Raw genomic sequence first — 57,671 nt, forward strand, 5'->3', positions numbered from 1 at the left:
TTTTTGCACTTCGAGAAAAACCCAGTGTCTCGCAATGCTTGGGTGGGGTTATCGCCACGCTCGGCGTAATCCTATTATGTTTGACGGGTACGAAGAGCGAGGCAGCTATTGCACCAGTGAAAGGTAATTTTCTGGAATTGTTGGCGATGGCGTGTGCAGCTGTATACACCGTTATGTTGAAGAAATTGTCCGGGCAATACTCTCCGTTTTTATTGGCGGCACTGCAAAGTTTTATAGGGACTGTGTTTTTTCTTCCTTTTGCCATTTATGAGTCGGATATTCCCCGCGAAGTCAGTATGCATGTTTTATTGGCGGTTCTCTATCTTGGAACCATCGTGACGGCCGGTGCCTATACTTTTTTCAATATAGGTATCTCCAAGGTGAGTGCTTCCGAGGGGGGGATGTACTTTAATCTCATTCCTATTTTCACGTTGCTATTTTCTGTTTTGATCCTTAACGAGAACGTCGATTGGACGCAAATGATGTCCATGATGTTGGTTATCTTCGGTGTGTCCATCGGATTGATTGATCATCGTTTCTTTTTGACGCGCTTGCGTCGTAAGACACTGTTTATTCGTGAGTGATGCACACGCTGGATCAGATTGTTATTCAAGTCTGATAAAACCGATCCCGAACTCATCCTGTTCTGCCCCTTGTTAATTTCAAGGGGCTGGCTTCTTAGTGGAATAACACAAGGAATATAGAGCTATGTTGACGGTTACCCTTTTTTCGGTTCCCGCGCCAGGACAATGTGTCAAAGGCGATGATCGTTTTCTTGGCACGGTGAGGACGAGTATGCATAAGGCGCCTTTAACGGCGTTGGCAGCAGGATTGAAAGAAGCCATGCTGGCACGCGGTGTCATTGTTGATGTGCGAATATGTGACATGCAAACACAAGGCGCGCTGCGGGTTGAAGACAGGCTCAAAGAGAAGTACGGAGAACTTTGTTTCGGTGATCTGGTGCTGGAAAAGTACCGCGTAGGCTTACCGTTCAATGCCGTTATAAAAGAAATCCAGGAATCGGATGTTATTGGAATTAATTCTAATTTCACTCATTCTCGTCGAATTGTCGTTGACTTCATACAGTACTGTAAAGAGCAAAATCCTGATGCCGTTATTGTGCTGGGCGGAACCGACGCCACTGTAGAGCCGGACTATCATGTTTCCGTTGGCGCTGATGTGGTCGTTAAAGGTGAAGGAGAGCTTTGTTTTGCCGAGTTGCTGGAATGTGTCGACAAGGGTAAGGATTATAGCGCGGTCCCCAATATTGCCTATCGTGCCATGGAGGGTGAAATTGTTCACACGGTCAAATCGTTCTTAACAAAAACGGGAGCCTATGATGTCAACGATATGCCTCCTCCCAACCTGGATATTGTCGATCTAGAGCGTTACTCCGATACCGGTGAGGGTAAGCCGCCCTACGGTATTGAAGGTCCATTTATCAGTGTGGAAACTTCGCGTGGATGTGCGCAAGCTTGTTCGTTCTGTGCAACGCCGACGACCAAAGGCCGATTCAGGTTTATGCAACTTGAAAAAATAAGACGGCATTTCGATTATTTCAAAAGCAAAGGAATCAGGACGCTCTTGTTTCAAGAGGATAACTTGTTGTCCCGTATTCATCGTTCTACCTCAGGGAAGCAAGTGTTCTCAACGGGGCGGGATGAGTTGTTTGATATGTTTAACCTTGCAAGGGATATGGGGTTTAGCTGGGAATTTACCAATGGTATCGAATTGGGGCAGTTTGAATATCAAGGTGTCGTGGATCGTGAATTGATTCGTGTCATGTTTGACTCCGAATTTGTCAATGGTGAATTGGTGGGTTGCTATCGCGCAACATTGCCGCTGGAAAATTTGACGGATGACTGTTCGAAATTATTCAGGAAGCTAAAGCCACTGGGTGTTATCAAGGATGTTATTGAGGAAATCGTTAATACTGGAATTCATTCGCTTTCGTTCAATGTGATTATCGGTCGGCCCGAGGATGATGAACAAAGTTTGAGCCTGACTTATCTCCGTTCGTTGCAAATTCGTACTCTGTGTAAGGCGTTTAATCCGCAGGTTCAGGTTTATTTTAATATTTATATTCTTTCGTTGCTGCCTGGTACCGTTGACTTCAGGCGTTACAAACAGAATCTTGAGTTTGATCTGACGCAAGATCCCGAAGTCATTACCTTTTATCTCGGCTCCCTGAAGACCCAGTTTTTTTCCCCTTTGGAAATCACTCAAGCGCGCGGTGCCATGGCCAAAATGCTTAATAGTGACGCGTTAATTGATGATTACGATGAGGTGCATTACCTCTCGAGCGAGCGATTCGAAGACCTTTTCACACACGCATCGTTCGAGGATGAGGCTACTAACATCATCGCAATAGGCGCTTGATCTGCTCAAGGGTGGCTATCCATGACCGCCCCGCACTTCTTTGATGCGAAGTGCGGCGGCTGGCTTGTTATCTGTACCGTCCTGCTACTGACGTGTGTTGACCACCGCGAGAATATGATTGGCAAAATCCAGGTATTTCGGATTGAGGCCAGTTCTTGCTTCCAGCGCGAGAAGATCATCCATCGGAAGAGAGCTGGTGTGCTTTTCATCACCTAGCCATCTAGGATCCGGCAGGAAGCGCGATATCAGCACATCCAGTGCAATGAAGTCATAGCTCACGGGATGCCCGCTCAACAGTTCATCCAGCTGTTTGCGTGAAATCAGGTTAGAGCGTACGACATGGAAGTGACCCTTCCGGTCCAGGGCATAGAGATGCTCGTCGCGCCTTTCATAATGCAAGATCTCAGACATTGGGGCGGCGTAGAACGTCGGGCGACTGAAGGGCGGCTTGACCGAGAAGTAAAGAAAGCCGGAACTGTATTCGATAAGCTCTGAAATACAGAACGCCAGGTGTTCACTCGGTACATGATTCAAGACAGTGTGAAGGCACAGGGTCAAATCATAAGTTGTATGTCGAAGCGAGTGCGCCAGTCCCTTTGTCAAATCACACTGTGTGTAAGTCACTGACAGTGCAGCAGTACCCTTGCGCGCTTCTATATAAGCTGAAAACATATTTTCGGCTTGCAGCAGCATGTCCGTAGACAAGTCCAGACATTCAATATCTATGGCGATATCTTGTTGCAGGCAATAGTTTGCGATTCTGATTGCCCACATTCCATCGCCACAACCCACGTCCAGCAGTTGAAGGGCTCGCGGTTCTCCGGATTTTTCTTTTTCAAGAATGATCGCATCAATGGATTCCTGCAAGGCTTGCCAAGTTTGCAAGTCGCTCCAGGAGAAAGGGTGGTCGGCCTTGCAGGCCTTGAGGTCGATAATCTCTTCAAGTGTTGAAGTGCCGTTGGCGTATTGCGTATAACTTGCCGAAAACCGGCTGTAAAAATCACTGACGCTCTGAGTGGAAGTGGTCATAGGTCACAGGGTCTCGATGATGATAAAAAATACTGATTGAACTTAACAAGCCAAGCGGACCATGAACACTATCTGTTTTGATAGCTAATGCGGACGCTTTAAGGTTGACAGTTTTTGCATCAGCTGCTTGCTGGTTTGGCTTTTTATTCTCGAAAGCTACTGAGGCTGCCAAAGTGCATCGCAAAAAAACTTCAACGATGCTCGATAGGGCGCTGTCAAGAAAGAGTCTTAAGATTTAAGGTGATTTATTTGTATGGCTTTCTCATTTTTTAAATAAGGCGATTACAAACGATACGGGTGTATTTTCAAGATATTGGCCCTGCTGCTTGCCGGCTTAGATGGATTGAGAATGTAGCAATGTGCGTGGTAGCATGCGGCGCAAAGGGAGAGGTATTGGAAATGGATTTTCTCGAGAGAGTAGTGCAATTAGAATCAGCAACGAATATTGAAAGTTGGCATAGCCTGATTATCGAAACAGCCCATTTTATGGGCTTTGAGCAAACACTTTTTGGCATTATCGACAGTGCTCAGTCTCCGCTGCATGAAGCAATCATTCTGACCAGTTATTCCTCGGTTTGGCGTGATAGATACGACGCCCATGGATATGCTGATATAGATCCTGTGGTTGCACACGCGCGAAGTAGTGTCAGGCATGTCATCTGGCACGACGATTTGTATGTGACACCCCGGCAGAAGGGCTTTCTGGAAGAAGCCAAGTCTTTCAATTTGAAGTCGGGTGTGACATTTCCGCTTCATGGCCCAGCTGCCGAGTTTGGGATGCTAAGCCTGCAAGTCGATGCTGAGAATGCGGATGCCGAAAAATTCATTCACAGTAAATTGATGGAGATCAGTTTTTTAAAGGATTCGTTGTTTCAGAAGGCACTTGGTTTTATAAGGAGCCATAAAGCTGAGCCTGATATCATGCTTTCTCCGCGTGAAATGGAAATTTTAAAGTGGAGTGCGATCGGGAAGTCTACATGGGAGATTTCGAAAATCTGCAATTGCTCTGAGGCGAATATTGACTATCATATTAAAAACATAAGGTCAAAATTCAAAGTTAATACCCGGCGTGCCGCTGCCGTTAAAGCGATAGCTCTAGGACTTATAACCGTATGAAAGGCAGGGCGGTTGCTTTTACGGTAGCAGAATATTTTTCCTCAAGGAACTACTGCATTGGATAGGTGAAAATCAAGTTGAAAGTGAATAGTTTTGTCTGGCTAGCCAGTCAATTGAGGAGCTGTTCATGCAGTATGAAATCGCCCGACGTACAGAGTTCGATGGCTCAAAACTTCAAGCCATGCACACTTTGCGTGCCCAAGTTTTCAAGTATAAAAAAGGTTGGGACGTCACTCTGATTGCCGGTATGGAAATCGATGGATACGATGCACTTAATCCGTTTTACATGCTGATCAATAGCCAGGCTCGGCCGAATGATGTCCAAGGATGCTGGAGATTGTTACCTACGACCGGTCCTTACATGCTCAAGGATACATTTCCTGAGCTTCTTGCCGCGACGGCTCCTGAAGCCAGCGATGTGTGGGAACTCAGTCGATTCGCTGTCGCTGCAGGGCAACAGTCAACAATGCAGTTTTCAAATTTAACCTTCGAGGCTATCAAGGAAGTCACTTCTTTTGGTATCCGTAATGGTATAAAAACTTATGTGACGGTAACGACGGTAGGTATTGAACGGATGTTGTTGAAGGCGGGGCTGGAGATCGGCCGTCTAGGCACACCATTGCAAATTGGGGTCGAAAAAGCTGTTGCATTGACTATCGATCTTGGTGACCTTACTCGTAAGGCTTTAGGGTTGAATGGTGTCGGTCAGTACCCATAAAAAGGTGTTCTGCCTATTTATTCATTCAGGTAGTTATGGCCGCTTGAGTGGGAGGTTGTCAGGTGTGGCGATCAGATCGCATGCTGCGTAAAATCCTTGGACAATTCGGTGTTTTGCACGGTATTCACACAGTACCAGGGACGTTGTGAGCAAATGGACATCGGATGATGGAGATTTTACCACCATCCTCCTTCCCCCCGAGCGTAGGCGAACACATGCGCCAGGTTCAAATACAGTCATATTGTTGTTCTCCCAAAACGACATTTAGCTCTTTGCCAGTGCTTTTAAAAAGGCTTCAGTGGCGCACAATGAAGAGCGTATAGATTAGTTAACTGGAATCTAGTCCGAGAATTCGCTGCATGTACACTATCAAAACAGATAGTCTGCAGCGATTGCGGGGTGGTTTTGTGATTGAGGTTGATGGCTTGTTATCGCTCTTCAAGCCTGCGATCTTTTGGGGTCATCAGGGGGCGGGGAATAGCGGATGGACGTGAGCAAGACTAAAAGCAGTTTTTACCGCCGGTTGTACGTGGCGTACCTGATCGACAGCGGACTGGCCAGCAGCGTGCCAGCATTGACCGAAGTGACAGGCATGCCCCGACGCACGGCCCAGGACACCATCGCGGCGTTGGCGGATCTGGATATCATTTGTGAATTCGAGCAGGAAGAAGGCGCACGCAACCATGCGGGGCGCTATCGGATTCGCGAGTGGGGGGCGATTGATCGGGGGTGGATCGAGCGTAATCTGCGGCAGATTAAAGCGGTGTTGGAATACCCCTGAGTTGCTGTGGTGACAGGGCTGACGCCTTCGCGGGCAAGCCCGCTCCCACAAGGAGTTCACTGTACCTGTGGGAGCGGGCTTGCTCGCGAAGAGGTCCTCAGGAACGACGCATCCCAATATGCGGAATGTCATCTTCCAGGTATTCCTCGCCTACCACCACAAACCCATACCGCCCGTAGTACCCCTGCAAATGTGCCTGGGCCGAGAGGTAGATCGGCACTTCAGGCCAGCGTTTGGCGGCCTGTTTCAACGCCTGGCTCATCATTTCATGCCCAAGCCCTGTGCCGCGTGCAGCGGGAGCAATGATCACCCGCCCAATCACCACGTCGCCGCCCTGTAACTCCGGGTCGAGCAAGCGCAGATAGGCCACTAGTCGATCCCCGTCCCAGCCCATCAAGTGGCAGGTGTCACCTTCCAGGTCCTGGCCATCGATGTCCTGATAAACGCATTTCTGCTCGACGACGAATACCTCGGCGCGTAACTGCAGAATCGCATACAGCTGCTCTTTACCCAGATCGCTGTGGTGTTTACAGACCCAATCGATTGTCATCTTCACATTCCTTGAACAACGTTGTTCCGATACTAAGCGCCTTGACGCGGGATGTCTTGATGGCAGAGAAATCTGTGATAAAGGCCAAAATGCCATCATTCATTTCTCGCGAGGTTGTCTTCTTTGTGTAATCTGCGATGAAGCGCTGTGCAATGGCCTCAATGAGCTAATGTTAGGACCTGGGTTATGCCGGTAGAGGGGCCCTGGAGTTTTGGCTGAAAAAGACGTCGGGCAGCCCGCCCGCTAAGGATTTTCTGGCATGCCGCGATTACATCGAGCGTTTGCTTGGATTGGATTGCTGTTGCTGACACAGAGCGCGGCAGCGGAAAAGCTGCGTTTGGTAGCTGATGCCTGGCCACCTTTTACCGACGCCACGCTGGTCAATGGCGGATTGGCCACGGACATCGTCAGTACCGCGCTGGCCCGGGCCGGTTATGCCAGTGATTTCGAACAGGTGCCGTGGGCGCGAGCTTTGTTTGGGGTCGGCGAGGGGCGTTACGACGTGCTGGTCAACGCCTGGTACGCCGACGAGCGCACGAAGCTGGGGCAGTTTTCTGGTGAGTACCTGCTCAACCGTGTGCGCTTTCTCAAGCGTAAAGACGCGCCGATCGAATTCAACAACCTGCAACAACTGCACACCTACCCGATAGCGGTGGTACGCGGTTATGCCTATTCGCACGAGTTTGACGATGATGTGTCGCTGCAGAAAGTCCCGGTGCATAACTTCGCCATGGCCGTGCGCATGGTCGCGGCCGACCGGGTCAAGCTGACCCTGGAAGATGAGTTCGTCGCCAAGTATTACCTCGCTCGGGAATCGTCCAAAGTGCGCAATGCCGTGGAGTTTTTACCCAAGCCGTTGAGCGAGAACAGCCTGCACATTCTGGTGAGCCTGAAGAATCCGCAGCATGAACAGATCGTCGCCGGTTTCGACCGCGAGATTGCGGCGATGAAGGCCGATGGGAGTTATGACAAGTTGCTCAGGCAGCATGGGATGTGAGGTGGGTTGATCCGGGTTTTGTGGTGAGGCGGATGGCCTTTTCGTGAGCAAGCCCGCTCTCACAGGAGTACGCATTCCAATGTGGGAGCGGGCTTGCTCGCGAAGAGGTCAGTCCAGTCACTACAAATCTCAGGTTTCGCTGGTGTCTTTAATGAGATGCGCCGCCAACGTCCGCAACGGCCCCAGTTGCCGGCAGATCAACGCCAGTTGCGTCTGCACCAACCGCTGGCCTTCATCGATTTCATCCGGCATTTGCTCCAGCCCGTTGGCCAGCGCTTCTTCCTCATCGCTCTGAATCTCAATCGGTTGTTTACTCGCCAGGCCCTGGGCGATTTCGTCGATGCTGGCGGCCAGGCTCACGCCGGCACCGTCGATCAAATGCGCACGCACGTCCGACGGTAATTGGGTTTCGCGGTGCGCGCCCAACCCCGACAAATAGCTGAGCAAGGTGTGCGACAGCACCAGGAATCGGAAACCGACATCCGCTTCCTTACGGAAATGCCCCGGCTCCATCAGCATGTTGGCCAGCGTCGTCGACAATGCGGCGTCGGCGTTGTGCGCGTTACGTCGGGCGAGGCGATAAGCCAGGTCGTCGCTTTTACCGACGGCGTATTGCTGCATGATCTGGCGCAGGTAAATGCTGTTGCAGGTCAGGGTATTGGCCAGCACTTTGTTCAGGCGTCGACCCTGCCAGTCCGGCAGAAACAGGAACACCGCCAGTCCGGCGATCAGGCTGCCGAGCAAGGTATCGAACAGTCGCGGCAGGAGCAGCCCGTAACCGTCCCCCACCTGGTTGAAGCAGAACAGCACCATGATCGTGATTGCGGCAGTCGCCAAGGTGTAGCGGGTGGTGCGGTTGGTAAAGAACACCACCCCGGCAACGATGGCGAAGCTCGACTGGATCAACGGGTTCGGGAATAGATCGAACAGCGCCCAGGCCACGGTCAGGCCGATGGCGGTGCCGATAATCCGCTGGCCAAGTTTACGGCGGGTGGCGCCGTAGTTCGGCTGACAGACAAACAGCGTGGTGAGGATGATCCAGTAACCTTGCGAGGGGTGGATCAAATGCACCATCGCGTAGCCGATGCTCAACGCCAGGGGCAGGCGCAGGGCGTGGCGGAACAGCAAGGATGTCGGCGTCAGCTGTGTGCGCAAGCGTATCCAGACATCCTTGAGGCTGCGGGGTGAGCGGTCGAGCAGACTGCTGTCGGTGGCGTCTGCGAGCGCATCGGGGTTGCTGGCGTCGCTGAGCAAACGGTCAAGGGTGCCGAGGTTGGCGGCCAGTGCCCGCAGCGAACGCAACAGACCGCGCCAGGCCGGATTGCTCTGGATGCGCAGGTGTTCGAGGGAGGCGTGCAGGTCGCTCAGGGCCTCGGCGAAGCTTGCGTCATAAGTGAACGGCTGACGCATCTGGATCGACTCGGCCAGTGCGCGGCAAGCCTTGCCTTGCTGGCGCAGCAGGCGCTGACAGCGGAACAGCACGTCGCTGTGGAAGAACGCTTCGGCCAGAGCGTTGTAGGGGTAGTGCGAAGAACTGGCGCGCTCGTGAATGTCCTGGGCGAGGAAGTACAGCTTCAGGTAGCGGCTGAGCTTCGAGCCTGGCCGGCCATCGCCGACCCGGTGCAGAATGATTTCCTTGGCAGCGTTCAATGCAGCAACCACACGACCGTTCTGCTGGGCCAGTTCCAGTCGTCGCGCCTCTACATCCATCTGCCGGATCGGCTCGAACAGCGACGACTTCAGTTTCAGGTAATAACCCAATTCACGGAACAGTCGCGCCAGGCTCTGCTGCACCGGCTGGTTGGAAAACATCGCCTGCCACAGCACCGAGAGCAAGCCATACCACGCCGCACCGGCCACCAGCAGCACCGGCTCGTGCCAGAAATCGGTGACTGCGCCGCCGCGCTGGTCCACGCCGATCATGGTGTAGACCGACAGAATCAGTGTCGCCGAAGCAATCGCGCCATAACGTTCGCCCAACGCGCCAAGCATGGTCAGACAGAAGCTGGCCAGTGCGAAGGCGATGATAAAGAGGATGGGGTAGGGGAAGAGCAGTTCGACGGACAGGGCGGCGACCATAAAACACACCAGCGTCACGGCCAGCGCATTGAGGCGACCCTGCCAGCTGTCGTCGGTTTCGGCCAGGGCGCTGGCGATGATTCCCAGGAACAACGGGATCAGCAGCCCCATTTGATCCTGATACCAACACAGCACCATGCTGCCGGTCAGGGCGATGAATACCCGCACGCTATAACTGAATTTATCCAGCGCCCAGAGGCGACGCAGAGACTGACGAAATGTGGTCGATGGCATGAAGTGCGAAGGCCTTCCGAGGCAATGACGCTAAATTGAGCCACTAATGACGCCGACGCAATGGCGCCGATCACATCTGACAGCAAAATCTGTTCCTTCAGAGATCAACGCATAACAAATGTGGGAGCGAGCCTGCTCGCGATGAGGCCGGCACATTCAACATTGATGTCGACTGTCAGACCGCTATCGCGAGCAGGCTCGCTCCCACAGGTTATTGGTTGAGTCAGACGTACTGCGCGGCCGCGTAACCGGAGGCCCAGGCCCACTGGAAGTTGAAGCCGCCGAGATGCCCGGTGACGTCGAGCACTTCGCCGATGAAATACAAACCGGGGCTCTTCAGCGATTCCATGGTCTTGGACGACACTTCACGCGTGTCGACGCCGCCCAGGGTTACTTCGGCAGTGCGGTAGCCTTCAGTGCCGGCCGGTACGACTTTCCAGCTCGCCAGTTTTTCGGCGATATCCGCCAGTTCGGCGTGGGTGTACTGCTTCATCGGTTTGGAGACAAACCAGTTGTCCGCGAGCAGGTTGGCCATCTTCTTGGTGAAGATTTCACCGAGCAGGGTTTTCAACTCGCTGTTCGGGCGTTCGGCCTGCTGTTGTTGCAGCCAGGTCGGCACGTCGTGGTCCGGCATCAGGTTGATCTCTACCGTGTCGCCGGACTCCCAGAACGAAGAAATCTGCAAAATCGCCGGACCGCTGAGGCCACGGTGGGTGAACAGGATGTTCTCGCGAAAGCTCTGGTCGTTGCAGCTCACCAGGCAGTCCACCGAGGTGCCGGACAGCTCGGTGCAAAGCGCCTTGAGCTGATCGGTGATGGTGAACGGCACCAAGCCTGCGCGGGTCGGCAGCAAGTCGTGGCCAAACTGCTTGGCGACTTGATAACCGAAGCCGGTGGCGCCGAGGGTCGGAATCGACAGGCCGCCGGTGGCGATCACCAGGGATTCGCAGGTGATCTGGCCCAGCGTGGTGTCCAGCAGGTAGCCGCTTTCGAGTTTTTCGATGGTCTGGATCGAGGTGTCCAGGTGCAAGCTCACGCCGACCTGGTCGCATTCGTTGAGCAGCATCTCAAGGATGTCGCTGGATTTGTTGTCGCAGAACAGCTGACCGAGTTTTTTCTCGTGGTACGGCACACCATGCTTGGCGACCATGCCGATGAAGTCCCATTGGGTATAGCGCGCCAGGGCGGATTTGCAGAAATGTGCGTTTTGCGAGAGGAAATTGCCCGGTTCGGTGTACATGTTGGTGAAATTGCAGCGGCCACCGCCCGACATCAGGATTTTCTTGCCGGCCTTGTTCGCGTGGTCAAGCAACATCACCTTGCGCCCGCGCCCGGCGGCGGTCAGCGCACACATCAACCCTGCGGCGCCAGCGCCAATGATCACGACTTCGGTAGAACGCAAAACGGTGTCCTCTTGATGTGTCGCCACAAAACAAACTGTGGGAGCGAGCCTGCTCGCGATGAGGCCTGCACATTCAACATAGATGTTGTTTGACAGTCCGCCATCGCGAGCAGGCTCGCTCCCACAGGGGAATACAGTGTCCTTACAGAATGCGCACGCGCAACGAGCGGCCTTTGATTTTACCGTCGTTCAGGCGTTGCAAGGCTTGCTTGGCGATTCCACGTTCCACAGCCACATACGCCTGGAAGTCGAAAATCGCGATCTTGCCGACCTGAGCGCCCGGAATACCGGCGTCGCCGGTCAGTGCGCCGAGAATGTCACCCGGACGCACCTTGTCTTTACGGCCCGCACCAATGCACAGCGTGCTCATTACCGGTAGCAGCGGTGCGCCGCCCTGGGATTTCAGGTTGTCCAGCTGATCCCAGCTCAGCGGCGACTTCTGCAGTTGCTCGATAGCCTGGGCGCGATGGGCTTCGGACGGAGCGACCAGGCTGATCGCGATACCTTTCTCACCGGCACGACCGGTACGGCCAACGCGGTGAATGTGGATTTCCGAGTCACGGGCCAGTTCGACGTTGATCACCATGTCCAGCGCATCGATATCCAGACCGCGCGCGGCGACGTCGGTGGCAACCAGTACCGACGTACTGCGGTTGGCGAACATCGCCAAGACCTGGTCGCGGTCACGCTGTTCCAGATCGCCGTGCAGGCCTACTGCGGAAATGCCTTTGGCGGTCAGGTGATCGACGGTTTCCTGAACCTGCTGCTTGGTGAAGCAGAACGCGACGCAGGAAGCCGGACGATGATGCGCGAGGACTTTAACCACGGCGTCCATGCGCTCTTCCGGGGAAATCTCGTAGAAGCGTTGTTCGATCTGGGTGTCGTCGTGGAATGCCTCGGCCTTCACTTGCTGCGGGTTACGCATGAATTTCGAGGCCAACTGCTTGATGCCTACTGGGTAAGTGGCAGAGAACAGCAGGGTCTGGCGACGTTCCGGGCACTGGGCGATGATTTCTTCGATGGAATCGTAGAAGCCCATGTCGAGCATGCGGTCGGCTTCGTCGAGGATCAGGGTGTTCAGGCCGTGGAGTACCAGCGAACCCTTGCGCAGGTGCTGCTGAATGCGCCCCGGGGTGCCGACGATGATGTGCGCGCCGTGTTCCAGCGAACCGATCTGCGGACCGAACGACACGCCGCCACACAGGGTCAGGACCTTGATGTTGTCTTCGGAACGGGCCAGACGGCGGATTTCCTTGGCAACCTGGTCGGCCAGCTCACGGGTCGGGCAGATGACCAGCGCCTGGCAACCGAAAAAGCGCGGATTGATCGGGTTCAACAGGCCGATACCGAAGGCCGCGGTCTTGCCGCTGCCGGTCTTGGCCTGGGCGATCAGGTCCATCCCCTTGAGGATCACCGGCAAGCTTTGCGCCTGGATCGGCGTCATCTGGGCATAACCGAGGGAGTCGAGGTTAGCCAGCATGGCGGCGGACAGCGGCAAAGTATTAAAAGCGGTGGCGATGGTGGTCACGGGACTGGCCTGCAAAACAAAATGTCGCGCAGTGTATCAGTCCCATGGCCATTCGCCCTAAGGCTCTATGTGCTGTTCCGGACGTTTGACGCGCCGTCCGTCTTCTCTCGACAGCTGCGAGAAGATGGTTGCAGCCAGCATCGCCATGACTCCGACCGTCACGAACGTCAGCTGGAACGCGCCCAGAACCGTGTCCACGCCGTCATTGCCGATCTCCGCCGTGAAGCCGCCGAGCAGGGCACCCGCGCAGGCCACGCCGAGGCTCAGGGACAGTTGCGCGACCACCGACAGCAAACTGTTGCCGCTGCTGGCGCTGGCGTCATCGAGGTCGATCAGGGTGACGGTGTTCATCGCGGTGAACTGCAAGGAGTTGATCGCCCCCAGAATCGCCAACTGGGCCAGCAGCAGCCAATACGGCGTCTGCTCGCTGACCAGGCCCATGCTTGCCAGCATGATTCCCAGCGCCAGTGTGTTGCCGGTCAGCACGATGCGGTAGCCGAAACGTTCGATCAACGGCCGCGCCACCGATTTGGCGACCATCGCCGCCGCGGCCAGGGGCAGCATGCTCATCCCGGCCTGTGACGGCGAATAGCCCAGCGCCACTTGCAGCAGCAACGGCACCAGGAACGGCAATGCGCCGCTGCCCAACCGGGCGAACAGGTTGCCGAGGATGCCCACGGCGAAGGTCCGGGTCTTGAACAGCGATGGCGCAAACAGCGGATTGTCGATGTGCCCGGCCCGCAGCCAATAGGCCGCCAGACACGCCATGCCGGCAAACAACAGCAACATCACCCGCAAGTGCGGCAGACGCAGTTCGCCGAGGCCTTCCATGGCGATGGTGATCAGCACCATCGCCGCGCCGAACAGCAAGAAGCCCAGGCTATCGAAGCGGGTGCGTTCACTGCCGCGCAGGTCGGGAATGAATTTCCATACCGCGTAGCAACCGAGGACGCCCACCGGCAGGTTGATCAGGAAGATCCAGTGCCAGGTCAGGTATTGCACCATCCAGCCGCCCATGGTCGGGCCGATCAGCGGGCCGAGCAGGCCAGGGATGGTAATGAACCCCATGATTCGCACCAGCTCCGAGCGCGGATACGCACGCAGCACCACCAATCGTCCGACCGGCAGCATCAAGGCGCCGCCCAGGCCCTGGATCACCCGGGCACCGATCAGCATGCTCAGAGTGCTCGACAAGGCGCAGAGCAATGAGCCGATGCTGAACAACAGGATGGCGCCGAAGAAGATTTTTTTGGTGCCGAAACGGTCGGCGATCCAGCCGGAGGCGGGGATCAGTAACGCGACGGTGAGCATGTAGGCGATGATCACCCCCTGCATGCGCAGCGGGTCTTCGGCCAGGTCTCGGGCCATGGCGGGGAGGGCGGTGTTGAGGATTGTCCCGTCGAGGGACTGCATGAAGAAGGCAATGGCGACGACCCACGGCAACCAGCGGGCGGTGACAGCGTCGAGAGGTGGGCGGTTGGGCATGGGGCCTCTTGTGGGTTAATGCAGATTCGTGGCTGGCGCTGAACCCTGTGGCGAGGGAGCTTGCTCCCGCTCGGCTGCGTAGCAGTCGTAAATCCGGCGAATGCGGTATGTCTGATAGAACGCGTTTGCCGATCTAGGGGGTCGCTTCGCAACCCAGCGGGAGCAAGCTCCCTCGCCACAGTTTTGTGTTTACAGGGTCAGGGTCAATCGGCTGACGAGCGCACCGGGCAACAACGCCGAAGCAGTCGCCCGCTGACTGTACGTGCTGGCCGACAACATCAACTCGCGTTCCTCGGTCAACGCTTCCAGCTGCGAACCCAGCAAGCTGTAGGCGCTGTCATCGAAACGCATGGTGCTGACCGGCGCCTGAATCTCGCCGTTCTCGACCCAGAAGGTCGCAAATCGCGTCATGCCGGTCAGGCGTGCCGCCGGTTGGTCCGAGTAGTTCAGGTACCACAGGTTGCTGATGTACAAACCGGTGCCCAGTTGCTTGAGAATCTCGGCATCAGGCAACACCCCGGCCGCCATGTTCAACGCACTCGGCGCTTCACCGCCGCTGGCACCGTTGGCGGTCAAATCGTATTCGGCGGCGCTGCGTGAGCCGACCAGTTGTGCGCCGGCCTTGCCCTCGACAATCAGGCTCAGATCACTGCGCGGATAACCTTCGCCTGAAAACGCCGGGCTCAGGGAACCGCTGACTTTTTCATCCAGAGACACCAACGGGCTGAATGAGCTGTCGCCACCGTAGAGCTTCTGCAACGGACTGCTCTTGCTGGCAATCGACTGCGCCGAGAAGCCACCCCAACTGAGCATGCCCATGATTTCTTCCAGGGCTGCCGGCGCGAGGTACGCGCGGTACTGACCCGGCGCCAGCGTGCGCGTTGGCCGCCCCAGAAACGCCAACTGCTCGCGGGCCTGCTGGAAACGCCGGGCAAAGCCTTCGCTGTTCCAGTCGTGCCCGGCATAGCTGGCTTTCACCGCCTGACCGTTTTCATGGAACAGGCTGAAATCGAAGTTGAAGCTGTTGGCCTGATGCCAGCCGAACGCGCCCGAAGAGCTGGCGAAACCGCGACTGATCGGCCCGGCAGCGTAGAAGCCGACCAGATCCAGCCCCTCGCCGGCCTGAGTGATTTCAGCGACCACCTGCTCGGTGTCCGGCAGCGGATGATCCTGCACGTTGTTGCTCTGCCAGTCGTCATGGTTGAGCAGCAGGTACGGGTCCTGAGGCAGCAACGGCAGGGTGTCGCGCAACTGTTGCAGCCCCTCGGTCAGACGCTGAAGATCGACTTCCGGATCGCCCGACAACGTGATATCGAGGTCGGCGTGGCGGCCGTCGTTAATCAGTTTGAAGCCGATGCTTGCCTGCTGCACCTGCCCGGCCTGACGCACTTTGGCGTGGTTGAAGCGCACGAAGGCCGACGATTCGGCGGCGTAGCTGAGGGTGAATTGTTCAGGCTCATGCAGCGCATCACGCAGCCAGTTGACCAATGTTTTAAACGACTCGGCCTGACCTTTGAATGTACTCATCAGGCATCTCCCCCAAACACATCAACGTTGCTGAACACACAGGCCGGCGACGCATGGCCGACGCGGATCACCTGGTTCGGTTCGCCTTTGCCACAGTTCGGCGTACCCAGCACTTTGAAGGTGCTGGCGTCGCCGACGGCGCTGAGGCTTTTCCAGAATTGTGCGGAAATCGCCCGGTAATTCGGGTTTTTCACCACGCCCTTGAGTTCGCCGTTTTCGATCAACTGGCCCCATTCGCAGCCGAACTGGAATTTGTTGCGCGCATCGTCGATGGACCATGAACGGTTGGTGCTCATCAAGATTCCGTGCTCGATATTGCCGATCAGTTGTTCCAGTGGCTGATCGCCGGGCTCGATGTTGAGGTTGGCCATACGGTCGATCGGCGGACGGTTCCAGCCGCAGGCGCGGCTGTTGGCTACACCGTCGAGGCCGGCTCGGAACTGCGAGAGTGCGCCGCCCAATGGTCGTAGCAACAAACCTTCCTTGATCAGAAATTGCTTGCTGGCGGCAGTGCCTTCGTCGTCATGGCCGTAGCTGGCGAGCTGTTCGGGGATGTCCGGGTCGAACGTCACGTTGAGCAGTGCGGAGCCGTATTGCAGGCGGCCGAAGTCTTCTGCCTTGACGAAACTGGTGCCGGCGTAATTGCGCTCGTCGCCGAGGATGCGGTCCAGTTCCAGCGGATGACCGATGGACTCGTGGATCTGCAGCATCATCTGGTCGGGCATCAGTAACAGGTCGCGCGGGCCTTGCGGGGTGTTCGGCGCCAGCAGCAATTGCAGCGCCTGATCGGCGACTTTCGGGCCGCAGCCGACCAGGCCGCAGCGGCTGATCACATCAAAGCCGCCCTGCTGGCCGAAGTTCTCGCGGCCCAGGGTGCGGGTCTGGCTGTCGCTACCGTCGTAGGCGGTGACGTCCATGCTCGGGTAGACGAAGCGCTGGGCCTGGCGCAGTTCGGCACCGGCGCTGTTGAGGTAAATCTGCTCGACGTTGGTGATACCGATGCTCGCCTGCCAGTTCACCAGTCGCTCGTCCTTGGGCACGGCGGCGGATTCGGCGCCGAGCAGTAGGTAGCAATCGCTCAGGGTCGGGAAGGGCTGGTCGAGGTTGGGCGAGAAATAGTCGGCGCGGTCGCTGGAGACGGCTTGCTCGCGCAGGTCGAGCAGGGCGTGGGGCTTGAGTCGACGGGCTTGTTGCTCAGCCCTCTCCAGTGCAGCTTGCAGGCCGGACAGGGACAGGTCGTTGGTCGCGGCGTAGGCTTCGACGCCGTTGACCCGAACAGTCAGCATCGCCCCTTCGTCCCGGCTCAGGCTCGGCGGTTCGGCGACGTTCTTGCGCACCGACAGGTACTGGCCGGACTCGTGTACATATCGCAGCGAAAAAAATTCAGCGCCCGTGCGCAACGCAGCGAAACGCTGCTTGAGCTGGGGGTGGAAATCGAACATTCGGGAACCTCCTTGGTATGGAGTTGCGATGTATCGGTATTGCGAGGGGGAGGGTGAAACGTTTGCGCGGGGACTAGATTAGGCCTGCGTGGGGGTAGGATCAAGGGCGGAGCGGTGTAGGAAAGGATTACCGGGAGAGGTGTGGTGTTTGATCGGGCCCCATCGCGAGCAGGCTCGCTCCCACATTTAATCTTGGGTGCTCACAGAATCTGTGTTCACTGAAGATCCTCTGTGGGAGCGAGCCTGCTCGCGATGGCAGCGCCTCGGTGTAACTTAACTGTCTTACTGAGCAGTAGGGCTCACATCCCGCAATGGCTTGCCCTTCACCGGTGCATCACCGGCCACGTAGTATTTGGCCTTGCTGCGCGGCAGTGGCTTGCGACCGCGGATCTTGTCGGCGATTTTCTCGGCCATCATGATCGTTGGCGCGTTCAGGTTGCCCGTGGTGATGATCGGCATGATCGAGGCATCGACCACGCGCAGGGCCTGCATGCCATGCACACGACCTTCGCCATCGACCACGGCCATCTCGTCGGTGCCCATCTTGCACGAGCAGGACGGGTGGAACGCGGTTTCGGCGTGCTCGCGGATGAACTTGTCCAGTTGCTCGTCGGTTTGCACGTCGATGCCCGGGCTGATTTCGCGACCACGGAAGGCGTCCAGTGCAGGCTGTTGCATGATTTCACGGGTCAGGCGGATGCCATCGCGGAACTCCTGCCAGTCCTGCTCGGTGGCCATGTAGTTGAACAGAATGCTCGGGTACTCGCGCGGATCCTTGGACTTGGCCTGGATGCGACCGCGGCTTGGCGAACGCATGGAGCCCATGTGTGCCTGGAAGCCGTGCTCTTTCACACCGTTGCTGCCGTTGTAGTTAATCGCCACCGGCAGGAAGTGGTACTGGATGTTCGGCCAATCGAATTCCGGACGGGTGCGGATGAAACCGCCGGCTTCGAACTGGTTGCTGGCGCCGATGCCGGTGCCGTTGAACAGCCACTCGGCGCCGATGGCCGGTTGGTTGTGCAGCAGCAGCGAGGGGTACAGCGAGACCGGTTGGGTGCAGGCGTATTGCAGGTACAGCTCAAGGTGATCCTGCAGGTTTTCACCGACGCCTGGCAGGTCATGAACCACCGGAATATCGAGTTTTTTCAGCAGTTCGGCCGGGCCGACACCGGAACGTTGCAGGATCTGTGGCGACGCGATGGCGCCGGAGCACAGCAGCACTTCCTTGCGGGCACGGACTTCAACGCGCTCTTCAGCCGCGCCGATCAGGTAACGCACGCCAACCGCACGCTTGCCTTCGAACAGAATCTTGTCGGTCAGGGCGTGGGTGACGATGGTCAGGGTCGAACGCTTCTTGGCGACGTCCAGGTAACCGCGAGCGGTACTGGCACGACGGCCGTTCGGCGTCACGGTGCGGTCCATCGGGCCGAAACCTTCCTGCTGGTAGCCGTTCAGGTCTTCGGTACGCGGGTAACCGGCTTGCACGCCGGCTTCAACCATCGCATGGAACAGCGGATTGTTGCCGGCTTTCGGTGTGGTCACGCTGACCGGACCGTCGCCACCGTGGTAGTCGTTCGGGCCGATGTCACGGGTTTCCGCCTTGCGGAAATACGGCAGGCAGTCGAGGTAGGTCCAGTCTTCCAGGCCGGGCAGTTTCGACCAGTTGTCGTAGTCCATCGCGTTACCACGGATGTAGCACATGCCGTTGATCAGCGAAGAACCACCCAGGCCCTTGCCGCGGCCGCACTCCATCCGGCGGCCGTCCATGTGTGGCTCCGGATCGGTTTCGTAAGCCCAGTTGTAGCGACGACCTTGTAGCGGGAAGGCCAGGGCGGCCGGCATTTGCGTACGGAAATCCAGACGGTAGTCCGGGCCGCCGGCTTCGAGCAGCAGGACGGTGACGCCTTCGTCTTCAGTCAGACGGGTCGCCAGGGTGTTACCGGCCGAGCCGGCACCGATGATGATGTAATCGAATTCTTGGGACATTGAATGCACCCTCTTTGAAGTTGGTCAGGTCAGGCGAGTGCTTCGCACTCGATCGCGAGCAGGCTCGCTCCCACATTGGAATGAAGTCTTCTGTGGGAGCGAGCCTGCTCGCGAAGGCGATCTCGCAGGCGAAGCAAATGCCGCCTTAGAACACCGAGGCGTAATCGCCCAGTTCGACCTGTACCGATTTGATGCGTGTGAAGTTGTTCAGCGAGCTGATGCCGTTCTCACGGCCCACGCCCGACTGCTTGTAGCCGCCGACCGGCATCTTGGCGTCGGACTCGCCCCAGGCGTTGATCCAGCAGATACCGGCTTCCAGTTGATGAATCACGCGGTGAGCGCGGTTCAGGTCTTTGGTGACAACGCCAGCTGCCAAACCGAACTCGGTGTCGTTGGCACGACGGATCACTTCTTCTTCGGTCTCGTAGGTCAGGATGCTCATCACCGGGCCGAAGATCTCTTCGCGAACGATGGTCATCTCGTCGGTGCAGTCGGTGAACACGGTCGGCGCCACGAACGCGCCTTTGGCGAATTCGCCGTCGGTCAGACGGCTGCCGCCGCACAGGACGCGAGCGCCTTCTTCCTTACCTTTGGCGATGTAACCCAGCACGCTTTCCATGTGGGCGAAGCTGACCAGAGGACCGAAGTTGGTGTTTTCGTCTTCCGGGTTGCCGACGCGGATGCGCGCAACGCGCTCAACGATCTTGGCTTCGAACGCGGCTTTCAGGTGGCTTGGGACGAACACGCGAGTGCCGTTGGTGCAGACCTGACCGGAGCTGTAGAAGTTGGCCATCATGGCGGTGTCGGCGGCGCGATCCAGATCGGCGTCGTCGAAAATGATCAGCGGGGATTTGCCGCCCAGTTCCATGGTCACGTCTTTGAGCGACGAGGCGGAAGCGCTGGCCATCACCTTCTTGCCGGTGTCGGTGCCGCCGGTGAAGGAGACTTTCTCGATGCGTGGGTGCTCGGTCAGCCAGGTGCCGACTTCACGGCCACTGCCGGTCAACACGTTGAACACGCCAGCCGGCAGGCCGGCTTCGGTATAGATCTCGGCCAGCTTCAGGGTCGTCAGCGAGGTGACTTCGCTCGGCTTGAAGATCATTGCGTTACCGGCCGCCAGGGCTGGAGCGGATTTCCACAGGGCGATCTGGATCGGGTAGTTCCACGCGCCGATACCGGCCACGATGCCCAGCGGCTCGCGACGGGTGTAGACGAAAGAGGTGGTACGCAGCGGGATCTGCTCGCCTTCGATGGCCGGCACCAGGCCTGCGTAGTACTCCAGCACGTCAGCGCCGGTGACGATGTCGACGTAACGGGTTTCGGAGTACGCCTTGCCGGTGTCCAGGGTTTCCAGGGCGGCCAGCTCATCGTTGCGCTCGCGCAGGATGTCCACGGCGCGACGCAGGATGCGCGAGCGCTCCATGGCGGTCATTGCAGCCCAGATTTTCTGGCCCTTTTCGGCGCTGACCACAGCGCGCTCAACGTCTTCCTTGGTCGCACGTTGTACGGTTGCGAGGACTTCACCGTTAGCCGGGTTGATGGCTTCGAAGGTGGCGTCGCTGCTGGCGTCGGAGTAACCGCCATCGATGTAGAGTTTTTGCAGTTCGAAACGGGCCATAGTGTCCTCGCAAGTGCATTAAGTGGTTGGCGTTGACCACCGGGCGTGCCGTATAGCATTGGCATCGCGGTCGGTAGCGGTTCAGGGGTTGAGCGATTATGTGTGCTCTAACTCACCTGCTTGGCCAATTGGAAATCCATGTATTCGTAAGCGATCTGGTGCGCTTGCGCGGTGTCGAAAGCGTCTCCCGACAGCGCACCGCGCAACCACAAACCGTCAATGAGGGCTGCCAGGCCGCGGGCGGCGCTACGCGCTTGATCAAGCGGCAACACACGGCGGAACTGGCAGCACAGGTTGGAATACAGACGGTGATCGTTGATCCGCTGCAACCTGTGCAAAGACGGGTGGTGCATGCTGGTGGCCCAGAAGGCCAGCCAGGTTTTCATTGCCGGGCCATTGACCTGGCTGGCGTCGAAGTTGCCTTCGATAATCACCTGGAGGTGAGCCCGTGGGCTGGTGTCCTCCAGCGCCTGACGGCGCGCGGTGACGTTCTCGCTGAGGACACTCATCAGATACTGCGCCGTGGCGGCGATCAGGCCGTTCTTGTCCTGAAAGTAGTGACTGATGATGCCATTCGAGACACCGGCCAAACGGGCGATCAGCGCAATGCTGGCGTCCCCCATCCCGACCTGATCGACGGCCTGTAACGTGGCTTCGATCAATTGCTGACGGCGGATGGGTTGCATACCGACCTTGGGCATCTTGCACATCTCCTTAGGCCTTCCCGTGGACGAAATACGCCTACCGGGTTGAGGGCCAGTCTATTTTGTTTTGATTGAACGTTCAATCAACAAAGAATAAGATCTGCGACAATTCGTCGCTGCCTACAGGTTTTTCCTACGTGTAGTGGGCGGAAAAACGACATCTAAAAATGCTCGAAACCCACATGCAATGGCGTTCCATGGGTTTCGGGCTTTTTTCGGGGTGTCTTTATATCACCCGCCGATCGGCTGCCAACTAACCGATTGGTCGGGTAACGCGTTGCCTTGTGTTCTTCTCTCGCACTGCCTGGAGCATCTGTGCCATGAGTTCTGCCTCTCTAATAAAAACCCCACCCGAGAAGGTGACGGTCAACGGTTGGGTGTTCTACACCTCTACCGCGTTGATCCTGCTATTAACTGCCATTCTGATCATCGCCCCGCAAGCGGCCGGCAGAATGCTCGGCATTGCCCAGGCGTGGTTGTCCCGCAGCTTCGGCTGGTATTACATGGTGGTGATCGCCGCTTACCTGGTTTTTGTGGTTGGCCTGGCGTTTTCGTCCTACGGCAAGCTCAAGCTGGGCAGCAAGGACGATACCCCGGACTTCAGCTACGGCGCCTGGGCGGGGATGCTGTTCTCCTCGGGTATCGGCATTTCCTTGCTGTACTTCGGTGCGTCCGAGCCGCTGGACCACTACTTCAATCCGCCGGAAGGCGTGGCCGGCAGTAACCTTGCCGCACGTCAGGCGGTGCAGCTGACGTTCCTGCACTGGGGCCTGCATGGCTGGGCGATCTACGCACTGGTCGGCCTGGCCGTGGCGTACTTTGCCTATCGTCATAACCAGCCACTGGCGTTGCGTTCGGCGCTGTATCCGCTGGTCGGCGAGCGTTGGGTCAAAGGCGCGGCCGGTCATGCGGTGGACGGCTTCGGCATGTTCGTGACCCTGCTGGGGCTGGTGACGAACCTGGGGATCGGTTCGCTGCAAGTGTCGTCGGGGCTGGAAAACCTGTTCGGCATGGAACACAGCAACACTAACCTGCTGATCGTGATCATCGTGATGAGCACCGTGGCGACCATCGCCGCTGTGTCCGGCGTGGAAAACGGCATTCGCCGTCTGTCCAACCTGAACATCGTGCTGTTCAGCGGTCTGCTGATTTTCGTCCTGCTGTTCGGCCCGACCCTGCACCTGCTCAACGGCTTTGTGCAAAACATCGGCGACTACCTGAACGGTGCGGTCCTGAAGACCTTCGACCTCTATGTGTATGAAGGCGACAGTGAGAAGTCCGACCGCTGGTTGGGCCTGTGGACCCTGTTCTACTGGGCCTGGTGGATTTCCTGGGCGCCATTCGTCGGCATGTTCATCGCGCGTATTTCCCGGGGTCGCACGGTGCGTGAACTGGTGGCTGGTGTGCTGCTTATTCCGCTGGGCTTCACCCTGGCATGGCTGTCGATCTTCGGTAACTCGGCCCTGGACCTGGTGATGAACCATGGGGCGGTGGAACTCGGGAAGACGGCGCTCGAACAGCCGTCGATGGCAATCTACCAGTTGCTCGAGCATTACCCGGCGTCGAAGGTCGTGATCGGCGTGTCGATTTTTGTCGGTTTCGTGCTGTTCCTGACCCCGGCGGACTCCGGCGCGGTGATGATGGCCAACCTTTCCTGCAAGGGCGGCAACGTCGACGAAGATGCACCGCATTGGCTGCGGATTTTCTGGTCGGTGGTGATCACCCTGGTGACCATCGGTCTGCTGTTTGCCGGTAACTTCGAAGCCATGCAAACCATGGTGGTGCTGGCGGGGCTGCCGTTCTCGGTGGTGCTGGTGTTCTTCATGTTCGGCTTGCACAAGGCCATGCGCCAGGACGTGCAGATCGAACAGGAGCAGGCGGAACTGGCGGCGCGTGGTCGTCGTGGTTTCAGCGAACGTTTGACTCAGTTGGACCTGCAACCGAACCAGTCGATCGTTCAGCGTTTCATGGACAAGCAAGTCAGCCCGGCGCTGGAAGAGGCCGTGGTTCAACTGCGTGGCAAGGGCCTGGACGTGCAAACGTTGCTGGGCAAGGCCAAACGTTGCATGGGCCTGCGGATAGAGATGGAGGAGGGCAACCCTTTTGTCTACGAAGTGAGCCTGGACGGCTATCTGGCGGCGGCGAGCGACACGGTGTCGGCCGAAAGTGCCGATGAACCGCGCGCACGTTACTACCGTGCCGAGGTGTACCTGCACAATGGCAGCCAGGATTACGACTTGATGGGCTTCACTCAGGATCAGATCACCCGTGACGTGCTCGATCAGTTTGAAAGCCATCGGCAGCTTCTAGGCCGGGTTTATAGCTGAGACTTGAGGTGATGCGGTGCAGTGATGCACCGCAGTTCTATTGTGGCGAGGGAGCTTGCTCCCGCTCGACTGCGCAGCAGTCGCAAATCCGGATAACGCGATCTCTCTGAAATACCGCAGTGTCTGGGTTTTGGGCTGCTTCGCAACCCAGCGGGAGCAAGCTCCCTCGCCACAGTTGTCAGTATTCCAAGATAAATATCTGCACTAACAAAAACGCCGCGATTCTCTCGCGGCGTTTTTGTGTCTGCTGTCTCTTACCCCAGGTTCTTGCCGAGCAGCGCGTGGTACAGCTCGCTGTCGCCGAGAATCCCGACCACCTTGTTGTTGTCATGCAGCACCAGCTTGTTGCCGGTCTGGTAGCGAATCTGCAGCGCATCGCGCATGCCGATGTTGGAGTCCACCAGTGTTGGCCGACGACCCAAACCTTCAACCGCTTGCCCCGGTATCCAGTTCTGCAGGTCCAGGTTCGAGCCGTTCTGGCGTGCGCCTTTGATGGTGTTGCCTTCGGCCAGGTCCAGCCACGAGTCGCCGCCCGGATCGAGGCACACCGAACCGTTGATACGTTTGCAGTTGTCCAGAGTGCGCATCAGGCTGCGACCGCACAGTACGTTCAGCGGATTGGTGTGGGCGACGAAGGTGCGCACGTAGTCGTCTGCAGGGTTGAGGACGATTTCTTCCGGCTTGCTGTACTGGATGATCCGGCCGTCTTTCATGATCGCGATACGGCTGCCGAGCTTCAGGGCTTCATCGAGGTCGTGGCTCACGAACACGATGGTTTTGCTGAGCTTGTTTTGCAGTTCCAGCAGTTCGTCTTGCAGGCCCTGGCGGATCAGCGGGTCGAGGGCCGAGAACGGTTCGTCCATCAGCAGGATGTCGGCGTCCATCGCCAGCGCGCGGGCCAGGCCCACACGTTGCTGCATACCACCGGACAGCTCATCGGGTTTCTTGTTGCGCCACTGGGTCAGGCCCACCAGCTCAAGCTTCTCGTCCACCAGTTTGCGGCGTTCTTTCTCGGGGCGACCCTGCATTTCCAGGCCGAAGCTGATGTTCTCGCGCACCGTCAGCCAAGGCATCAGGGCGAACTTCTGGAACACCATCGCGATGCGCTTGGTGCGCATCATTTTCAGTTCCGCGGGGGTGCAGGAGGCGATGTCGATCTGCTTGCCTTCGTGCTCGACGAACAACTTGCCACGGCTGACGGTGTTGAGGCCGTTGATGCAGCGCAACAGGCTGGATTTGCCGGAGCCGGACAGGCCCATCAGTACGCAGATTTCGCCTTTTTCGATGTCCAGGCTGGCTTTTTCAACGCCGACAATCTGCCCGGTCTTTTTCAGGATCTGGTCACGGGTCATGCCCTGGTCGAGGAGTTTGAGCGCCTCGCGCGGGTCTTTGGAGAAGATTACGTCGACGTCTTCGAAGCGAATAATGCTCATGCGTCACCCCCTACTTTAGCGTCGGGTTGTTTGCAGATACGGTCGAGCATGATCGCCAGCAATACGATCGCCAGGCCGGCTTCGAAGCCCAGGGCGATATCAGCAGTGTTCAGTGCGTTGACCACGGGTTTGCCCAGACCGTCGGCGCCCACCAGTGCCGCGATCACCACCATCGACAACGACAGCATGATGCACTGGGTGATGCCGGCCGCGATGCTTGGCATGGCGTGAGGCAGTTCAATCCGTGAGAGCAGTTGACGACGCGAGCAGCCGAAGGCTTTGCCGGCGTCCATCAGTTCCTGTGGAACATCGCGAATGCCCAGGTAGGTCAGGCGAATAGGCGCGGCAATCGCGAACACTACCGTCGAGATCAGGCCCGGGACCACACCCAGACCGAAGAGGGTCAGGGTAGGAATGAGGTACACGAAGGTCGGTACGGTCTGCATCAGATCGAGCACCGGACGCATCAGTGTGTAGAACATCGGTTTGTGCGCGGCGACGATGCCCAACGGCACGCCGATGACCACGCACACCAGGGTGGCGAACAGCACCTGGGCGAGGGTTTCCATGGTTTCCTGCCAGTACCCCAGATTGAGGATCAGCAGAAAGGAGGCGATGACGAAAACGGTCAGGCCCCATTTGCGTTGAATGAAGTGTGCCAGTAGCGCGATGAGGCCGATCAATGCCAGCGGGTTGAACCAGGTCAGCGCAAAAGTCACGCCGTGGATCATCGTTTCCAGTGACACGGCGATGGCGTCGAAGGTGCTGGCGCCGTGTTGCGTCAACCATTCAACGAAGCCCGCGATGTACTGGCCTAAAGGGATTTTCTGATCAATCAGCATGGTAGTGAACGTCCGCATGCAAGGGAATAAACAGCCCGGGCGAGCGAACTCGCCCGGCATAAGCATTACTGCGCGAGCTTGGCTTTCACAGCCTCCAGGCCAGGTTTACCGTCAATGGTGGTTACGCCAGCCAGCCAGGTATCGAGCACCTGTGGATTCTTTTTCAGCCAGGCCTTGGCGGCCGCGTCAGGCTTCATCTTGTCGTCCAGGATGTTGCCCATCAGAGAGCTTTCCATGTCGACGGTAAATTCCAGGTTTTTCAGCAGTTGGCCGACGTTGCTGCATTCTTCGGTATAACCCTTGCGAGTGTTGGTCGCAACCGTGGCGGCACCAAAGTCCGGGCCGAAGAAATCATCACCACCGGTCAAGTATTGAATCTTGAAGCGCTTGTTCATCGGGTGCGGTGCCCAGCCGAGGAACACCACAGCGGTGTCGCGTTTTTGCGCGCGGTCGACTTGCGACAGCATGCCCGCTTCGCTGGACTCGACGACTTTGAAACCGGCGGTTTTGAGACCGAAGGCGTCTTTGTCGATCATGCTCTGGATCAGACGGTTGCCGTCGTTGCCAGGCTCGATGCCGTAGATCTTGCCGTCGAGTTCTTTCTTGAATTTGGCGATGTCGGCAAAGTCATGCAGCCCTTTGTCGTACAGCGCTTGCGGCACGGCGAGGGTGTATTTGGCGCCTTTGAGGTTGGTGCGCACGGTTTCCACGGTGCCGGCATCCCGATAGGCCTTGATGTCGTTTTCCATGGTCGGCATCCAGTTACCCAGGAAGACGTCCATGTTCTTGCCGTCGGCCAGGGACTTGTAGGTCACCGGCACGGAAATCATCGTGGTTTTGGTCTTGTAACCGAGGGCGTTGAGCACAACGCTGGTGGTCGCGGTGGTTGCGGTAATGTCCGTCCAGCCGACATCGGAGAAGTTTACGGTACTGCATTGGGCCGGTTCTGCGGCTTGAGCCATGAACGGCAGACTCAGCATGGCGGCCAACAACAACGACGGGGAACCTTTCATAAGGGGGGACTCCTTGGTGTTTTTTTTGGCAGTGTTCCGACTGGACCACCGCACTTATCTGTTGCGGTTGGATGGCGTTTTGGAGACAGCTCTACCACGGCGCCTTGCAATCGAGTCGATACGATCATGTACCAGTGAAAATCTGACGCCTACAGGGTGCGTCGTAACCAGTACAGGGATGGTCGCATCCAGTGTCGGTAACGTCGTTTACAGCTTTTTTCAGCCCGTTTTGCTTCGCTGATCCGCAAAAAAACGGCGAAAACATAGCGTAAGCGGCCTGCGGCGCTAGCGGACATGAGTGCGTCGGTGTGAGACGTTGAAGGACATGGCAAAAGCCTGATGATGCGGCCATCTCGGCGGATTGCAGCTTGAGCGTAGCAGCTCCGTCACTGGGCGCTTTTGCGCCTGGAGCAGGCACATCCAGGAGTTCAGCAGTAATGGCTATCAGCGTTTTCGACCTGTTCAAAATCGGCATCGGCCCTTCCAGTTCGCACACCGTGGGGCCTATGCGCGCCGCGGCGCTGTTCGTGCAAGGTTTGCGCGAGCGGGGACTTTTGGAACAGGTACATCGCGTCGAAGTTCAACTTTATGGATCGCTCTCGGCCACCGGCATCGGTCACGGTAGCGACAACGCGGTGATCATGGGGCTTATGGGCGAGTGGCCGGACGCGATCGATCCGTCGCAAATCGGCATTCGCATCGAGGCTCTGCGTGAAACCCAAACGCTATTGCTCGACGGCCGCTTGTCGGTCCCGTTCATCTGGGCCCGGGACATGCGTCTGATCGACGAGAACCTGCCGTTCCATCCCAACGCCATGACTCTGGTTGCCGAAGGCGATCACGGCGAGCTGCATCGCGACACCTACTATTCCATCGGCGGCGGTTTTGTCGTCGATCAGGCGCAGGCTTCCAGCGGCGTGGTGGATCTGGATCGCACCGTGCTGCCTTACGACTTCTCCAGTGCCGTCGAACTGCTCAGCCTGTGCAAGAAGCACAACCTGCGCGTGGCCGAATTGATGATGGCCAACGAGAAGGTCTGGCGCAGCGAAGAAGAAATCCGCAGCGGCCTGATGAAACTCTGGCGCGCCATGCAGGATTGCGTGGAACAAGGCCTCAAGCATGAAGGCATCCTGCCCGGCGGCCTCAATGTGCGCCGTCGCGCGGCCAAGTTGCACCGTAGCCTGCAAGAACTGAACAAACCCAACGTGATCGGCTCGACCTTGAGCGCGATGGAGTGGGTCAACCTGTTCGCCCTGGCGGTCAACGAAGAAAATGCCGCCGGCGGGCGCATGGTCACGGCGCCGACCAACGGTGCGGCGGGGATCATTCCGGCGGTGTTGCACTACTTTATGAAATTCAGCGAGGCAGTGACTGACGCCAACGTGGTCGATTACTTCCTCAGTGCCGCGGCGGTGGGGATTCTGTGCAAGAAGAACGCCTCGATCTCCGGTGCCGAAGTCGGTTGCCAGGGCGAAGTCGGTTCGGCTTGCGCCATGGCGGCGGCCGGGTTGGCGGAGGTTCTCGGTGCCACGCCGGAGCAACTGTGCAACGCGGCGGAAATCGGCCTGGAACATAACCTCGGTCTGACCTGCGACCCGGTGGGCGGGCTGGTGCAAGTGCCGTGCATCGAGCGCAATGCGATTGCCGCGGTGAAAGCGATCAACGCTGCGCAGATGGCGTTGCGGGGCGACGGTCAGCACTTTATCTCGCTGGACCGGGTGATCCGCACCATGCGTGATACCGGTGCCGACATGCACGACAAATATAAAGAGACCTCGCGCGGTGGGTTGGCTGTCAGTGCAGTTGAGTGCTGAGACCGAGTTGACCCTGTGGCGAGGGAGCTTGCTCCCGCTCGGCTGCGCAGCAGTCGTAAAGATTTTAGGGCCGCTTCGCACCCCAGCGGGAGCAAGCTCCCTCGCCACACCAGACCAGTCAAAACTGCGCGCTAAGTGAACACTCGATTCAAAACGCGCCACCTTTTAGAGCGTCGCAAACAGATAAGCCTGCCTGCCCCGGTCAGGGATCCAATTCAAGCCTGACCGTCCGTCACCCGTGCTTGCGGTGACACTCTCTCCTGGAGCGTCGTAGCCCTGTTCCCACAAGTGCTACCGATTTGCTCACACGCAACGGGGCAGAGCGCTGCGCCCCTTGATGACACTTACAACCTCCTGTCTCTACGAGTCATATTTAGACGCATCGCGACGTCGTTTTCAGGAGTTATTGAACGCGCATTCAATTTAGGCATGGCAATTGCTCTGTCATTACAAAGCCCGTCTCCCACGCGAGAACGATGGCAATAAAAAGAGCCTCCGCCTGAGGCCATCACCCGCTTTGTGTGAGGAGATACCGCGATGACGACGTTCAACTCCGGGGCTCAACCCCAGAACCGTGCGCCTCAATCCATCGGCTTTTTGCTGCTGGACAATTTCACGCTGATTTCTCTGGCCTCCGCAGTGGAACCCCTGCGCATGGCCAACCAATTGTCCGGCCGCGAGCTGTATCGCTGGACCACACTCACTGTCGATGGCGGGCAGGTCTGGGCCAGTGACGGTCTGCAGATCACCCCCGACGCCTCCATGCACAAAGCGCCGCCCCTGGACACCGTCATTGTCTGCGGCGGTATCGGCATCCAGCGCACCGTAACCCGTGAGCACGTGTCGTGGCTGCAAAGCCAGGCGCGTCAGTCCCGTCGTCTCGGCGCGGTCTGCACCGGCAGCTGGGCCCTGGCGTGCGCCGGCCTGCTGGACGGTTTCGATTGCAGCGTGCACTGGGAATGCCTGGCATCGATGCAGGAAGCTTTCCCGCGTGTGGCGATGAGCACACGGCTGTTCACCCTCGACCGCAACCGTTTCACCAGCTCTGGCGGCACCGCGCCGCTGGACATGATGCTGCACCTGATCAGCCGCGATCACGGCCGTGAGCTGTCGGCAGCGATTTCGGAAATGTTCGTCTACGAGCGCATCCGCAACGAACAGGATCACCAGCGCGTGCCGCTCAAGCACATGCTCGGCACCAACCAGCCGAAGTTGCAGGAAATCGTCGCGCTGATGGAAGCCAACCTCGAAGAGCCGATCGACCTCGACGAACTGGCGGTGTACGTCGCCGTTTCGCGTCGTCAGCTGGAGCGGCTGTTCCAGAAGTACCTGCACTGCTCGCCGTCGCGTTACTACCTGAAACTGCGCCTGATCCGCGCCCGGCAGCTGCTCAAGCAAACGCCAATGTCGATCATCGAAGTGGCGTCGGTGTGTGGTTTCGTGTCCACGCCGCACTTCTCCAAGTGCTACCGCGAATACTTCGGCATTCCGCCGCGTGACGAACGTGTAGGTTCCAATACGACTCAGCAGGTAGCGATGATGCCGCTGCCGCAAGCCTTGGTGCTGTCGCCGTTGTCCGGGCCGCTGTCGGCGTTGAGCCAGGCGCGTAACGAGTCGACTTTTGCCAGCGTAAGGCTCTAATGCTCTGATCGTTCCCACGCTCTGCGTGGGAATGCCTCAATGGACGCTCTGCGTCCGCTTCGGCAGGGACGCGGAGCGTCCCGGGCTGCATTCCCACGCAGAGCGTGGGAACGATCATGGCGAGGCGGTACTCAGGCGCTACGGTTTTGCTGATACTCCGCCAATGCCGGCAGCAATTGCTTGTCGATGGCCTGGCGCACGGCCGGCAGGATGGTCGCGCTGCTGGTGTACATCTGCTTGACCATAGTGCGCAGCGTCATCGCACGCTCATCGTTCAAGCCTCGCACTGCACATTCGCAAGCCTGCTCAGCTGTAGAGCCATTCGGCACTTGAAAACCCAACGATTTTAGCTGGCCCAACAGATCTTCCTGGTCAATCAAATCGGCGTGCATCATGACGCAATCCTTCTTCAGGGAACGGTGTCGTGGCTCGATTCTGGTAGGGGCCGGGGATGGCGGCAAGGACGATTTGTCGCAATGGCCGCATTACCTATGAACAGGTCGTTTTCGGCTAACTTGCGAAGGATGGGAGTAGGCACACTGGATTCAGCTGGCTTCACGAAGGTTTGGTCACCCTCGCGCAACAGCTCCTCAACAGTACCCTCTGCCCCGATCCTGTCACGGCTTGATCGGGGCTTTTTTTGTCTATGACTCAGCAGGAAATGTGGTGTCTGGGCGACCGCCATCGCGAGCAGGCTCGCTCCCACAGGTGATCTGCAGCGGTCTCATATTGGTGTACGACACAAATCCAATGTGGGAGCGAGCCTGCTCGCGATGAACGATGACTCGGTCTAGCGTTGCAACACAAGGATGCGCGACAACAACTCATCACGATCCACATAACACCCTTGGAAATGCCGCGCACCAGTAGCGGGGTCGAAAGCGTTATGGGCGTGGAGGGTGCGGCGGTTGTCGAAGCACCACAGCTCGCCGGGGTTGAGCCGCGTCATCACCCGGAAGCGCGCCTCGCGAGTCATCGCAATGAAGCGCCGGTAAGCGCGATAGAGCCTGGGCATCTGCTCCACCGACGCATCGAACGGCCCACGCAGAAAGTTCGCCATGCGGATTTCCGACACTTGCCCGAACGCACCCAGGGCAATGATCGGCGCCAGGCAGCGGTAGTCGCTGTGGCGGTCCTTGTTGCGAAACTCCACGGGGATTTCACACAAGGCTTGAAACGCCTCGGGATCTTCCTCGCGCAAGGCTTCGGCGATGGCAAAACCGTCGACGAAAATGCTCTCGCCACCGTCGGCGTCATTGACCAGACAATGCAGAAATTGCAGCCCCGGTTGCAACTCCCGGGTCGGCAGGTCGCTGTGCAGCGGCAGGTTGAAGGCGGTGTAGGCATTGCTGTCTGCATCGGCCTTGGATTTCACATTGAACAGCACGCCGAAGTTGCTCTCGCGGATGAAGGAGATCCGCTGGGCGATCAGCTTTAGCGAGCCGGGTTCGGTGGGCACGCCGTGGACTTGGGTCAGGCCGATATCCCGCACCGCCAATAGCCATTGCAGCAAGGCATCGTCGTCATCCATCAGTGCCCGATACTCAAATACCGGCAACTGCAAATCGCTGTTCCACAGCCTGGATTTCGGCTTGCCTGCCCGCCGCTCTGTACGGGATTCGTCGTCATAGGCGTGAGCTCGCAACCAGCCCGGGTCGAAGCGGCTGAAGTGGCCGTCCTGCCAATCGACACACAGACAACCTTCGGCATCGATCCGAGTGCTGTCGGGGATCAGATTTTCCGCGACATCGACGATTTCCAGCACTTGCTCGCGGGTCACCGTGTAGACGCACAACGGGCACGGGCAGTTGTCCCGCAGCCATTGATGATGAAAAGGGCTGGTCCGACCGTCCGCCCATGTCACTTGAATTCGATCCGCCAGGCTACGCACGGCGGTCAGCGCGCTGATCAATGGGTAGGTGCGGAAATCGGCAAAAGCGGCGGCGGTGTTCATGGCGAGCTCCTTGTTATTTTTCGGGGGGTAAAGCGATCACTCGGCCGATCCAGGCGGGGGCGGGCAGATCAGTTTGCTCGGCGACAATGGCCTTCAGCTTGCTCAAGGTTTCTTCGCTGAACGGTGCGGATCGCGGCCCGTTGAGGTCGACGTGCAGCAGCATTTGTTCATTGCCCGCCAGCTCCTTTTCACCGCCCACCAGATGCAGGCTGTGGTAGAGGTGCAGACGTTTGCGGTCGTGGCCGATGATTTGGGTATGCACCTCGACGTCGGCATCGAGCTTTACTTCGTGCAGGTAATTGAGGTGCAGTTCGAGGGTGAACAGCGAGTGGCCGCTGGCTTCGCGGTTGTTGCTGTCCATGCCCAGCCGATCCATCAGCGCGTCGGTGGCGTAGCTGAAGATCAGCAGGTAGAAGGCATCGCGCAGGTGGCCGTTGTAGTCGACCCAGTCGGGGATGATTTTGGTTTGGTAGGTGGTGAGGGTGGGCATGATGAGTGATCCAGAATATGTGGTGACTGGGCTGGCGCTATCGCGGGCAAGCCCGCTCCCACAGTGATTTGAGGCGTACATACAATCGATGCCATTCAGTAGAACCCTGTGGGAGCGGCGGTGCGGCGATCCGACTTGCCCGCGATGAGGCCGGACCTGCTGGCCCCTGACTTGGGTTACTCGCTGAACGTCATGCCATGTTTGGCCTTGGTGGTTTTCACCGCCTCCAGCACCGCCAGCAAGCAATCATCACGATAGCGCTCCAGCGCCGAGATGCTGTGTTTGCCCAACTGTTCGCTGGTGCCCTCCACCACATCATCAATCAATTTGTCGGTCAGCTCCGGTGCCGGCAGATACGTCCAGGGCAATTGCAAAGCCGGCCCGAACTGCGCCATGAAGTGCCGCATGCCCGCATCGCCGCCCGCCAGGGTGTAAGTCAGGAAGGTGCCCATGAACGACCAGCGCAGACCTGCGCCAAAACGAATCGCATCGTCGATTTCCCCGGTGGTTGCCACGCCGTCGTTGACCAGATGCAGCGCCTCACGCCACAACGCTTCAAGCAAACGGTCGGCGATAAACCCCGGCACTTCCTTGCGCACATGCAGCGGGCGCATCCCTAAGGATTCATAGACTTTCATCGCCGCTTGCACCGCTTCTGGCGCAGTGTTTTTGCCGCCGACCACTTCCACCAAGGGCAGCAGGTAAACCGGGTTGAACGGGTGCCCGACCACGCAGCGTTCCGGGTGGGTTGAACCTTCATAGAATTCGCTCGGCAGCAGGCCCGAGGTGCTGGAGCCGATCAGCGCATTGGGCTTGGCCGCCGCGCTGATTTTGCTGTGCAGTTCCAGTTTCAGTTCCAGTCGTTCTGGAGCACTTTCCTGGATGAAATCCGCATCGCGAACGCATTCTTCGATGGTGGTGACAAAGCGCAGCCGATCCTGCGACGCGCCGGGTGCCAGGCCTTGTTTCTCCAGCGCGCCCCAGACATTGGCGACGCGTTTGCGCAGGGCCGTTTCGGCACCGGGCGCCGGGTCCCAGGCCACTACATCAAGGCCATGGGCGAGGGCGCGGGATACCCAGCCGCTGCCGATGACACCGCTGCCCAGCGCTGCGAAGGTTTTGATTTCGGTGATAAAGCTCATGGTCAATTCCTGAATTTGGCTCGGAAAAAACTGTGGGAGCGAGCCTGCTCGCGATGACGTCGGTACATCCGATGCATCAATTGAGGCAGGTAAACCGCTATCGCGAGCAGGCTCGCTCCCACAGGGGGAAAGTGTGTAAGGGTTAACCGCGCTTGGTCAGGCCCATTTTTGCCCGGCCTTCAGCTGGCGTCAGAACGCGGGCGCCGAGGCGGCTGAGGATTTCCGAGGCACGCTCGACCAGTTGGCCGTTGGTCGCCAATACACCCTTGTCCAGCCACAGGTTGTCTTCCAGACCGACCCGCACGTTGCCGCCGAGCAGCACCGCTTGCGCAGCCATCGGCATTTGCATGCGACCGATGCCGAACCCGGCCCAGACCGCGTCGGCTGGCAGGTTGTCGACCATGGCTTTCATGGTGGTGGTATCGGCCGGAGCGCCCCACGGGATGCCCAGGCACAACTGGAACAGCGGGTTATCGAGCAGGCCTTCCTTGATCATCTGCTTGGCGAACCACAGGTGACCGGTGTCGAAGATTTCCAGCTCAGGCTTGACGCCCAGCTCTTGAATGCGTTTGGCGCCAGCACGTAGCTGAGCCGGGGTGGATACGTAAATGGTGTCGCCGTCACCGAAGTTCAGGGTCCCGCAATCCAGGGTGCAGATTTCCGGCAGCAATTCTTCAACGTGGGCCAGACGGGTCAGCGGACCGACCAGGTCGGTGTTCGGGCCGAACTCCATCGGGTTCTCGCCGGCGCCGATTTCCAGGTCGCCGCCCATGCCTGCGGTGAGGTTGACGATGATGTCGACGTCGGCCTCGCGGATGCGCTCCATCACTTCGCGGTACAGCGCCACGTCACGGCTGAACTTGCCGGTTTGCGGATCGCGAACGTGGCAGTGGACCACGGTAGCGCCCGCCTTGGCGGCCTCCACGGCGGCCGCGGCGATTTGTTTCGGGGTGACCGGCACGTGTGGGCTTCTGGCGGTCGTGTCGCCAGCACCGGTGAGTGCGCAGGTGATGATGACGTCGTGGTTCATGAGGCGGTTCCTTACAGGCGTGATTTTGGGGTGTGGCTCAGGGCGTGACGGTTCCGTTCGCAGCCCGGTCGGGCTGCGAATCGGTGATTCATTTCAGGTTCATTTACTGGTCAGTTTCAGGTTTTCAGCGGCCGGTTTGCCATCGAAGGTGGTCACGCCTTCGAGCCAGCGTTGCTTGTCTTGCGGGTGATCTTTCAGCCATTGCTTGGCCGATTCGAACGCGTCTTTGTGATCGAGCAGCGGCTGCATCATCCGGCTCTCGTCTTCGGCGGTGTAGGTCAGGTTGCTCAGCAAACGACCAATGTTCGGGCATTGCTCGGCGTATTTCGGTGCGGTGACCGTCCACACGGTGGCCATGCCTTCGTTCGGGCCGAGGGCATTTTCACTGCCGGTGAGATAAGTCATTTGCACGTTGACGTTCATCGGGTGCGGGGCCCAGCCGAAGAACACCACGGCTTCCTTGCGCCGCACGGCGCGATCCACCGCCGCAAGCATGCCGGCTTCGCTAGACTCGACCAGCTGGAACTTGCCCAGGCCAAATTGATTCTTGGCGATCATCGCCTTGATCTGGGTGTTGGCGCCCGAACCTGGCTCGATGCCGTAGATCTTGCCGCCCAGTTCTTTTTCAAACTTGGCGATATCAGCGAAGGTTTTCAGGCCCTTGTCGGCGAGGTAAGTCGGTACGGCGAGGGTGGCGCGGGCGTCTTTCAGGCTTGGCGCCTCAAGCACCTTGACCTGATTGGCCGCGACGAACGGCGTGATGGTTTGGGTCATCAGCGGGTTCCAGTACCCGAGGAACAAGTCCAGGCGCTGGTCGCGGATCCCGGCGAAGATGATTTGCTGGGAGGCGCTGGTTTGTTTGGTGTTGTAGCCGAGGCCATCGAGCAGGACCTGAGTCATGGCGCTGGTGGCGATCACGTCGGTCCAGTTCACTACACCCATGCGCACGTTCTGGCACGCGGCGGGTTCGGCGGCCATGACACTGGCGCTCAAGAAAGCGGTACCGCTGAGTGCAAGAACACAGCTGCTGATCAGTCGTTTCATGGTGGGTTCCTCGGCAGGTCGTTATTGTGGGTTCCGGTGTCTGATGCGCCGGTGATGCCAAGTTACGCAGCTCAAGGGCCGTGAAAACGCACTGCGGCGACCAGCTCTTGCACTGCGGCGACCTGTGCACTTGAATGCCGCTGACAAGTGGCGTATCAACGTCCACACGCTTCCCGCCCTCTCGCTACCTGCCATCGAGTGCGCTCCATGTCCCAGGATTTCTACTTCTTGTTGATGCCGGGTTTTTCGGCGATCGGTTTTATCTCGGCGATCGAGCCGCTGCGGGTCGCCAATCGCTTTCGCGGCGAGTTGTACCGCTGGCATGTGTTGAGTGCCGATGGCGGGGCGGTTCTGGCCAGTAACGGCATGTCGGTCAACGCCGATGCGGCGCTGGAGCCGCTGAAGAAAGGAGCGACCTTGCTGGTGGTCGCCGGTTTCGAACCGCTGAAGTTCGCCACTCCGGCACTGGAGCACTGGTTGCGCCGCCTGGATAACGAAGGTGTGACGCTCGGCGCCATCGACACCGGTAGCTTCGTCCTCGCCGAAGCCGGCCTGCTCGACGGCCATCGCCTGACCCTGCACTGGGAAGCCATCGACGCGTTCAAGGAGTCTTACCCGCAGTTGAGCGTCACCCAGGAACTGTTCGAGATCGACCGCCGACGCATCACCTCTGCCGGCGGCACGGCTTCTATCGACCTGATGCTCGACCTCATCGGCCAGGCCCACGGCCCGGAACTGGCGATCCAGGTCAGCGAACAATTCGTACTCGGGCGCATTCGCCCGCGCAAAGATCACCAGCGCATGGAAGTCGCCACGCGGTATGGCATCAGCAACAAGAAGCTAGTGCAGGTGATCGGGGAGATGGAACAGCACAGCGAACCGCCGCTCAGTACCCTGGAGCTGGCGGAATCGATCAAGGTCACCCGACGTCAGCTGGAACGCCTGTTTCGCCTGCACCTGAACGACACGCCGAGCAATTTCTATCTGCGCTTAAGGCTGGAGAAGGCGCGGCAGTTGTTGCGGCAGACGAACATGAGTGTGTTGGAAGTGAGCATCGCGTGCGGGTTTGAATCGCCGTCGTATTTCACCCGCAGTTATCGGGCGAGGTTTGAGCGGTGCCCGCGGGAGGATCGACGACGGTTGGGGGATGGGCGAGAGCTGGTATGAGCTAAACGCAAAACAAAATGTGGGAGCGAGCCTGCTCGCGATAGCGGTGGATCAGTCGACATCAACTGGAATGGACTGACCGCAATCGCGAGCAGGCTCGCTCCCACATTTGATCTACTTTCACTTTTACTTCTTCATCAGTGCCGAGCACGCCGCCTTGTAAGCCTCATGCTGATACTTGTTCAGCGTATCCGGCAGCTCGACATTGAATTTCTTGCACTGCGCCGTGATCGTCTGCGGCGACAGCAGCGTCACCTCACAATTTTCCAGCAGCTGGAAAATTCCCTCGATCTTGAACGTGGTCGGCCCACCGGCGAACTCGCCTTTCTTGCTGCGTTTCTTGATCGCGATCCGGTCGATGGAGTTCTCACGAACAAACGACGCCACCTGAGCGGCAAAGACCTTGACGTTCGCGGCTTCGTCGTCATCGTCGAGGGCGATTTTCTTGGTGGCCAGGGCGACGTGGCTCAGGGCCTGACCGTCAAGGGAGGCCACGGCGATTATCGCTTCGCTGCCTTTGATTTCGATGCCGCAGATTTTCATTTCAATCCCTTTTCCTGATGCTGGCGTGCAGCTTACAACTCTAGTTGGTTGGCGGTGATGCCAAATGCTGCGGCGATTTTCTCACGGGTGGCCTTGCGGGGCTTGGCGACGGTCTCTTGCTGGGCGAATGCCGGTTGGGAGATGCCCATGCGTTTTGCAACTTCATCCTGCGTAAGGTTCAGATGTTCGCGCCAGGCGCGAATAGGGAGTGCTCCATCGACGATGCGGCTGACTACTTCGTGGGGAATCAAATTAATCTCCATTTCTATGTTTTTTACTCCTGCCCAATCGACTCCAAAAACTCCGACCGCTCGTCACTCATCCGCGCCACGCAATCATTTTGCGCAATGGTGAATGCCTTGCTACCGCTCGTCGCCGGGAACGCTTCCACCGTGCAATCGGCATCCCGGGTCTTCAGCCACTGCTGTTGCGCGGCCTTGATTTTGGCGGTGATGTCGGTCAATTGCGCCTTGTTGCTGCCGTAGCGCGTTTGCATGCGTTCGCTCAGGCTTTGGTAGTTGTCGCTCAGCAGCTGTTCGGCGGTGGTTCTGCTGTAAGTCGAGCATTCCAGGGTCTGGACTTCATTCTCTACAGCGTCGCAGGGGTTATCGTCGGCCTCTTCGGCCGCCTGTACGCCGGTCGCTATCAGTGCCAAAGCCAGGAAGATCGATTTCATTGCGTCGCCGCCCCTTAATTCAGTAATGCATCCAGTGATGCGGCGAATTCTGGCCCATGCGAACGGGCTTGAACAGGTAGGCAATGACGCCTGTTGATGACCCTTTGTCGCGGATTGACGCTTTCGGCAATTCCCCTGTCGTTTTTGCACCCGGCTGCCCTGTCCCTCAGGCATATGCTGGCCCCAAAGCGCCGGCACACGATTCGGCGCATGAATCGCTAATAGGGGACAGCCTGATGAGCCCAGCCGAATTGCACGCCGACAGCATCGTTATCGACGGGCTGATTATCGCCAAGTGGAACCGCGACCTGTTCGAAGACATGCGCAAGGGCGGCCTGACCGCGGCCAACTGCACCGTGTCGGTGTGGGAGGGCTTCCAGGCCACCGTCAACAACATCGCCGCCAGCCAGAAGCTGATTCGCGAGAACAGCGACCTGGTGATTCCGGTGCGCACCACCGCCGACATCCGTAAAGCCAAGGAGCAGGGCAAGACCGGCATCCTGTTCGGCTTCCAGAATGCTCACGCCTTCGAAGACCAGATCGGCTATGTCGAGGTCTTCAAGCAGTTGGGCGTCGGTATTGTGCAGATGTGCTACAACACCCAGAACCTGGTGGGTACCGGTTGCTACGAACGCGATGGCGGCCTGTCGGGTTTCGGTCGTGAAATCGTCGCCGAGATGAACCGCGTTGGCGTCATGTGCGACCTGTCCCACGTCGGCTCGAAAACCTCCGAAGAAGTCATCCTCGAATCCAAGAAGCCGGTCTGCTACTCCCATTGCCTGCCGTCGGGCCTGAAAGTGCACCCGCGCAACAAATCCGATGAAGAACTGAAGTTCATCGCCGATCACGGCGGTTTCGTCGGTGTGACCATGTTCGCGCCGTTCCTGGCCAAGGGCATCGATTCGACCATCGACGATTACGCCGAAGCCATCGAATACACCATGAACATCGTCGGCGAAGACGCCATCGGCATCGGCACCGACTTCACCCAGGGCCATGGCCAGGACTTCTTCGAATACCTGACCCATGACAAGGGCTACGCCCGCCGTCTGACCAGCTTCGGCAAGATCATCAACCCGCTGGGCATCCGCACCGTGGGCGAGTTCCCGAACCTGACCGAGACCCTGCTCAAACGCGGCCATTCCGAGCGTGTGGTGCGCAAGATCATGGGCGAGAACTGGGTCAACGTTTTGAAAGACGTTTGGGGCGAATAAGCCGCCGCATCTGAAGAATCCTTTCCCCCGGCCGTCCGTGCCGGGGGCAACACAACGAATTTTCTGGAGTTAAGTTTCCATGGCCAAGATCGCCCCGCAATTGCCAATCGAAGTCGACAGCGAAACCGGTGTCTGGACCTCCGACGCCCTGCCGATGCTGTATGTGCCGCGCCATTTCTTCGTCAACAACCACATGGGCATCGAGGAAGTGCTGGGCGCCGACGCTTACGCCGAAATCCTCTACAAGGCCGGCTACAAGTCCGCCTGGCACTGGTGTGAAAAAGAAGCTGAATGCCATGGCCTGGAAGGCGTCGCGGTGTTCGAGCACTACATGAAGCGTCTGTCGCAACGCGGCTGGGGCCTGTTCAAGATTCAGGACATCGACCTCGACAAAGGCACCGCCAGCGTCAAGCTCGAACACTCCGCATTCGTCTACGTGTACGGCAAGGTCGGGCGCAAGGTCGACTACATGTTCACTGGCTGGTTCGCCGGCGCCATGGACCAGATCCTGGCCGCTCGTGGCAGCAAGATCCGCACGGTCGCCGAACAAGTCTACGGTGGCTCCGAAGAAGGCCACGACGACGGTTTGTTCACCGTCAAGCCGTTGTAAGTCGAGGACCCCGCCATGGCTTTCGAAGCAATGTTCCAGCCGATCCAGATCGGCAAACTGACCATCCGCAACCGCGTGCTCAGCACCGCGCACGCTGAGGTCTACGCCACCGACGGCGGCATGACCACCGACCGGTACGTCAAGTATTACGAAGAGAAAGCCAAGGGCGGGATCGGCCTGGCGATTTGTGGTGGTTCCTCCAGCGTGGCCATCGACAGCCCGCAAGGCTGGTGGAAGTCGGTCAACCTGGCCGACGACCGGATCATTCCGCACTTCCAGAACCTGGCCGACGCCATGCACAAGCATGGCGCCAAGATCATGATCCAGATTACCCACATGGGGCGTCGCTCCCGTTGGGACGGCGAGCATTGGCCAACTTTGCTCTCGCCATCGGGCATCCGTGAGCCGGTGCACCGCGCGACCTGCAAAACCATCGAGCCGGAAGAAATCTGGCGGGTGATCGGTAACTACGCCAGCGCTGCGGCACGGGCCAAGGCCGGTGGCCTGGACGGCGTCGAGCTGTCGGCCGTGCACCAGCACATGATCGACCAGTTCTGGAGCCCGCGAGTCAACAAGCGGACCGACGAATGGGGTGGCAGCTTCGAGAACCGCATGCGTTTCGGTCTGGAAGTGATCAAGGCTGTGCGCAAGGAAGTCGGTCCGGACTTCTGCGTCGGCATCCGTATCTGCGGTGACGAATTCCACCCTGATGGCCTGAGCCATGAGGACATGAAGCAGATTGCCAAGTATTACGACGACACCGGCATGATCGACTTCATCGGCGTCGTGGGCTCGGGTTGTGACACCCACAACACCCTGGCCAACGTGATTCCGAACATGAGTTATCCACCGGAGCCATTCCTGCATTTGGCCGCCGGTATCAAGGAAGTGGTGAAGGCTCCGGTACTGCATGCGCAGAACATCAAGGACCCGAACCAGGCGACCCGTATTCTGGAAGGTGGTTACGTCGACATGGTCGGCATGACCCGTGCCCACATCGCCGACCCGCACCTGATCGCCAAGATCAAGATGGGCCAGGTCGACCAGATCAAACAGTGCGTTGGCGCCAACTACTGCATCGACCGTCAGTACCAGGGCCTGGACGTCTTGTGCATCCAGAACGCCGCGACCTCCCGTGAATACATGGGCGTGCCGCACATCATCGAGAAATCGACCGGTGTGAAGCGCAAAGTCGTGGTGGTCGGTGCCGGCCCTGCCGGGATGGAAGCGGCTCGCGTGTCGGCCGAACGTGGCCACGACGTGACCCTGTTCGAGAAGAAAGAATTCATCGGCGGGCAGATCACCACCGCGTCGAAAGCTCCGCAACGGGACCAGATCGCCGGCATCACTCGCTGGTTCCAGCTGGAACTGGCGCGTTTGAAAGTCGACCTGCGCCTGGGCGTGGCGGCGGATGCGGCAACCATTCTCGACCTGCGTCCGGACGTGGTGGTGCTCGCTGTCGGCGGTCATCCGTTCCTGGAACAGAACGAGCATTGGGGCGCGGCTGAAGGCCTGGTGGTCAGCAGCTGGGACATCCTCGATGGCAAGGTTGCGCCGGGCAAGAACGTGCTGGTCTACGACACCATTTGCGAGTTCACCGGGATGTCGACGGCCGACTTCCTCGCCGACAAGGGCAGCCAGGTCGAGATCGTCACCGACGACATCAAGCCGGGCGTGGCCATCGGCGGTACGTCGTTCCCGACGTACTACCGCAGCATGTACCCGAAAGAAGTGATCATGACCGGCGACATGATGCTGGAGAAGGTCTACCGCGAAGGCGACAAGCTGGTGGCGGTACTGGAAAACGAATACACCGGCGCCAAAGAGGAGCGGGTGGTGGACCAGGTGGTCGTCGAGAACGGCGTGCGTCCGGACGAAGAAATCTACTACGCGTTGAAGGAAGGCTCGCGCAACAAAGGTCAGATGGACATCGAAGCGTTGTTCGCGATCAAGCCACAACCTTCGTTGAGCCAGGCGGGCGACGGCTACTTGCTGTTCCGCATCGGCGACTGCGTAGCCCAGCGCAACACCCACGCGGCGATCTATGACGCGTTGCGGTTGTGCAAGGATTTCTAAGCCGGTGAGCTGATCGTTCCCACGCTCTGCGTGGGAATGCAGCCCGTGACGCTCCGCGTCACATTCAAAAGCGGACGCAGAGCGTCCGGTGAGGCATTCCCACGCAGAGCGTGGGAACGATCAACGAGTCCCGTGGGAGCTCCACATGTTGAACACCCTTCTTCCAATTCTGTTGTTCGCTGCCCTGGGCCTGGCTGTCCTGGGCGCGTTGCGGCGGGTGGCTATGTGGCGCCAGGGCCGGGCTTCGAAAGTCGACCTGATCGGCGGCCTGTTCGCCATGCCCAAGCGTTACATGGTCGATTTGCACCACGTCGTCGCGCGGGACAAATACATTGCCAACACCCACGTCGCCACGGCGGGTGGTGCGGTGGCGTCCATTGTGCTGGCGATTCTGGTTCATGGTTTCGGCCTGCATAACCGCATCCTCGGTTATGCGCTGCTGTTGATGACGGCGGTGATGTTCGTCGGTGCGATCTTTGTGTTCCTGCGCCGTCGCAATCCGCCGGCCCGTTTGTCCAAAGGCCCGTGGATGCGCTTGCCGAAAAGCCTGATGGCGTTCTCGGCATCGTTCTTCCTGCTGACCCTGCCGGTTGCCGGCATCCTTCCGGAAAACTTCGGTGGTTGGGTGGTGGCTGCGATTCTCGGCGTCGGTGTGCTGTGGGGCGTTAGCGAACTGTTCTTCGGCATGACCTGGGGCGGGCCGATGAAGCATGCCTTCGCCGGTGCACTGCACCTGGCCTGGCACCGTCGCGCCGAACGTTTTGGCGGCGGTCGTTCCACCGGGTTGAAGCCACTGGATTTGAACGATCCCGACGCGCCGCTGGGCGTGGAAAAACCCAAGGATTTCACCTGGAACCAACTGCTCGGCTTCGACGCTTGCGTGCAGTGCGGTAAATGCGAAGCGGCGTGCCCGGCGTTCGCCGCCGGCCAGCCGCTGAACCCGAAAAAACTGATTCAGGACATGGTCGTTGGCCTGGCCGGTGGTACCGACGCCAAGTTCGCCGGCAGCCCGTATCCGGGCAAAGCCATTGGCGAGCACGCCGGCAATCCGCATCAACCGATCGTCAACGGTCTGGTGGACGCTGAAACCCTGTGGTCCTGCACCACCTGCCGTGCCTGCGTCGAGGAATGCCCGATGATGATCGAGCACGTCGACGCCATCGTCGACATGCGCCGCCATCTGACCTTGGAAAAAGGTGCGACCCCGAACAAGGGCGCCGAAGTCCTGGAAAACCTGATTGCCACCGACAACCCTGGCGGCTTTGCGCCGGGCGGGCGGATGAACTGGGCGGCGGACTTGAACCTGAACCTGCTCAGCGAGAAGAAATCCACCGACGTGCTGTTCTGGGTCGGCGACGGAGCCTTCGACATGCGCAACCAGCGCACCCTGCGTGCCTTCGTCAAAGTGCTGAAAGCGGCCAAGGTCGACTTCGCGGTGTTGGGGCTTGAAGAACGCGACAGCGGTGACGTGGCCCGGCGCTTGGGCGACGAAGCGACCTTCCAGCTGTTGGCCAAACGCAACATCCAGACCCTGGCCAAGTACAGCTTCAACCGCATCGTCACCTGCGACCCGCACAGCTTCCATGTGCTGAAAAACGAGTACGGCGCCTTCGACGGCAACTACCTCGTGCAGCACCACAGCACCTACATGGCCGAGATCATTGGCGAAGGTGCCCTGAACCTCGGCCAGCACAAAGGCAGCAGCGTGACCTATCACGACCCGTGCTACCTCGGCCGCTACAACGGCGAATACGAGGCGCCGCGTGAAGTACTGCGCGCACTCGGGATTGAAGTGAAAGAGATGCAACGCTCCGGTTTCCGCTCGCGCTGCTGCGGTGGCGGTGGTGGTGCACCGATCACCGACATTCCGGGCAAGCAGCGGATTCCCGACATGCGCATGGAAGACATCCGCGAAACCGGCGCCGAACTGGTGGCCGTGGGTTGTCCACAGTGCACCGCGATGCTTGAGGGCGTGGTCGAGCCACGGCCGTTGATCAAGGACATTGCCGAACTGGTAGCCGATGCATTGCTCGAAGACGCAGCGCCGGGAAAGCCTTCGGCACCGGCCAAACGTGAACCTGCGGAGGTGCATTGATGAGCGACATTATCCGCCGCGACCCACGCGCCGAATGGATCGCCCGCAACCGTCTGCATCCGCTGCACGCGGCCATGCAGCCGGCGCAACACAGCTGGATGGGGCCTAACGGCCTCATCCGCAAGAATCCTCACGGGATCGGTTTTATCGGTCCCAACGGCATCAAACGAATCGACCGCAGCGGCGCTCAGCAGGGCGGGGCGACCAAACGCTCGGCCGCCGTTGAAGTGCAATTGCCGCTGCATCAAGTGGCTGCGCCTGCGTTCTACATCAGCGTGGTGCCGGACATGGTCGGCGGTCGCTTGAGCAGCCACGACCGCGACTTGCTCGGCCTTGCTCATCAGTTGGCCGGCAAGGACGGCGCGGTATTGGCGGTGGTCTTTGGTGAGCACAAGGAAAACGCCTTCGCCACGGCTGGCGTTGACCGCTTGCTGGTACTGGAAGGCGACGAATTCAGCGGTTATGCACCGGAACAACGGGTCCAGGGCCTGCGGGCTGTGGATAACCAGTTCAGCCCACGCCATTGGTTGCTGCCAGACAGCCGCAGCGGTGGTGGTGAGTTGGGTCGACGCTTTGCTGCCGCATTGGGCGAACGCCCGGCCACGCGGGTCTGGCAGGTCAAGGATCAGGAATGCATCGGCCGCGCCGGTGCCGGTTTGCAAGACCTTGCGCGTCCCGTGGCTCGCTTGATTCTGGCCGCTGCCGAATGCGCAGAACCGGTCAGCGAAACCCGTCACGAAGCGTTGCCGGTGGAGTTATCCACAGCGGTCGCACGCAGCCTGTCGCGGATCGAAGACCTGGGCGCGGTGGCGGTGGACCCGGCGGCGATTCCGATGGCCGAAGCCGAGTTCATCTTCTCTGGCGGCAACGGGGTCAAGGACTGGGGACTTTTCCACAGGACGGCCGAGGCGTTGGGCGCGACCGAAGGTGCGTCACGAGTGGCGGTGGACGACGGCTTCATGGCCCGCGACCGTCAGGTCGGTGCGTCCGGCACCTGGGTCACGGCACGGGTTTACGTGGCGGTGGGCATTTCCGGGGCGATCCAGCACCTGCAAGGCATCGGTGCCTGCGACAAGGTGGTGGCGATCAACCTCGATCCGGGGTGCGACATGATCAAACGGGCCGACCTGTCGGTGATCGGTGAGAGCGCCGAGATTCTTCAAGCCTTGATCGATGCGGTAGAGGCTTACCGCAACGACGCCAAGCGCGATGCGGCTTAAGGGAAGGAAAGGGTTATGAGCACGAAAATCATCAGCCTGGTGTCCATCGGCGCCCACCCGACCTCCGGCCGGCCTCGTCGCGCCGAGCAGGATGCGCGGGCCGTTGAGCTGGGTCTGCAACTGGCTGGGGATAACCTGCAAGTGCTGCATGCTGGCGACGTCGCGGAGCCGGCACTGCGCGCGTATCTGGGCATGGGCCTGGAACAGTTGCATGTGCTGGAGCAACCGGTCGGCGCAGATGCACTGCCGGCGTTGACCGCTTATTTGCGTGACGCCGGGGCGCAAGTGGTGCTGACCGGCAGTCAGGCGGAAACCGGTGAAGGCTCAGGCATGTTGCCGTTCTTGCTGGCGGAAAGCCTCGGCTGGCCGCTGGTGGTGGGGTTGGCCCAGGTCGAATCCATCGACGGCGGCTCGGCGCTGGTGCTGCAGGCCTTGCCTCGCGGGCAGCGTCGTCGCTTGAAAGTACGCCTGCCGTTCCTGGCGACTGTGGATAACGCGGCGCCCAAGCCTCGGCAGAGCGCCTATGGTCCGGCACGTCGCGGGGTATTGCAGGCGGATGAAGTCGAGGTGATCGACGATGAACTGCTGGCGGTGGCCACGCTGCAACCGGCCAAGCCACGGCCCAAACGCTTGAAAGTGATCAAGGCCAAGAGCGGTGCAGACCGCATGAAAGCCGCGACGGCCAAGGCCAGTGGTGGAGGCGGGCAGGTGCTCAAGGGCGTGACCGCGCAGGCGGGCGCCGAAGCCATTCTCAAGTTGCTGATTGAAGAAGGCGTGGTTCGCTAACGGTCCTGTGGAGCCCGGTGAATGGCCGTTGAGTTTCGTTCGGCCCTGCGCGCGGATGCGCGGGAGATTGCTCGCTTGTTTCAGATTTCATCAGAAGGTGCGGCGGATTACATCTGGAGCCAACTGGCGCAGCCTGGCCCTGCATGAGGGCTGGCGCAATCAGGGGTTGGGCAAACAATTTCTCGCCTATGCCTACGACCGTTCCAACCGGTTGGCCTTAAGGCATGAACCCATGTGGGAGCGGGCTTGCTCGCGAAGGCTGACTGACATTCAACATCAATGTCGACTGACCCGCCGCTTTCGCGAGCAAGCCCGCTCCCACACGGGTTCAATGTCGATCACAGATTGTGTGCACACCAACAAACCACTGTGGTTACCCACAATCCCTGTTAGCGCTTCTGTGGATAACATGTTTGTCCCTCGCTACACCCCATGCCAATCAAGCCCTCCAGACCTCCGTACAAAAAACGATCAGTCTAACCCTCGGTTTTTTCGAGCTTTTTCCACAGAATGACTTCGCTCACAGGCCAATACTTGCCCCCAATCTCTGTTGGCGCTTCTGTGGATAAGATGTTCGCTGTCCGCTACAAGCCATATAAAACGTGGCTTTCAGTAGATTGATCAAATAATGTTCAATCGGGCCTGTTCCTTCACTAATGTCCCCGCAAACCCCGAATTCTTGTGGCTTTCAGCGGTTTTCCACAGAACCTGCAAAGTTGCCCCCAAAGTCTGTTGGTGCTTCTGTGGATAAGGTGTTCGCCATCCCTTGTACGCCACGTAGAACGTGGCCTATAAGCTTCTGGTCAAAAAACAGCCAGTGCATGGTTGAAACCCTGCTTCTGGATAAGTCACGGTTTTTCTTCGGTTTTTGTGAAGAAAATTGGCCCGTCATCCACAGTTGTCCCCATTAGCTGTGGGTGGAGATGTGGATAACTTGTTCGCTGAACCCTGCAAGCCACGGCCTGCATAGGCTGGAACGCGATAGATCAGATTTCATACAGTTCTAAGGCACTTCCTTGACTTCGATCTGACGCCTGTCTTCACTCTCATGCACAAGGACAACCGTCACTTATCCACATCTGGTTCAGGGAGAACGCGTGATGGATAGCCAGCCACATCGCTCGCAGCCACATTCGCACCCCAGCCCCTGCCTAACCTGTGTACCGACGCCCGCCACCTTGCTGCGTAAACGGATCCATCGTCGCGCCGCTAATCAGCGTGCTCGCCTATAGCGACCTTTATCCCATGCCATAACGCCGCTGCCATTGAGGCCCGACCGTGCCCGATGACCAGGTGTTCGTTCGTCTATCGATTGCAGGCAACCGCAGAGTTGCCCATCTGCCTGAGAGGAAATGACCCATGACACGGATCGCCACGCCCATCAGTGACATCAAGGAACATTACGACGTGATCGTTATCGGCTCCGGTTACGGCGGCGGGATCGCGGCGTCGCGCCTGTCCCGGGCCGGCAAGCGGGTGTGCCTGCTGGAGCGAGGCCGGGAAATCCAGCCCGGCGAATACCCCAACACGATGCTGGCGGCCACTGAAGAACTGCAAGTCCATGACCCGGACGGACACATCGGTTCGCGTACCGGGTTGTTCGACTTGCACGTCAACGCCCAGCAGAACGTGGTGGTCGGTTGCGGCCTGGGTGGCACGTCGCTGATCAACGCCAACGTTGCGCTGGAACCGGAGCCCGGCGTGTTCGACGATCCGCGCTGGCCGCTGGCGGTGCGCGAGCATCGGGATACCTTGCTCAAGGACGGTTACGCCCGGGCTCGGGAGATGCTCAAGCCCAATCCCTACCCAAAAACCTCGCCGGTGCTACCGAAACTGGAGGCCAACAAAAAGTCCGCCGACTACCTCAAGCAAGGCGCGCACTTCTACAAGCCGCCGATCAACGTGACCTTCGACAAACTGCCGAACAACCTCAACCATGTCGGCGTCGAGCAGCTACCGTGCAATCACTGTGGCGACTGCGTTTCAGGCTGTAACAACAAGGCCAAGAACACCACGCTGATGAATTACCTGCCGGATGCCTGGAACCACGGTGCGGAAATTTTCTGCCAGGCCGAGGTGCGGCACCTGGAGCGCGATGGCGAAGGCTGGATCGTGCACTTCCAATACCTGGACAGCGGCCGCGAGAAGTTTTCGGCGCCGACGCTGTTCGTCAAGGCGGACATTGTCGTGGTCTCGGCCGGCACTCTGGGCTCCACCGAAATCCTCCTGCGCTCTCGGGACAAAGGCCTGTCGACGTCCAATCAGCTCGGCGAAAACATGAGCGGCAACGGCGACATCCTCGGTTTTGGCCACAACTGCGATGAAACGATCAACGGCATCGGTTTCGGCGCCCATCCGGCCAATGAAATGAAACCGGTCGGCCCGTGCATCACTTCGATCATCGACATGCGCACCGAAGGCGACTGGCGCAGCCGCATGGTCATCGAGGAAGGCTCGATCCCCGGCGCGCTTGGCCGGCCCATGGTGCCGAGCATGGCCACGTTCGCCGGGTTGCTCGGCAAGCCCACCGATGACAGTTTCACCGGCAAGCTCAAGTACGCGGAGCGCGAAACCGAGAGCTTCCTGCGCGGCCCGTATCACGGCGCCCTGCACAACATGCAGACCTACCTGATCATGAGCCACGACGACGGCAAGGGGCGCATGGTGCTCGACAGCAAGGATCAGCTGCGCATCGACTGGCCGGGCGTTGGCGAGCAGGAAAACGTGAAGATCGGCAACGAACGCCTGCACCAGAGCACCAAGGCCTTGGGCGGGATATGGGTCGAGAACCCGATCTGGACCGAGCTGCTCAAGCACAGCATCGTTTCCGTTCACCCGCTGGGCGGTTGTGTGATGGGCGAGGATGCGGCGCAGGGCGTGGTCAACCACAAGGGCCAGGTGTTCAGTGGTGTCAGCGGCACCGATGTCTATGCCGGGTTGTACGTGACCGACGGCGCGGTGATTCCGACCTCCCTGGCGGTCAATCCGTTGCTGACCATCTCCGCCGTAAGTGAGCGCAACATGGGCCTGCTGGCCGCCGATCGCGGTTGGCATATCGATTACACGCTGCCCTCGGCACCGCGCAAAGCGGTGGCACCGCCGACCCTCGGCGTGCAGTTCACCGAAACCATGAAGGGCTATTTTTCCAAAGACTTCACCCAGCCTCAGGGCACCGATCTCAAACGCTACGAAGCGGCGGCCAAACGCGGCGAGTCGGACAACTCGCCGATCGAGTTCACCCTGACCATCACCGCCAACGACCTCAACCGCATGATCAAGGAGCCGGAACACGCCGCGACGCTGGTCGGCACTCTGGATGCGCCGGGCCTGTCGCCGGAGCCGCTGACCGCCAGCAATGGCGTGTTCAATCTGTTCGAGGAATATCAGGAACAGGTCGGCGTGCGGCACATGAACTACGACATGAAACTGACTGCCGAGGACGGCGGTGATTATTACTTCAGCGCGTTCAAGACCGTGCCCGAAGACAACGGCGTGCTGAACGTCTGGCACGACACCAGCACCCTCTACGTGACGTTGTATCGCGGGCCGGACAAGACCGGCGAGGTGATCGGCTCGGGGGTGATGCACATCCAACCGGCCGATTTCGCCAAGCAGATGACCACCATGAAGGTGCTCAACGCGCGCAACGAACGTGAGCGCATTGAAGGGCTGGCGCGGTTCGGCAAGTTCTTCGCCGGCATCTTGTGGGAGAGCTACGGCGGGGTGTTCGCCGGCGACATCTACTTCAACCCCGATGCGCCGCCCCGGCAGAAACGGCCGCTGGACGCGCCAACCCCGAGCGTGCAGTTCTTCCAGACCGAAGACGGCGTCCAACTGCGCCTGACCCGCTATCAGGGCGGAACCAAAGGGCCGGTGATGCTGGTCCACGGCCTGGGGGTGGGCTCGAATATTTTCTCCACCGACACCATCCAGACCAACCTGCTGGAGTACCTGTGCAAGCACGAGTACGACGTCTGGCTGCTGGATTTGCGGGTGAGCATTCTGTTGCCCGCGAGCAAGAAGGAATGGAACGGCGACCAGATTGCCAAGTATGACTTCAAGGCCGCCATCGAGCAGATCCAGCAGGCAACCAAGGCCGCGGACGTGCAATGCGTGGTGCATTGCTACGGCGCGACGACCTTCTTCATGTCGCTGCTGGCCGGGTTGCAGGGCGTGCGTTCGGTGGTCTGTTCGCAAATTGCCGCAGACACGGTGGTCGCCACGGCTACAGGGCTCAAGGCCGGTCTGCATTTGCCGGGGATGCTCGACGCCATCGGCATCAGATCCCTCACCGCGTATGCCGACAACAAGGAGAGCTGGTTCAACAAACTCTACGACAAGGCCCTCAACGTCTACGCCCGCATCGAGGCCCAGGGCTACTGCACCAACCCGGTGTGCCATCGCATCACCTTCATGTACGCGTCGCTGTACCGCCACGACACGCTCAACGAGACCCTGCACGACAACCTGCACGAACTGTTCGGCGAGTCGAACATGCAGACCTTCGAGCACCTGGCGCTGATCCTGCGCAAAGGTCATCTGGTGGACTTCAAGGGGCAGGACGTCTACATGCCGCACTTCGACCGGCTGACCATGCCGATCTGCTTTATCAGTGGCGAAGACAACCAGTGCTACCTGCCGGAAAGCACGCTCAAGACCTATGAGCGCGTGTGCAAAGCCCACGGGCCGGAGCGCTACAGCCGGCATGTGGTACCGGGTTACGGGCATATCGACTGCATGTTCGGCAAAAATGCAGTGGTCGATGTGTACCCGATCATCCTGCAACACCTGGAGAAAACGGCCCTCGGCTAGCATTGCTGGTGGCTGGAAATTTGTCACACAACCTGTAGGAGCGAGCCTGCTCGCGAAAGCGATGTATCAGGCGACGGCAATGTTGATTGTGCCGCCGCCTTCGCGAGCAGGCTCGCTCCCACAGGGGCGGTGTTCCGGAATAAAAGGAAAGGGATGCTATGGACAGTTACATCCGCTGGTTTCAACGCTTCATCTGGATAGGCATCGTGATGAACATGGTTTTCGCGATTCCGGCGCTGTTCGCGCCGGCATTGCTGACCTCGATGCTCGGGATGCCGCCGCAGCTCTCCGATCCTTGGCTGGAGAACGCCGGCATGTTGCTGGTGGGGATCAGCCTGTTTTACATGCCGTCAGGCTTCAACGCACCCAAATACGTCGTGCATTCGTGGCTGTGCGTGTTGTCGCGATTGGTCGCCGTGGCGTTCTGGATCTACCTGATCAACACCAGCAACCAGGCCCAGGTGTTCGTGCCGATGCTGCTGGGCGATCTGAGCATGTTCCTGATCCTCGGGATTCTGCTGTACCTGGGCAGCGCTCCGGCCAATCGGCCTTTCGCGCTGCTTCGCGATGGCTGGCGTGAGTGGTGCGCAGCGTGGGCGCGACGCTGGCGGCGACATAGCTTCAAGGTCGCCACGCTGGTCGTGGTGCTGGCGCTGGGGTTTATCGGCTACGAAACCTGGTACCAGATGCTGCGAGTGGTGCCAGCCGAGCAATACGCTTCCGACGAAGACCACTACAAGTACGCCGCTATCGGCTTGGGCATCGAAGCGCGGATTCCCTATTACCTGTTCGCCGTGTTGCCGCAGATGTGCCCGGAGAAACTGCCGAAGCCCGGCGGCTACGAAGTGTTCGGTTTCCTCTACGAGAACGGCAAGGACCTGCCGATCGGCATGGCCAAGCGGCAGATCGGCTACCCCACCGTGGAGCCCAACTGCGCCTTGTGCCACACCGGCTCCTACCGCGCCAATGCCAGCGACGTTGCTACTCCGGTGGCCTCTGCGCCGGCCAATACCCTGCAACTGCAGGCCTTCCAGTGGTTCGCCTACGATTGTGCGAGCGACCCGAAATTCACCACCGACGCGGTGATGACGGCGATCAACAGCAAGTTTCAGCTCGGGTTCTTCGAGCGCCTGTATAACCGCTACCTGATCATCCCGATGGCCACCAGCGCGCTGATCAAGCAGAAACAGGCCTATGCCTGGCAGCAACTGCGCGCACCGCAAGGGCCGGGGCGCACCGACACCTTCAACCCGACGAAAATGGTGGTGTTCGGCTTCCCGGATGACTCGACCATCGGCACCGTCGATTTGCCGCAAGTCTGGAACCAGAAGCCTCGGGAGTCGCTGTACCTGCACTGGGACGGCAACAACAACGACATCCATGAGCGCAACTACGCGGCGGCCATGGCCGTGGGCGCGACACCGGAGTCGGTGCTGCCGGACAGTTTCAACCGGGTGACCAATTGGCTGCTTGGGCACAAGGCACCGGCCTGGCCGTTCGCGCTGGACCAGACCAAAGTCGCCCGGGGCAAACCGGTCTGGGAAAACAACTGCGCCGGTTGCCATGATTTCGGCCGCACCGACACCGGTCAGGTCACCACCAACATTGATGTACTGGGCACCGATCCCCATCGGCTGAACTCGTTCACCAGCGGTTTAGTCACGGCTTTCCATGGCTTCAAGAAAGCGCCGTTCGACTTTGGCGCCTATCGCAAGACCCAGAGCTACAGCAACACGCCCACCGATGGCATCTGGTTGCGCGCGCCGTACTTGCACAACGGTTCGGTGCCGACCCTGTGGGATTTGCTGCAACCACCGGAAAAGAGGCCGCAGGTGTTCTTCACCGGCTCCGACATTTACGACCAGGACAAGGTCGGCTTCGTCACCAGTGGCCAGCAGATGAAAGCCTCGGCGGACTTCAAATACGACACGCGTCTGGAGGGCAACCACAACGGTGGCCACCTGTACGGCACGCAACTGTCGGAACTCGATAAGCGGGCGCTCATCGAGTTCATGAAAACCCTGTGATTCCACTACGGATGGAGGAAAGCGACATGTCATTAGTCAGCCATTTGGAACACGAGTACGACAAGGTCAAGCTACGCGTGCACGGCTTGTTCACCCGTCTGGAAATGGCCTGGAAGAAGCTCGTCAGCGAGCTTGAACCGGAGGAGTTCGAAGCCATCGTCGCGCTGTTGCAACGGGGGCACGATCAGGCGCAATACGTGCTCAAGCACGGCGATATGCCAGACGATCAACCGAGTGTGCCGTGGGAGTTGTCCCACGGACTGTCGATCCTGCACATCGGCAACGCCAGCCCCTTGCCGCAATCGGCAGATGAACTGCAAACCCGAGTGCTCAAGGACGGCAGCCTGCTCGGTTGTCGCAAATGGGAGCTGCTGGATCTGCTGTGGAGCGAGGCGCTGCTCAAGTGGATCGAAAACCTGCGGCATCACGCGCCGTTCGGTACCAACCCGGCGCTGATGCGCATGGACAGTGACGTGACCCTGGCCATTGCCGGCGACTGGGGCACCGGCCCGTTCGACAGCCATGCCCCGGCGGTGGCGGTGGCCAACCAGATGCAGCTGGCCGAGGCCGACTTCACCATTCACTTGGGGGATGTGTATTACGCCGGCACCCGCTCCCAGGAAGACGTCGACATGGTCGGCTGGCCCATGGGCAAGCACGGCTCGTTCACCCTCAACTCCAACCACGAGATGTACAGCGGCGCCCATGGCTACTTCAAGGAACTGGACAAGCGTTTTCCGACGCAGCAGGGCACCAGCTATTTTGCGCTGTACAACGATGACTGGCTGGTGATCGGACTCGACACGGCTTATGCCTCGGATGCGATCAACCTGTACATGGACGGTGCGCTGAACAAGCAGCAGATCGACTGGATGAAAGACCTGCCTCAGCGCAAGAAGATCATGGTGCTCAGCCATCACCAGGGCTTCGACATTTCCGGGCACAACAAGACGGCGCTGTATCAACCGGTGTGCGATGCCTTGGGCCGTGAGCCGGATTATTGGTATTGGGGGCATTTGCACAATGGCATCTGCTACGCCGCTCAAGGCGGGTTGCATGCGCGTTGCGCCGGGCACGGGGCGATTCCCTACGGCAACGCCAGCGAGCTGAACGGGCATTCGGGGGTGCTGTGGTCGGAAACGCAAAATGCGCGGGATGAGGCGTACCCGGATCGGGTGTTGAACGGTTATGTGAAAGTGCGGCTGGTGGGGGAGAACATCGAAGAGACGTTTATTGGCGAGGATGGCAGTGTGAGGTGGGCCTCAGCCCAATGATCGTTCCCACGCTCTGCGTGGGAATGCAGCCCGGGACGCTCCGCGTCCCAAGAGCCGAACGCGGAGCGTCCGTTGAGGCATTCCCACGCGGAGCGTGGGAACGATCAAACGATCAAGCTTTTATTGCGCCGCGACACCCTTGAGGTAGGCTGGAGCTTCCGCCCCAAGGTTGTTCAGCAACCGCTCGCTGTACCAATCCACGAAGTTCACCACACCAAACTCATAGGTCTTGGAGTAAGGTCCAGGCTGGTAAGCCGTGGAGTTGATCCCGCGCTGGTTCTCTTCGGCCAGGCGACGGTCCTGGTCGTTGGTGGCATCCCAGACCTGGCGCATGCGCTCCACGTCGTAGTCCACGCCTTCGACCGCGTCCTTGTGCACGATCCACTTGGTGGTGACCATGGTTTCCTGAGCACTGATCGGCCACACGGTGAACACGATGATGTGGTCGCCCATGCAGTGGTTCCACGAGTGCGGCAGGTGCAGGATGCGCATCGAGCCCAGGTCCGGGTTCTTGATGCGGCCCATCAGTTTGGCGCAGCCCTGTTTGCCGTCCATGGTCATCGACACGGTGCCCTTGAGCAGCGGCATGCGCACGATGCGGTTACGCAGGCCGAAACTGGCGTGGGCGTAAGGGATTTTCTCGGCTTCCCAGGCAGCGGCCGAGGCGGCTACGTGATCCTTGAAGGCCTGGTCGGCACGCGGGTCGGTGACGTCGTCCCATTCCAGCAGGGTTTTCAGCAGTTCCGGGTGCGACGCGTTGCAGTGGTAGCACTCGCGGTTGTTTTCCAGCACCAGTTTCCAGTTGGCCTTTTCCATCAAGGTGGTTTGCACCGCCACCTTGGTGTTCTCCATGTCGTACGGTTCCATGTAATGGCTGAGCGTCGACAGGAAGTCATCGATGGCCGGCGGGTTCTCCGACAGGCTGATGAAGATGTAACCGCCGGCGGTCTTCACGTTCACCGGTTTGAGGCCGTACTGCTTCATGTCGAAGTCGGCGCCCATTTCAGTGCCGGCGAACAGCAGGCGACCGTCCAGCTCGTAAGTCCACTGGTGGTAGTGGCAGACCAGTTTGGCGACTTTGCCTTTTTCACTGGTGCACAACCGTGAACCGCGGTGGCGGCAGACGTTGTGGAACGCATGCACCACGCCGTCGGCGCCGCGAATCACGATAATCGGGTTCTTGCCGACTTGCAGGGTCAGGTAGTTGCCCTTGGTCGGGATCTCGCAGGTCATGCCGGCGATCAACCACTCTTTCTGGAAGATTTCCTGCATGTCGATATCAAACAGCCGCTCGTCAGAGTAAAACGGCTGCGGCAGCGAGAAAGTGCGCTCGCGCTCTTGCAGCATCTGCGCGGTGGCCTTGCGTGCGGGTTCCAGTGGATCGCCCAGGCTCAGTGTAGTGGTGACGTCCATCGTGTGTTTCCTCAAGGCCATCTGCGTGGCCGCGAAAGTGGCTGATCAGGTTTGCTACGCAAGGTGTAAAGATTGTGTCTTGGTATGGGGCGAGTGTGGGGCCGGCGCTCGCCAGAACCTTATCCATGGGCGACATGGCCCAATCTGTTCCCGACGCGCAACCCCCGGTAATTGGGGGCTGGTCGCGATAAGTATGTGAATGTCGCAGATAGGTAAATGGAGGGGCTGCGCTATACGCAGAATCGCCAACATGAAGGCCGGTAGTCGGCCGTGGAGATCAGCATGTCCAACAGCTTCCTGAACCCGGTAACCACCCAGACCTGGGCCAATGGTCGACACATAGTCCGTTGCGTCAAAGTCATCCAGGAAACCTGGGATGTGCGCACCTTCTGCTTTATGGCCGACCAGCCGATCCTGTTCTTCTTCAAACCCGGGCAGTTCGTCACCCTGGAGCTGGAAATCGACGGCGTGCCGATCATGCGCTCCTACACCATTTCCAGTTCGCCGTCGGTGCCGTACAGCTTTTCGGTGACCATCAAGCGCGTGCCGGGGGGCAAGGTCTCCAACTGGCTGCACGACACCCTGCACGAAGGCCAGGAGCTGGCAGTGCACGGGCCGGTCGGGCTGTTCAACGCCATGGACTTCACCGCGCCGAAAGTACTCTACCTCAGCGGTGGTGTCGGCATCACGCCGTGCATGTCCATGGCGCGCTGGTTCTATGACACCAACGGCAACGTCGACATGGTGTTTATCCACAGCGCCCGTTCACCCAAAGACATCATTTACCACCGCGAGCTGGAACACATGGCGTCGCGGATCGATAACTTCAGCCTGCACCTGATCTGCGAGAAGCATGGTCTGGGCGAACCGTGGGCCGGTTATCGCGGTTACCTGAATCACAAGATGCTCGAACTGATGGCGCCGGACTTCCTCGACCGTGAAGTCTTCTGCTGCGGCCCGACCCCGTACATGAACGCGGTCAAGCGCATGCTCGAGGCGGCGGGTTTCGACATGAAGCGTTATCACGAAGAATCCTTCGGCGCGACGCCGCCGGAAGCCCGTGCCGACGCGGTGGAGCAAGCCGAACAAGCAGCGGACGCGCCGGAAGTCGACGCGGCGGATCTGCACCAGGTGGAATTCACCGCCTCCGGCAAGAGCATTCGCGTCGCGCCGGGCGAAACCGTCCATGCGGCGGCAGCCAAGCTGGGTCTGCTGATTCCGAAAGCCTGCGGGATGGGGATCTGCGGGACGTGCAAGGTGATGAAGCTGGGGGGCGAGGTCGAAATGGACCACAACGGCGGGATTACCGAGGAAGACGAAGCCGAAGGGTTCATCCTGTCGTGCTGCAGCGTGCCGAAGGGTGACGTTCGCATCGAATTTTGAACCTGTGGGAGCGGGCTTGCTCGCGAAGACGGCGGCACAGTCAACATTGATGTTGCCTGACACACCGCTT

General features: G+C 59.1%; 43 protein-coding genes and 2 pseudogenes (1 of these 45 running past the window's edge). 21 read left to right on the plus strand and 24 right to left on the minus strand.

Going from position 1 to position 57,671, the window contains the following annotated elements:
- A protein-coding gene (locus tag QMK51_RS02360; protein ID WP_320393063.1) for a DMT family transporter crosses the window boundary here: on the plus strand, positions 1-584 show its 3' portion. It extends 343 nt beyond the left edge of the window; 584 of the gene's 927 nt are visible here — the last part of the coding sequence; the start codon falls outside the window, past its left edge; its stop codon occupies positions 582-584.
- A 124-nt stretch (positions 585-708) separates the two neighbouring features.
- Positions 709-2,379: a B12-binding domain-containing radical SAM protein gene (locus tag QMK51_RS02365; RefSeq protein WP_320393064.1), complete on the plus strand. Its 1,671-nt coding sequence runs from the start codon at positions 709-711 to the stop codon at positions 2,377-2,379.
- An 84-nt stretch (positions 2,380-2,463) separates the two neighbouring features.
- On the opposite strand, the gene QMK51_RS02370 is transcribed toward QMK51_RS02365, so the two are convergent.
- Positions 2,464-3,408, minus strand: a complete 945-nt coding sequence (locus QMK51_RS02370) for a class I SAM-dependent methyltransferase (RefSeq protein ID WP_320393065.1) — start codon at positions 3,406-3,408, stop codon at positions 2,464-2,466.
- Between the two features lie 399 nt (positions 3,409-3,807).
- Here QMK51_RS02370 and QMK51_RS02375 point away from each other — a divergent pair, with 399 nt between their 5' ends.
- The 3 genes from QMK51_RS02375 (at position 3,808) to QMK51_RS02385 (ending at position 6,023) form a co-directional block, all read left to right on the plus strand.
- A complete protein-coding gene (locus QMK51_RS02375) occupies positions 3,808-4,524 on the plus strand; it encodes a LuxR family transcriptional regulator (protein WP_320393066.1) in 717 nt (238 codons plus the stop codon).
- A 127-nt stretch (positions 4,525-4,651) separates the two neighbouring features.
- Positions 4,652-5,242 (plus strand): acyl-homoserine-lactone synthase, encoded by a 591-nt coding sequence (locus QMK51_RS02380; protein ID WP_320393067.1) that lies wholly within the window; start codon positions 4,652-4,654, stop codon positions 5,240-5,242.
- 484 nt (positions 5,243-5,726) lie between these two features.
- Positions 5,727-6,023: a winged helix-turn-helix domain-containing protein gene (locus QMK51_RS02385; protein WP_090178776.1), complete on the plus strand. Its 297-nt coding sequence runs from the start codon at positions 5,727-5,729 to the stop codon at positions 6,021-6,023.
- Positions 6,024-6,120: 97 nt separating this feature from the next.
- Here QMK51_RS02385 and QMK51_RS02390 read toward each other — a convergent pair whose 3' ends face one another.
- The gene (locus QMK51_RS02390) at positions 6,121-6,573 is read right to left on the minus strand and encodes a GNAT family N-acetyltransferase (protein ID WP_320393068.1); all 453 of its coding nucleotides are present in this window, start codon (positions 6,571-6,573) and stop codon (positions 6,121-6,123) included.
- 259 nt (positions 6,574-6,832) lie between these two features.
- Here QMK51_RS02390 and QMK51_RS02395 point away from each other — a divergent pair, with 259 nt between their 5' ends.
- The gene (locus QMK51_RS02395; protein ID WP_320393069.1) at positions 6,833-7,570 is read left to right on the plus strand and encodes a substrate-binding periplasmic protein; all 738 of its coding nucleotides are present in this window, start codon (positions 6,833-6,835) and stop codon (positions 7,568-7,570) included.
- A gap of 129 nt (positions 7,571-7,699) precedes the next feature.
- Here the strand turns inward: QMK51_RS02395 and yccS are convergent, their stop codons facing one another.
- From yccS to betI, 9 genes are all read right to left on the minus strand, one after another.
- The gene (yccS, locus tag QMK51_RS02400) at positions 7,700-9,883 is read right to left on the minus strand and encodes a YccS family putative transporter (protein ID WP_320393070.1); all 2,184 of its coding nucleotides are present in this window, start codon (positions 9,881-9,883) and stop codon (positions 7,700-7,702) included.
- Positions 9,884-10,106: 223 nt separating this feature from the next.
- Positions 10,107-11,285: an NAD(P)/FAD-dependent oxidoreductase gene (locus tag QMK51_RS02405; RefSeq protein WP_320393071.1), complete on the minus strand. Its 1,179-nt coding sequence runs from the start codon at positions 11,283-11,285 to the stop codon at positions 10,107-10,109.
- Positions 11,286-11,427: 142 nt separating this feature from the next.
- Positions 11,428-12,765 carry an ATP-dependent RNA helicase DbpA gene (gene dbpA / locus QMK51_RS02410; protein ID WP_258700644.1) on the minus strand — a complete coding sequence of 446 codons (1,338 nt, stop codon included), beginning with the start codon at positions 12,763-12,765 and terminating at the stop codon, positions 11,428-11,430.
- A gap of 105 nt (positions 12,766-12,870) precedes the next feature.
- Positions 12,871-14,298 carry a multidrug transporter subunit MdtD gene (mdtD, locus tag QMK51_RS02415; protein WP_320393072.1) on the minus strand — a complete coding sequence of 476 codons (1,428 nt, stop codon included), beginning with the start codon at positions 14,296-14,298 and terminating at the stop codon, positions 12,871-12,873.
- Between the two features lie 189 nt (positions 14,299-14,487).
- The gene (locus QMK51_RS02420; protein ID WP_320393073.1) at positions 14,488-15,825 is read right to left on the minus strand and encodes a TldD/PmbA family protein; all 1,338 of its coding nucleotides are present in this window, start codon (positions 15,823-15,825) and stop codon (positions 14,488-14,490) included.
- Positions 15,825-17,267, minus strand: coding sequence for a TldD/PmbA family protein (locus QMK51_RS02425; protein WP_320393074.1), 1,443 nt, complete (start codon positions 17,265-17,267; stop codon positions 15,825-15,827). The genes QMK51_RS02420 and QMK51_RS02425 overlap by 1 nt, the downstream gene beginning before the upstream one ends.
- Positions 17,268-17,549: 282 nt before the next feature.
- Positions 17,550-19,253, minus strand: a complete 1,704-nt coding sequence (gene betA, locus QMK51_RS02430) for a choline dehydrogenase (RefSeq protein ID WP_258698712.1) — start codon at positions 19,251-19,253, stop codon at positions 17,550-17,552.
- Between the two features lie 145 nt (positions 19,254-19,398).
- Positions 19,399-20,871, minus strand: coding sequence for a betaine-aldehyde dehydrogenase (gene betB, locus QMK51_RS02435; protein ID WP_320393075.1), 1,473 nt, complete (start codon positions 20,869-20,871; stop codon positions 19,399-19,401).
- Positions 20,872-20,978: 107 nt separating this feature from the next.
- Positions 20,979-21,572 carry a transcriptional regulator BetI gene (gene betI, locus QMK51_RS02440; protein WP_258698714.1) on the minus strand — a complete coding sequence of 198 codons (594 nt, stop codon included), beginning with the start codon at positions 21,570-21,572 and terminating at the stop codon, positions 20,979-20,981.
- 380 nt (positions 21,573-21,952) lie between these two features.
- Here betI and QMK51_RS02445 point away from each other — a divergent pair, with 380 nt between their 5' ends.
- Positions 21,953-23,902 (plus strand): BCCT family transporter, encoded by a 1,950-nt coding sequence (locus QMK51_RS02445; RefSeq protein WP_320394471.1) that lies wholly within the window; start codon positions 21,953-21,955, stop codon positions 23,900-23,902.
- 254 nt (positions 23,903-24,156) lie between these two features.
- Here the strand turns inward: QMK51_RS02445 and choV are convergent, their stop codons facing one another.
- From choV to QMK51_RS02460, 3 genes are all read right to left on the minus strand, one after another.
- On the minus strand, positions 24,157-25,335 hold the full coding sequence (gene choV, locus QMK51_RS02450) for a choline ABC transporter ATP-binding protein (RefSeq protein ID WP_258698715.1): 1,179 nt from the start codon (positions 25,333-25,335) through the stop codon (positions 24,157-24,159).
- Positions 25,332-26,177 (minus strand): choline ABC transporter permease subunit, encoded by an 846-nt coding sequence (gene choW, locus QMK51_RS02455; RefSeq protein ID WP_105340880.1) that lies wholly within the window; start codon positions 26,175-26,177, stop codon positions 25,332-25,334. The genes choV and choW overlap by 4 nt, the downstream gene beginning before the upstream one ends.
- Before the next feature lie 65 nt (positions 26,178-26,242).
- On the minus strand, positions 26,243-27,190 hold the full coding sequence (locus tag QMK51_RS02460) for a choline ABC transporter substrate-binding protein (RefSeq protein WP_320393076.1): 948 nt from the start codon (positions 27,188-27,190) through the stop codon (positions 26,243-26,245).
- A gap of 437 nt (positions 27,191-27,627) precedes the next feature.
- On the opposite strand from QMK51_RS02460, the gene QMK51_RS02465 reads away from it, so the two are divergent.
- Together QMK51_RS02465 and QMK51_RS02470 are read left to right on the plus strand one after the other, a co-directional pair.
- Positions 27,628-29,004 carry an L-serine ammonia-lyase gene (locus QMK51_RS02465; protein WP_258698718.1) on the plus strand — a complete coding sequence of 459 codons (1,377 nt, stop codon included), beginning with the start codon at positions 27,628-27,630 and terminating at the stop codon, positions 29,002-29,004.
- Between the two features lie 537 nt (positions 29,005-29,541).
- Positions 29,542-30,645, plus strand: a complete 1,104-nt coding sequence (locus QMK51_RS02470) for a GlxA family transcriptional regulator (protein ID WP_007937970.1) — start codon at positions 29,542-29,544, stop codon at positions 30,643-30,645.
- Between the two features lie 131 nt (positions 30,646-30,776).
- On the opposite strand, the gene QMK51_RS02475 is transcribed toward QMK51_RS02470, so the two are convergent.
- From QMK51_RS02475 to choX, 6 genes are all read right to left on the minus strand, one after another.
- Complete coding sequence (locus QMK51_RS02475) at positions 30,777-31,040, minus strand: hypothetical protein (protein WP_320393077.1); 264 nt, start codon at positions 31,038-31,040, stop codon at positions 30,777-30,779.
- A gap of 395 nt (positions 31,041-31,435) precedes the next feature.
- The gene (locus QMK51_RS02480) at positions 31,436-32,599 is read right to left on the minus strand and encodes a gamma-butyrobetaine dioxygenase (RefSeq protein ID WP_320393078.1); all 1,164 of its coding nucleotides are present in this window, start codon (positions 32,597-32,599) and stop codon (positions 31,436-31,438) included.
- A 13-nt stretch (positions 32,600-32,612) separates the two neighbouring features.
- Complete coding sequence (locus tag QMK51_RS02485; protein ID WP_320393079.1) at positions 32,613-33,089, minus strand: thioesterase family protein; 477 nt, start codon at positions 33,087-33,089, stop codon at positions 32,613-32,615.
- A 176-nt stretch (positions 33,090-33,265) separates the two neighbouring features.
- Positions 33,266-34,231, minus strand: coding sequence for an L-carnitine dehydrogenase (locus QMK51_RS02490; RefSeq protein ID WP_320393080.1), 966 nt, complete (start codon positions 34,229-34,231; stop codon positions 33,266-33,268).
- A 142-nt stretch (positions 34,232-34,373) separates the two neighbouring features.
- Positions 34,374-35,261 carry a 3-keto-5-aminohexanoate cleavage protein gene (locus QMK51_RS02495; RefSeq protein ID WP_007907535.1) on the minus strand — a complete coding sequence of 296 codons (888 nt, stop codon included), beginning with the start codon at positions 35,259-35,261 and terminating at the stop codon, positions 34,374-34,376.
- A 99-nt stretch (positions 35,262-35,360) separates the two neighbouring features.
- Positions 35,361-36,305: a choline ABC transporter substrate-binding protein gene (gene choX, locus QMK51_RS02500; RefSeq protein ID WP_320393081.1), complete on the minus strand. Its 945-nt coding sequence runs from the start codon at positions 36,303-36,305 to the stop codon at positions 35,361-35,363.
- Between the two features lie 207 nt (positions 36,306-36,512).
- Between choX and QMK51_RS02505 the strand changes: the two genes are divergently transcribed.
- Positions 36,513-37,472 carry a GlxA family transcriptional regulator gene (locus QMK51_RS02505; RefSeq protein WP_320393082.1) on the plus strand — a complete coding sequence of 320 codons (960 nt, stop codon included), beginning with the start codon at positions 36,513-36,515 and terminating at the stop codon, positions 37,470-37,472.
- 126 nt (positions 37,473-37,598) lie between these two features.
- Here the strand turns inward: QMK51_RS02505 and QMK51_RS02510 are convergent, their stop codons facing one another.
- The 3 genes and pseudogenes from QMK51_RS02510 to QMK51_RS02520 form a co-directional block, all read right to left on the minus strand.
- Positions 37,599-38,015 carry a DUF3010 family protein gene (locus tag QMK51_RS02510; RefSeq protein WP_320393083.1) on the minus strand — a complete coding sequence of 139 codons (417 nt, stop codon included), beginning with the start codon at positions 38,013-38,015 and terminating at the stop codon, positions 37,599-37,601.
- A gap of 32 nt (positions 38,016-38,047) precedes the next feature.
- Positions 38,048-38,281, minus strand: a pseudogene (locus QMK51_RS02515) (helix-turn-helix domain-containing protein); the annotation flags it as partial.
- Between the two features lie 8 nt (positions 38,282-38,289).
- A complete protein-coding gene (locus tag QMK51_RS02520) occupies positions 38,290-38,691 on the minus strand; it encodes a lysozyme inhibitor LprI family protein (RefSeq protein ID WP_320393084.1) in 402 nt (133 codons plus the stop codon).
- Between the two features lie 236 nt (positions 38,692-38,927).
- Here QMK51_RS02520 and QMK51_RS02525 point away from each other — a divergent pair, with 236 nt between their 5' ends.
- From QMK51_RS02525 to QMK51_RS02570, 10 genes and pseudogenes are all read left to right on the plus strand, one after another.
- Positions 38,928-39,905: a dipeptidase gene (locus tag QMK51_RS02525; protein ID WP_258698726.1), complete on the plus strand. Its 978-nt coding sequence runs from the start codon at positions 38,928-38,930 to the stop codon at positions 39,903-39,905.
- Between the two features lie 79 nt (positions 39,906-39,984).
- Positions 39,985-40,515, plus strand: coding sequence for a DUF5943 domain-containing protein (locus QMK51_RS02530; protein ID WP_007926354.1), 531 nt, complete (start codon positions 39,985-39,987; stop codon positions 40,513-40,515).
- Positions 40,516-40,530: 15 nt separating this feature from the next.
- Positions 40,531-42,591 carry a dimethylglycine demethylation protein DgcA gene (gene dgcA, locus QMK51_RS02535; RefSeq protein WP_258698727.1) on the plus strand — a complete coding sequence of 687 codons (2,061 nt, stop codon included), beginning with the start codon at positions 40,531-40,533 and terminating at the stop codon, positions 42,589-42,591.
- Between the two features lie 145 nt (positions 42,592-42,736).
- Positions 42,737-44,686, plus strand: coding sequence for a dimethylglycine demethylation protein DgcB (gene dgcB / locus QMK51_RS02540; RefSeq protein ID WP_320393085.1), 1,950 nt, complete (start codon positions 42,737-42,739; stop codon positions 44,684-44,686).
- Positions 44,686-45,906, plus strand: a complete 1,221-nt coding sequence (locus tag QMK51_RS02545; RefSeq protein ID WP_258698729.1) for an electron transfer flavoprotein subunit alpha/FixB family protein — start codon at positions 44,686-44,688, stop codon at positions 45,904-45,906. The genes dgcB and QMK51_RS02545 overlap by 1 nt, the downstream gene beginning before the upstream one ends.
- Before the next feature lie 15 nt (positions 45,907-45,921).
- Positions 45,922-46,692 carry an electron transfer flavoprotein subunit beta gene (locus QMK51_RS02550; protein ID WP_320393086.1) on the plus strand — a complete coding sequence of 257 codons (771 nt, stop codon included), beginning with the start codon at positions 45,922-45,924 and terminating at the stop codon, positions 46,690-46,692.
- A 21-nt stretch (positions 46,693-46,713) separates the two neighbouring features.
- Positions 46,714-46,912 (plus strand): annotated as a pseudogene (locus QMK51_RS02555) (GNAT family N-acetyltransferase); the annotation flags it as partial.
- Positions 46,913-48,051: 1,139 nt separating this feature from the next.
- Positions 48,052-51,504: an alpha/beta fold hydrolase gene (locus QMK51_RS02560; RefSeq protein WP_320393087.1), complete on the plus strand. Its 3,453-nt coding sequence runs from the start codon at positions 48,052-48,054 to the stop codon at positions 51,502-51,504.
- Between the two features lie 158 nt (positions 51,505-51,662).
- Entirely contained in the window at positions 51,663-53,531 is a 1,869-nt protein-coding gene (locus QMK51_RS02565) for a hypothetical protein (protein ID WP_320393088.1), read from the plus strand.
- Positions 53,532-53,557: 26 nt separating this feature from the next.
- Complete coding sequence (locus QMK51_RS02570; protein WP_320393089.1) at positions 53,558-54,805, plus strand: metallophosphoesterase; 1,248 nt, start codon at positions 53,558-53,560, stop codon at positions 54,803-54,805.
- Positions 54,806-54,925: 120 nt separating this feature from the next.
- On the opposite strand, the gene gbcA is transcribed toward QMK51_RS02570, so the two are convergent.
- Entirely contained in the window at positions 54,926-56,218 is a 1,293-nt protein-coding gene (gbcA, locus tag QMK51_RS02575; protein ID WP_258698734.1) for a glycine-betaine demethylase subunit GbcA, read from the minus strand.
- Between the two features lie 282 nt (positions 56,219-56,500).
- Here gbcA and gbcB point away from each other — a divergent pair, with 282 nt between their 5' ends.
- Entirely contained in the window at positions 56,501-57,601 is a 1,101-nt protein-coding gene (gbcB, locus tag QMK51_RS02580; protein ID WP_320393090.1) for a glycine-betaine demethylase subunit GbcB, read from the plus strand.
- Positions 57,602-57,671 lie beyond the last annotated feature (70 nt).

Source organism: Pseudomonas sp. P9_31 (assembly GCF_034008235.1).
In the GTDB taxonomy this organism is placed as follows: domain Bacteria; phylum Pseudomonadota; class Gammaproteobacteria; order Pseudomonadales; family Pseudomonadaceae; genus Aquipseudomonas.

Coding starts and splice junctions, on each gene's coding strand:
- QMK51_RS02365 (WP_320393064.1), top strand. CDS start 709: ATGTTGACGGTTACCCTTTTTTCGGTTCCCGCGCCAGGACAATGTGTC.
- QMK51_RS02370 (WP_320393065.1), bottom strand. CDS start 3,408: ATGACCACTTCCACTCAGAGCGTCAGTGATTTTTACAGCCGGTTTTCG.
- QMK51_RS02375 (WP_320393066.1), top strand. CDS start 3,808: ATGGATTTTCTCGAGAGAGTAGTGCAATTAGAATCAGCAACGAATATT.
- QMK51_RS02380 (WP_320393067.1), top strand. CDS start 4,652: ATGCAGTATGAAATCGCCCGACGTACAGAGTTCGATGGCTCAAAACTT.
- QMK51_RS02385 (WP_090178776.1), top strand. CDS start 5,727: ATGGACGTGAGCAAGACTAAAAGCAGTTTTTACCGCCGGTTGTACGTG.
- QMK51_RS02390 (WP_320393068.1), bottom strand. CDS start 6,573: ATGACAATCGATTGGGTCTGTAAACACCACAGCGATCTGGGTAAAGAG.
- QMK51_RS02395 (WP_320393069.1), top strand. CDS start 6,833: ATGCCGCGATTACATCGAGCGTTTGCTTGGATTGGATTGCTGTTGCTG.
- yccS (WP_320393070.1), bottom strand. CDS start 9,883: ATGCCATCGACCACATTTCGTCAGTCTCTGCGTCGCCTCTGGGCGCTG.
- dbpA (WP_258700644.1), bottom strand. CDS start 12,765: ATGCTGGCTAACCTCGACTCCCTCGGTTATGCCCAGATGACGCCGATC.
- mdtD (WP_320393072.1), bottom strand. CDS start 14,298: ATGCCCAACCGCCCACCTCTCGACGCTGTCACCGCCCGCTGGTTGCCG.
- QMK51_RS02420 (WP_320393073.1), bottom strand. CDS start 15,825: ATGAGTACATTCAAAGGTCAGGCCGAGTCGTTTAAAACATTGGTCAAC.
- QMK51_RS02425 (WP_320393074.1), bottom strand. CDS start 17,267: ATGTTCGATTTCCACCCCCAGCTCAAGCAGCGTTTCGCTGCGTTGCGC.
- betA (WP_258698712.1), bottom strand. CDS start 19,253: ATGTCCCAAGAATTCGATTACATCATCATCGGTGCCGGCTCGGCCGGT.
- betB (WP_320393075.1), bottom strand. CDS start 20,871: ATGGCCCGTTTCGAACTGCAAAAACTCTACATCGATGGCGGTTACTCC.
- betI (WP_258698714.1), bottom strand. CDS start 21,572: ATGCCCAAGGTCGGTATGCAACCCATCCGCCGTCAGCAATTGATCGAA.
- choV (WP_258698715.1), bottom strand. CDS start 25,335: ATGAGCATTATTCGCTTCGAAGACGTCGACGTAATCTTCTCCAAAGAC.
- choW (WP_105340880.1), bottom strand. CDS start 26,177: ATGCTGATTGATCAGAAAATCCCTTTAGGCCAGTACATCGCGGGCTTC.
- QMK51_RS02460 (WP_320393076.1), bottom strand. CDS start 27,190: ATGAAAGGTTCCCCGTCGTTGTTGTTGGCCGCCATGCTGAGTCTGCCG.
- QMK51_RS02465 (WP_258698718.1), top strand. CDS start 27,628: ATGGCTATCAGCGTTTTCGACCTGTTCAAAATCGGCATCGGCCCTTCC.
- QMK51_RS02470 (WP_007937970.1), top strand. CDS start 29,542: ATGACGACGTTCAACTCCGGGGCTCAACCCCAGAACCGTGCGCCTCAA.
- QMK51_RS02475 (WP_320393077.1), bottom strand. CDS start 31,040: ATGATGCACGCCGATTTGATTGACCAGGAAGATCTGTTGGGCCAGCTA.
- QMK51_RS02480 (WP_320393078.1), bottom strand. CDS start 32,599: ATGAACACCGCCGCCGCTTTTGCCGATTTCCGCACCTACCCATTGATC.
- QMK51_RS02485 (WP_320393079.1), bottom strand. CDS start 33,089: ATGCCCACCCTCACCACCTACCAAACCAAAATCATCCCCGACTGGGTC.
- QMK51_RS02490 (WP_320393080.1), bottom strand. CDS start 34,231: ATGAGCTTTATCACCGAAATCAAAACCTTCGCAGCGCTGGGCAGCGGT.
- QMK51_RS02495 (WP_007907535.1), bottom strand. CDS start 35,261: ATGAACCACGACGTCATCATCACCTGCGCACTCACCGGTGCTGGCGAC.
- choX (WP_320393081.1), bottom strand. CDS start 36,305: ATGAAACGACTGATCAGCAGCTGTGTTCTTGCACTCAGCGGTACCGCT.
- QMK51_RS02505 (WP_320393082.1), top strand. CDS start 36,513: ATGTCCCAGGATTTCTACTTCTTGTTGATGCCGGGTTTTTCGGCGATC.
- QMK51_RS02510 (WP_320393083.1), bottom strand. CDS start 38,015: ATGAAAATCTGCGGCATCGAAATCAAAGGCAGCGAAGCGATAATCGCC.
- QMK51_RS02520 (WP_320393084.1), bottom strand. CDS start 38,691: ATGAAATCGATCTTCCTGGCTTTGGCACTGATAGCGACCGGCGTACAG.
- QMK51_RS02525 (WP_258698726.1), top strand. CDS start 38,928: ATGAGCCCAGCCGAATTGCACGCCGACAGCATCGTTATCGACGGGCTG.
- QMK51_RS02530 (WP_007926354.1), top strand. CDS start 39,985: ATGGCCAAGATCGCCCCGCAATTGCCAATCGAAGTCGACAGCGAAACC.
- dgcA (WP_258698727.1), top strand. CDS start 40,531: ATGGCTTTCGAAGCAATGTTCCAGCCGATCCAGATCGGCAAACTGACC.
- dgcB (WP_320393085.1), top strand. CDS start 42,737: ATGTTGAACACCCTTCTTCCAATTCTGTTGTTCGCTGCCCTGGGCCTG.
- QMK51_RS02545 (WP_258698729.1), top strand. CDS start 44,686: ATGAGCGACATTATCCGCCGCGACCCACGCGCCGAATGGATCGCCCGC.
- QMK51_RS02550 (WP_320393086.1), top strand. CDS start 45,922: ATGAGCACGAAAATCATCAGCCTGGTGTCCATCGGCGCCCACCCGACC.
- QMK51_RS02560 (WP_320393087.1), top strand. CDS start 48,052: ATGACACGGATCGCCACGCCCATCAGTGACATCAAGGAACATTACGAC.
- QMK51_RS02565 (WP_320393088.1), top strand. CDS start 51,663: ATGGACAGTTACATCCGCTGGTTTCAACGCTTCATCTGGATAGGCATC.
- QMK51_RS02570 (WP_320393089.1), top strand. CDS start 53,558: ATGTCATTAGTCAGCCATTTGGAACACGAGTACGACAAGGTCAAGCTA.
- gbcA (WP_258698734.1), bottom strand. CDS start 56,218: ATGGACGTCACCACTACACTGAGCCTGGGCGATCCACTGGAACCCGCA.
- gbcB (WP_320393090.1), top strand. CDS start 56,501: ATGTCCAACAGCTTCCTGAACCCGGTAACCACCCAGACCTGGGCCAAT.